This is a genomic window from Bradyrhizobium sp. 17, assembly GCF_023073515.1.
Lineage (GTDB): Bacteria > Pseudomonadota > Alphaproteobacteria > Rhizobiales > Xanthobacteraceae > Bradyrhizobium > Bradyrhizobium canariense_D.
Window position 1 is genome coordinate 1 of record NZ_JADPJQ010000051.1, and the last position, 55,251, is coordinate 55,251.

General features: G+C 63.4%; 56 protein-coding genes and 3 pseudogenes (1 of these 59 only partly in view). 37 read left to right on the forward strand and 22 right to left on the reverse strand.

The features are described 5' to 3' along the window. Positions 1–84 precede the first annotated feature (84 nt). From IVB13_RS08870 to ligD, 4 genes and pseudogenes are all read right to left on the reverse strand, one after another. Positions 85–498, reverse strand: a complete 414-nt coding sequence (locus tag IVB13_RS08870; RefSeq protein WP_247488456.1) for a hypothetical protein — start codon at positions 496–498, stop codon at positions 85–87. 108 nt (positions 499–606) lie between these two features. Continuing rightward, entirely contained in the window at positions 607–855 is a 249-nt protein-coding gene (locus IVB13_RS08875; RefSeq protein ID WP_157642926.1) for a hypothetical protein, read from the reverse strand. Then, positions 833–1,063 carry a hypothetical protein gene (locus IVB13_RS08880; protein WP_018454854.1) on the reverse strand — a complete coding sequence of 77 codons (231 nt, stop codon included), beginning with the start codon at positions 1,061–1,063 and terminating at the stop codon, positions 833–835. The genes IVB13_RS08875 and IVB13_RS08880 overlap by 23 nt, the downstream gene beginning before the upstream one ends. Next, positions 1,063–1,985 (reverse strand): annotated as a pseudogene (gene ligD, locus IVB13_RS08885) (non-homologous end-joining DNA ligase). Before ligD ends, IVB13_RS08880 begins: the two are co-directional and overlap by 1 nt. Positions 1,986–2,117: 132 nt before the next feature. On the opposite strand from ligD, the gene IVB13_RS08890 reads away from it, so the two are divergent. The 5 genes from IVB13_RS08890 (at position 2,118) to IVB13_RS08910 (ending at position 3,785) form a co-directional block, all read left to right on the forward strand. Further along, entirely contained in the window at positions 2,118–2,303 is a 186-nt protein-coding gene (locus IVB13_RS08890; protein WP_247488458.1) for a DUF3606 domain-containing protein, read from the forward strand. Between the two features lie 252 nt (positions 2,304–2,555). Continuing rightward, a complete protein-coding gene (locus IVB13_RS08895) occupies positions 2,556–2,822 on the forward strand; it encodes a hypothetical protein (RefSeq protein ID WP_247335268.1) in 267 nt (88 codons plus the stop codon). 96 nt (positions 2,823–2,918) lie between these two features. Beyond that, a complete protein-coding gene (locus IVB13_RS08900; RefSeq protein ID WP_247411700.1) occupies positions 2,919–3,071 on the forward strand; it encodes a hypothetical protein in 153 nt (50 codons plus the stop codon). Between the two features lie 8 nt (positions 3,072–3,079). Next, a complete protein-coding gene (locus IVB13_RS08905; RefSeq protein WP_247335261.1) occupies positions 3,080–3,286 on the forward strand; it encodes a GDCCVxC domain-containing (seleno)protein in 207 nt (68 codons plus the stop codon). A gap of 151 nt (positions 3,287–3,437) precedes the next feature. Continuing rightward, on the forward strand, positions 3,438–3,785 hold the full coding sequence (locus tag IVB13_RS08910) for a hypothetical protein (RefSeq protein ID WP_247488460.1): 348 nt from the start codon (positions 3,438–3,440) through the stop codon (positions 3,783–3,785). Between the two features lie 257 nt (positions 3,786–4,042). Here the strand turns inward: IVB13_RS08910 and IVB13_RS08915 are convergent, their stop codons facing one another. The 3 genes from IVB13_RS08915 to IVB13_RS08925 all read right to left on the reverse strand — a co-directional run bounded on the left by IVB13_RS08915 (position 4,043) and on the right by IVB13_RS08925 (position 6,491). Then, the gene (locus tag IVB13_RS08915) at positions 4,043–5,566 is read right to left on the reverse strand and encodes an FAD-dependent monooxygenase (protein ID WP_247488461.1); all 1,524 of its coding nucleotides are present in this window, start codon (positions 5,564–5,566) and stop codon (positions 4,043–4,045) included. Between the two features lie 274 nt (positions 5,567–5,840). After that, the gene (locus IVB13_RS08920) at positions 5,841–6,185 is read right to left on the reverse strand and encodes a response regulator (protein ID WP_247488463.1); all 345 of its coding nucleotides are present in this window, start codon (positions 6,183–6,185) and stop codon (positions 5,841–5,843) included. A gap of 108 nt (positions 6,186–6,293) precedes the next feature. After that, positions 6,294–6,491 carry a hypothetical protein gene (locus IVB13_RS08925; RefSeq protein WP_247411705.1) on the reverse strand — a complete coding sequence of 66 codons (198 nt, stop codon included), beginning with the start codon at positions 6,489–6,491 and terminating at the stop codon, positions 6,294–6,296. Positions 6,492–7,040: 549 nt separating this feature from the next. On the opposite strand from IVB13_RS08925, the gene IVB13_RS08930 reads away from it, so the two are divergent. From IVB13_RS08930 to IVB13_RS08960, 7 genes are all read left to right on the forward strand, one after another. Then, entirely contained in the window at positions 7,041–7,379 is a 339-nt protein-coding gene (locus IVB13_RS08930; RefSeq protein WP_247488465.1) for a hypothetical protein, read from the forward strand. Positions 7,380–7,408: 29 nt separating this feature from the next. Beyond that, positions 7,409–7,792: a phage terminase large subunit gene (locus IVB13_RS08935; protein ID WP_247488467.1), complete on the forward strand. Its 384-nt coding sequence runs from the start codon at positions 7,409–7,411 to the stop codon at positions 7,790–7,792. After that, entirely contained in the window at positions 7,789–8,088 is a 300-nt protein-coding gene (locus IVB13_RS08940) for a hypothetical protein (protein ID WP_247488470.1), read from the forward strand. The genes IVB13_RS08935 and IVB13_RS08940 overlap by 4 nt, the downstream gene beginning before the upstream one ends. 64 nt (positions 8,089–8,152) lie before the next feature. Continuing rightward, entirely contained in the window at positions 8,153–8,581 is a 429-nt protein-coding gene (locus IVB13_RS08945; protein ID WP_247488523.1) for a GNAT family N-acetyltransferase, read from the forward strand. A 234-nt stretch (positions 8,582–8,815) separates the two neighbouring features. Beyond that, positions 8,816–10,084 (forward strand): CoA transferase, encoded by a 1,269-nt coding sequence (locus IVB13_RS08950; RefSeq protein ID WP_247488472.1) that lies wholly within the window; start codon positions 8,816–8,818, stop codon positions 10,082–10,084. Positions 10,085–10,268: 184 nt separating this feature from the next. Then, a complete protein-coding gene (locus tag IVB13_RS08955; protein ID WP_026232825.1) occupies positions 10,269–11,498 on the forward strand; it encodes an acyl-CoA dehydrogenase family protein in 1,230 nt (409 codons plus the stop codon). A gap of 9 nt (positions 11,499–11,507) precedes the next feature. Further along, the gene (locus IVB13_RS08960) at positions 11,508–12,059 is read left to right on the forward strand and encodes a flavin reductase family protein (RefSeq protein ID WP_018454840.1); all 552 of its coding nucleotides are present in this window, start codon (positions 11,508–11,510) and stop codon (positions 12,057–12,059) included. A 16-nt stretch (positions 12,060–12,075) separates the two neighbouring features. On the opposite strand, the gene IVB13_RS08965 is transcribed toward IVB13_RS08960, so the two are convergent. Then, positions 12,076–13,002 carry an NAD(P)-dependent oxidoreductase gene (locus IVB13_RS08965; RefSeq protein ID WP_247488474.1) on the reverse strand — a complete coding sequence of 309 codons (927 nt, stop codon included), beginning with the start codon at positions 13,000–13,002 and terminating at the stop codon, positions 12,076–12,078. A 173-nt stretch (positions 13,003–13,175) separates the two neighbouring features. Between IVB13_RS08965 and IVB13_RS08970 the strand changes: the two genes are divergently transcribed. The 6 genes from IVB13_RS08970 (at position 13,176) to IVB13_RS08995 (ending at position 19,529) form a co-directional block, all read left to right on the forward strand. Further along, positions 13,176–14,159: an ABC transporter substrate-binding protein gene (locus tag IVB13_RS08970; protein WP_247488475.1), complete on the forward strand. Its 984-nt coding sequence runs from the start codon at positions 13,176–13,178 to the stop codon at positions 14,157–14,159. 78 nt (positions 14,160–14,237) lie between these two features. Continuing rightward, positions 14,238–15,932 (forward strand): dihydroxy-acid dehydratase, encoded by a 1,695-nt coding sequence (gene ilvD / locus IVB13_RS08975; RefSeq protein ID WP_018454837.1) that lies wholly within the window; start codon positions 14,238–14,240, stop codon positions 15,930–15,932. A 120-nt stretch (positions 15,933–16,052) separates the two neighbouring features. Further along, positions 16,053–16,898 (forward strand): ABC transporter ATP-binding protein, encoded by an 846-nt coding sequence (locus tag IVB13_RS08980; protein WP_039799195.1) that lies wholly within the window; start codon positions 16,053–16,055, stop codon positions 16,896–16,898. Continuing rightward, on the forward strand, positions 16,895–17,680 hold the full coding sequence (locus tag IVB13_RS08985) for an ABC transporter permease (RefSeq protein ID WP_018454835.1): 786 nt from the start codon (positions 16,895–16,897) through the stop codon (positions 17,678–17,680). Before IVB13_RS08980 ends, IVB13_RS08985 begins: the two co-directional genes overlap by 4 nt. Then, complete coding sequence (locus tag IVB13_RS08990; RefSeq protein ID WP_026232822.1) at positions 17,677–18,444, forward strand: ABC transporter permease subunit; 768 nt, start codon at positions 17,677–17,679, stop codon at positions 18,442–18,444. The genes IVB13_RS08985 and IVB13_RS08990 overlap by 4 nt, the downstream gene beginning before the upstream one ends. 38 nt (positions 18,445–18,482) lie before the next feature. Then, a complete protein-coding gene (locus IVB13_RS08995) occupies positions 18,483–19,529 on the forward strand; it encodes a peptidase M29 (protein ID WP_247488477.1) in 1,047 nt (348 codons plus the stop codon). Here the strand turns inward: IVB13_RS08995 and IVB13_RS09000 are convergent. Genes IVB13_RS09000 through IVB13_RS09020 form a run of 5 tightly spaced genes read right to left on the reverse strand, consistent with a single transcriptional unit; the run spans position 19,526 to position 25,250 of the window. Continuing rightward, a complete protein-coding gene (locus tag IVB13_RS09000; RefSeq protein ID WP_247488479.1) occupies positions 19,526–20,518 on the reverse strand; it encodes a 3-hydroxybutyryl-CoA dehydrogenase in 993 nt (330 codons plus the stop codon). The genes IVB13_RS08995 and IVB13_RS09000 overlap by 4 nt on opposite strands. Positions 20,519–20,521: 3 nt before the next feature. Further along, positions 20,522–21,610, reverse strand: a complete 1,089-nt coding sequence (locus tag IVB13_RS09005; protein WP_247488481.1) for an NAD/NADP-dependent octopine/nopaline dehydrogenase family protein — start codon at positions 21,608–21,610, stop codon at positions 20,522–20,524. Further along, positions 21,607–23,130, reverse strand: a complete 1,524-nt coding sequence (locus IVB13_RS09010) for a long-chain-fatty-acid--CoA ligase (protein ID WP_018454830.1) — start codon at positions 23,128–23,130, stop codon at positions 21,607–21,609. Before IVB13_RS09010 ends, IVB13_RS09005 begins: the two co-directional genes overlap by 4 nt. A gap of 2 nt (positions 23,131–23,132) precedes the next feature. Next, positions 23,133–24,422 (reverse strand): acyl-CoA dehydrogenase, encoded by a 1,290-nt coding sequence (locus IVB13_RS09015; protein WP_018454829.1) that lies wholly within the window; start codon positions 24,420–24,422, stop codon positions 23,133–23,135. Between the two features lie 12 nt (positions 24,423–24,434). Beyond that, complete coding sequence (locus tag IVB13_RS09020; protein ID WP_026232821.1) at positions 24,435–25,250, reverse strand: alpha/beta hydrolase; 816 nt, start codon at positions 25,248–25,250, stop codon at positions 24,435–24,437. Between the two features lie 194 nt (positions 25,251–25,444). Between IVB13_RS09020 and IVB13_RS09025 the strand changes: the two genes are divergently transcribed. The 4 genes from IVB13_RS09025 to IVB13_RS09040 all read left to right on the forward strand — a co-directional run bounded on the left by IVB13_RS09025 (position 25,445) and on the right by IVB13_RS09040 (position 30,838). Further along, on the forward strand, positions 25,445–26,206 hold the full coding sequence (locus IVB13_RS09025; RefSeq protein WP_247488483.1) for an SDR family oxidoreductase: 762 nt from the start codon (positions 25,445–25,447) through the stop codon (positions 26,204–26,206). 43 nt (positions 26,207–26,249) lie between these two features. Next, entirely contained in the window at positions 26,250–27,086 is an 837-nt protein-coding gene (locus IVB13_RS09030) for an enoyl-CoA hydratase family protein (protein WP_247488485.1), read from the forward strand. Between the two features lie 94 nt (positions 27,087–27,180). Then, complete coding sequence (locus IVB13_RS09035; RefSeq protein ID WP_247488487.1) at positions 27,181–29,532, forward strand: bifunctional salicylyl-CoA 5-hydroxylase/oxidoreductase; 2,352 nt, start codon at positions 27,181–27,183, stop codon at positions 29,530–29,532. A 55-nt stretch (positions 29,533–29,587) separates the two neighbouring features. Then, entirely contained in the window at positions 29,588–30,838 is a 1,251-nt protein-coding gene (locus IVB13_RS09040) for a flavin-dependent oxidoreductase (protein ID WP_018454824.1), read from the forward strand. A gap of 9 nt (positions 30,839–30,847) precedes the next feature. Here the strand turns inward: IVB13_RS09040 and IVB13_RS09045 are convergent, their stop codons facing one another. Together IVB13_RS09045 and IVB13_RS09050 are read right to left on the reverse strand one after the other, a co-directional pair. Continuing rightward, entirely contained in the window at positions 30,848–31,303 is a 456-nt protein-coding gene (locus tag IVB13_RS09045; RefSeq protein WP_007601580.1) for a cupin domain-containing protein, read from the reverse strand. A 29-nt stretch (positions 31,304–31,332) separates the two neighbouring features. Then, the gene (locus IVB13_RS09050) at positions 31,333–32,508 is read right to left on the reverse strand and encodes an ABC transporter substrate-binding protein (protein ID WP_247297006.1); all 1,176 of its coding nucleotides are present in this window, start codon (positions 32,506–32,508) and stop codon (positions 31,333–31,335) included. A 250-nt stretch (positions 32,509–32,758) separates the two neighbouring features. On the opposite strand from IVB13_RS09050, the gene IVB13_RS09055 reads away from it, so the two are divergent. From IVB13_RS09055 to IVB13_RS09065, 3 genes are all read left to right on the forward strand, one after another. Next, positions 32,759–33,277, forward strand: coding sequence for a MarR family transcriptional regulator (locus tag IVB13_RS09055; RefSeq protein WP_204511875.1), 519 nt, complete (start codon positions 32,759–32,761; stop codon positions 33,275–33,277). Between the two features lie 147 nt (positions 33,278–33,424). Further along, positions 33,425–35,116, forward strand: coding sequence for a benzoate-CoA ligase family protein (locus IVB13_RS09060; RefSeq protein WP_247488489.1), 1,692 nt, complete (start codon positions 33,425–33,427; stop codon positions 35,114–35,116). Positions 35,117–35,129: 13 nt separating this feature from the next. Then, on the forward strand, positions 35,130–35,594 hold the full coding sequence (locus IVB13_RS09065; protein ID WP_201263214.1) for a RidA family protein: 465 nt from the start codon (positions 35,130–35,132) through the stop codon (positions 35,592–35,594). A 36-nt stretch (positions 35,595–35,630) separates the two neighbouring features. Here IVB13_RS09065 and IVB13_RS09070 read toward each other — a convergent pair whose 3' ends face one another. Together IVB13_RS09070 and IVB13_RS09075 are read right to left on the reverse strand one after the other, a co-directional pair. Further along, positions 35,631–36,602: a CHAD domain-containing protein gene (locus tag IVB13_RS09070; RefSeq protein WP_247335197.1), complete on the reverse strand. Its 972-nt coding sequence runs from the start codon at positions 36,600–36,602 to the stop codon at positions 35,631–35,633. 12 nt (positions 36,603–36,614) lie between these two features. Further along, the gene (locus tag IVB13_RS09075) at positions 36,615–38,147 is read right to left on the reverse strand and encodes a bifunctional aminoglycoside phosphotransferase/ATP-binding protein (protein ID WP_247488491.1); all 1,533 of its coding nucleotides are present in this window, start codon (positions 38,145–38,147) and stop codon (positions 36,615–36,617) included. A gap of 193 nt (positions 38,148–38,340) precedes the next feature. On the opposite strand from IVB13_RS09075, the gene IVB13_RS09080 reads away from it, so the two are divergent. The 5 genes and pseudogenes from IVB13_RS09080 to IVB13_RS09100 all read left to right on the forward strand — a co-directional run bounded on the left by IVB13_RS09080 (position 38,341) and on the right by IVB13_RS09100 (position 45,052). Next, positions 38,341–39,171 carry a universal stress protein gene (locus IVB13_RS09080; RefSeq protein WP_247488494.1) on the forward strand — a complete coding sequence of 277 codons (831 nt, stop codon included), beginning with the start codon at positions 38,341–38,343 and terminating at the stop codon, positions 39,169–39,171. A gap of 69 nt (positions 39,172–39,240) precedes the next feature. After that, positions 39,241–41,934, forward strand: a complete 2,694-nt coding sequence (locus IVB13_RS09085) for a bifunctional acetate--CoA ligase family protein/GNAT family N-acetyltransferase (protein WP_247488496.1) — start codon at positions 39,241–39,243, stop codon at positions 41,932–41,934. Between the two features lie 103 nt (positions 41,935–42,037). Next, positions 42,038–43,174: an MlaE family lipid ABC transporter permease subunit gene (locus IVB13_RS09090; protein WP_247488498.1), complete on the forward strand. Its 1,137-nt coding sequence runs from the start codon at positions 42,038–42,040 to the stop codon at positions 43,172–43,174. A 2-nt stretch (positions 43,175–43,176) separates the two neighbouring features. Further along, positions 43,177–43,945: pseudogene (locus IVB13_RS09095) on the forward strand (ATP-binding cassette domain-containing protein). Between the two features lie 3 nt (positions 43,946–43,948). After that, positions 43,949–45,052: an MlaD family protein gene (locus IVB13_RS09100; RefSeq protein ID WP_247384093.1), complete on the forward strand. Its 1,104-nt coding sequence runs from the start codon at positions 43,949–43,951 to the stop codon at positions 45,050–45,052. Between the two features lie 6 nt (positions 45,053–45,058). On the opposite strand, the gene IVB13_RS09105 is transcribed toward IVB13_RS09100, so the two are convergent. After that, the gene (locus IVB13_RS09105) at positions 45,059–45,376 is read right to left on the reverse strand and encodes a cytochrome c (RefSeq protein WP_247335182.1); all 318 of its coding nucleotides are present in this window, start codon (positions 45,374–45,376) and stop codon (positions 45,059–45,061) included. A gap of 148 nt (positions 45,377–45,524) precedes the next feature. On the opposite strand from IVB13_RS09105, the pseudogene IVB13_RS09110 reads away from it, so the two are divergent. The 3 genes and pseudogenes from IVB13_RS09110 (at position 45,525) to IVB13_RS09115 (ending at position 47,289) form a co-directional block, all read left to right on the forward strand. Further along, positions 45,525–46,062, forward strand: a pseudogene (locus tag IVB13_RS09110) (helix-turn-helix domain-containing protein). Positions 46,063–46,151: 89 nt separating this feature from the next. Next, complete coding sequence (locus IVB13_RS40160) at positions 46,152–46,286, forward strand: hypothetical protein (RefSeq protein WP_256464733.1); 135 nt, start codon at positions 46,152–46,154, stop codon at positions 46,284–46,286. A 274-nt stretch (positions 46,287–46,560) separates the two neighbouring features. Beyond that, on the forward strand, positions 46,561–47,289 hold the full coding sequence (locus IVB13_RS09115; RefSeq protein ID WP_018454810.1) for a Crp/Fnr family transcriptional regulator: 729 nt from the start codon (positions 46,561–46,563) through the stop codon (positions 47,287–47,289). Here the strand turns inward: IVB13_RS09115 and IVB13_RS09120 are convergent. Then, positions 47,286–48,062, reverse strand: a complete 777-nt coding sequence (locus IVB13_RS09120) for a cyclase family protein (RefSeq protein ID WP_018454809.1) — start codon at positions 48,060–48,062, stop codon at positions 47,286–47,288. The genes IVB13_RS09115 and IVB13_RS09120 overlap by 4 nt on opposite strands. Positions 48,063–48,385: 323 nt before the next feature. Here IVB13_RS09120 and IVB13_RS09125 point away from each other — a divergent pair, with 323 nt between their 5' ends. The 4 genes from IVB13_RS09125 (at position 48,386) to IVB13_RS09140 (ending at position 52,105) form a co-directional block, all read left to right on the forward strand. Beyond that, positions 48,386–49,357: a TRAP transporter substrate-binding protein gene (locus IVB13_RS09125; RefSeq protein ID WP_247488502.1), complete on the forward strand. Its 972-nt coding sequence runs from the start codon at positions 48,386–48,388 to the stop codon at positions 49,355–49,357. Between the two features lie 86 nt (positions 49,358–49,443). Continuing rightward, positions 49,444–49,992 carry a TRAP transporter small permease gene (locus IVB13_RS09130; RefSeq protein WP_026232817.1) on the forward strand — a complete coding sequence of 183 codons (549 nt, stop codon included), beginning with the start codon at positions 49,444–49,446 and terminating at the stop codon, positions 49,990–49,992. Further along, entirely contained in the window at positions 49,983–51,275 is a 1,293-nt protein-coding gene (locus IVB13_RS09135) for a TRAP transporter large permease (protein WP_247297019.1), read from the forward strand. Before IVB13_RS09130 ends, IVB13_RS09135 begins: the two co-directional genes overlap by 10 nt. A 23-nt stretch (positions 51,276–51,298) precedes the next feature. Then, positions 51,299–52,105, forward strand: coding sequence for an SDR family oxidoreductase (locus tag IVB13_RS09140; RefSeq protein ID WP_247488504.1), 807 nt, complete (start codon positions 51,299–51,301; stop codon positions 52,103–52,105). Positions 52,106–52,114: 9 nt separating this feature from the next. On the opposite strand, the gene IVB13_RS09145 is transcribed toward IVB13_RS09140, so the two are convergent. The 3 genes in view from IVB13_RS09145 to IVB13_RS09155 are tightly spaced (each overlapping or abutting the next) and all read right to left on the reverse strand, a layout consistent with a single transcriptional unit that may run on beyond the window. After that, positions 52,115–52,813, reverse strand: coding sequence for a substrate-binding domain-containing protein (locus IVB13_RS09145; protein WP_247488505.1), 699 nt, complete (start codon positions 52,811–52,813; stop codon positions 52,115–52,117). After that, entirely contained in the window at positions 52,810–54,942 is a 2,133-nt protein-coding gene (locus IVB13_RS09150) for a molybdopterin cofactor-binding domain-containing protein (protein ID WP_247488507.1), read from the reverse strand. The genes IVB13_RS09145 and IVB13_RS09150 overlap by 4 nt, the downstream gene beginning before the upstream one ends. After that, positions 54,939–55,251, reverse strand: the 3' portion of a protein-coding gene (locus IVB13_RS09155) for a (2Fe-2S)-binding protein (RefSeq protein WP_247488509.1). The gene runs 158 nt beyond the window's last position; 313 of the gene's 471 nt are visible here — the last part of the coding sequence; its start codon lies off the right edge, out of view; it ends in the stop codon at positions 54,939–54,941. The genes IVB13_RS09150 and IVB13_RS09155 overlap by 4 nt, the downstream gene beginning before the upstream one ends.

Below are 55,251 nucleotides of genomic sequence, written 5' to 3' on the forward strand. Positions count from 1 at the left end.
CTCTCATCTAGCTGTGACGCTGACAGCGCCATAGAACCGTGGGGATGAGAGGCCGTCCACACCAGCACATATGTTCGATGATCCTTAGCGCTCGCCGGGCCACCAGTAAGATGCCGGATTATCCGCCGAGATTTTCGTTGGTCTTAATGCAACGAGTGCGCTTCGCTTATACGGATAGCGCCGCACTTCCGAACAGTTCTTGCATCGCATGTAGCGCTCAAGTTCATGCACCGGCGTCGTCTTGGCACGACGGACGACATCGAGTGCCACGGTTTGGTTGGTGTCGCATCCAAGGCATCGCACTTCGAGGTATAGGAAGCCGGCGTTGAGGGCATCTCCGATCGTCGGCGATGGCTGCGCCGGGCCCTTATAGCCAAGCGTCCGATAGTTCCAGGCCGCGCAAGCCAGTTTGTCGGCCTCCTTGCGCGCCTCCTTGGCGCGCTCGGCCGAAATCTTGATTTGAGTGCCGTAGAGATGTTGGCGGGACTTGGTGGTCATGCCGCGATCAAAGCCATGTGCCGGCCAAGCTGGCAAATTATCGATAGGTGGTAGGCGAGAAGCGCAACGGGCTACTTCCTGTCGTGGCTGTGGAAAACCAAAGCGCTCTCAAATGCTGACCAACTGGCGGCCCGTCCCCTTGCAATCGACGCAGGCCAGTTCGCCTCCGACCATCTCTGGAGGAAACAGGCAGCGTCCGCTCCCGTCGCATTCCAGGCAGACGATTTGGCCGGCGCCGCATTCGAGTTCCTCAACTTCGGTCTCGAATTCGGTGTCACAATTATGGGCGCAGTAAACCACCATCGTGGTTGTTGCACCCGCCGAACATGTCAAGTCATCGTCGATGAGTTTTTGCAAAGACACTCTCCGGATATTTCTCGATAGCTTCGACACGAAGCCACTCGACAGCATCGACGATATTGTCGGCCTCCCCTTCGGCATCGAAGCCGTTCACCTCATCACCGAGCCCGAGGTTGATTTGAAAACCGCCATTCCAAAAGGCGGCAATCGTGAAATTGATTTCACTGTCGTATAGATCCTGAAGGATGCGGGAGGTTCTATCCATCACAAATCCTCTCTCAAGCCCTTAAAGAAGGGATGCCGGACTTTCCCCTCCGCCGACTTCGCGCGGTACTCTATTTCCGCAAGCAGCTTCGGCTCGACCCAGATGCCCTTGTGCGCGATCCGCTTGGTGTAAGGTTGCGTCTTGCGGACAAGCGGCTTCAATCGTTTGTGGACTTCTGCGGCAGATGACTTGTCGAATCCGAGGTCGACCTTGCCCGCATAAATGAGATCATCTCCCTTATGGCGCGCGAGATACATGCCGTCCCATTTGCCTTCATCCAGCGCGAAACCTGCGATGGTCAGTGTCTCGCGTCGTTTGCAAGTCTTCTTGACCCATTTGTTACCCGTGCCGCTGCTGTAGGTGCTGTCGCGAACCTTGGAGACCACGCCCTCAAGCCCGACCTTGCAAGCATGCGCGAACATCTCGTTGCCTGCGATCTCGAAGCTCTCACTGAACTGCACTGCGGTGCCGGAGATGATCTTCTTCAACTCGGCCTTGCACTGAAACAGCGGCAGGCCGCGCAGGTCTCGCCCATTCAGATAAAGCACGTCAAATGCCACGAGCACGATCTTGGTTGATGTGCCCTTCAGCTCGTTTTGAAGGACGGAAAAATCGGTGCTGCCATCGGCAGCAGGGACCACAACCTCGCCATCGATGATCGCCGATCCTGCCTTGATGTGCCAGGCGTCGTCGGCGACTTTCTTGAAGCGTTTGGTCCAGTCGAAGCCGCGACGGGTGTAGACGGTGACGGCCTCGTTCGCCAAATGAACCTGGACCCGGTAGCCGTCGAATTTGATTTCGTGAATCCACCGCGCTCCGGATGGCACGCGTCCACCCACGATGCCAAGGCCGGTTTGATGAAGCCGGGGAAGGGCGCTTTGACGCCGGCCGCCTGGGACCTCCGCTGACGCTGGGACGCCACTGAAAACTCCACGCAACGAACACCTTGATTCGAATCTTTCTGGCCGGATTCGTTCCGACGACGGGCGCGACCTTGAACGGCATGGGGAACCGTTTGAATACTCTCGCGTTTCAGAGATGCAAGGAGAGCAACATGGCTAAAGCGAAGAAGCAGACAACTCGCGGTCGCAAGCAGGACCGCGCGCGCGTGGCGGGTGGACAGAAATACGAAGTCGGTTACGAGGCGACGAAGACCGGCCGCTCGGCTTCTGCCGTCAAGAAGGCGGTCAAGAAGGTGGGTAGCAGCCGGAAGAAGGTCGAGCGTAAGCTGGCCCGCTGATAGTTTTGCGTTAGCCCACAGGTTTGTGGCGAGCCGGTCGCGTGAGCGGCCGGCTTTCTTGCGCCTACTGGTGCGCCATCAGGAATCTCCTCAACTCAGGAACTGCGGCAGTCGCACCGGAATTGGTGCGGTGCTGGCTCGCCGCCGAGCTGGCGGAGCGGCCCCGGCCATACCTCCAGCCCCCTGCAAGCCGGGGCCGTCTCTCCGCCCACGCGATGAGGGCAGTGACGCGCTGCAAACAAAACGACAGCAATGTTGCTGTTTATTTCCAGCGACGCCGCAACGCGGTTCGCTGTATGGTCCCTTTCCGTTTTTTTTCCCACAGCGGATTTGATCACCATGCACCCCATCCAAGGTACGCATATTGCCGCAATCTTCAAACTGGCCACCCAGCAGCTTGAAGCACTTCGCGTCGCCCCAGAGATCCAAAAGGAATATTCCGAAATCCTCGTTTTAAGAGAGAAGATAAAACTGGCGACCGACCTGAAGAAGGCTCGCCGGCAGCTCCTTACTCGGTAGCCCCCGCGCTTGAAGAAGGTGGAAGAGGCTCCAAGGATCGAAACATTGTTGATCTAGATCAAAATCGCATGGCGCGGGGGCGGTTCGTATGATGCCATGAGTGATAAGCCGCCCGAAAAGCCAGAGGTGATGCCCCGCGAGAGCGACGAGGCCCGGCGGCGCATCATCGAAGAGTATGCCGCGGACCTCCGCGGATTGATCAGGAAGCTGCGGCAGAAGTTGAAGGGAGCGGACGCTGCGCAGGGTTAACATCGCAGATGATCTTAAACTCTACCATCACGTGCCCGAAGTGCGGTCACGCTGCTACCGAGGTCATGCCGACCGACGCCTGCCAGTTCTTCTATGACTGCAAAGGCTGCGGCGAGCGCCTAAAGCCGCTCTCTGGCGACTGCTGCGTGTTCTGTTCCTTCGGCACCGTTTGCTGTCCGCCGGTTCAAGAGAACGGCAGGTCCTGCTGTAGCTAGCTGCCTCTAAGGGAGTGCGGCTGCCGCGCCTGAGTTTGACACGTCGGGCAAAACACTGGCAGAATGGCATCATTGAAGATCAGCCCGCGCGGAGCAATCCGCCGCGGGCTTTTTATTTGCGGAGTCGTCATTTAAACAAACGGATTTCCAAATGACCAAATTTAGGAGAAGGACCGAGCTGCATCTTCCTGTTGCTGAGCATGTAGTCAGGGAAGGTTTCAGGGCACCAACGCTGGCCGATATCGAAACCCTGGCACAAGCCAAGACCGAAGCGGCACTCAACGTGCTTGCTGCCATCATGTTTAGAGAGACGGCGAATGCCTTTGCGCGGGTGGCCGCCGCAAACTCTATTCTCGATCGTGGGTGGGGCAAGCCGGTGCAGCCCTTGGCTACGGACGCACGGCCGCGCGAATTGCTGCAACGGATCGAACGCATCATCGTACATCCGGATCATCCATCGATGTTCGACAATGAGACGCGCGAACCCGAGGCTTCGTAAGCTTCGCATCGTCTTGTCTCCAAGCGAGGAATTGCAATGAAAACATTGTCACCAGCGACTCCACCGAAGTCTAAAGATATGCATCCCCAGCAAGAGAACGCGGCTCTGATCGGTTTACCCCGATGGATGCGGGACGCGCTATCCCATCAGCCGGGCTCCACGCCACCGCAGCAAGCCGGCAGCGTCGATGAACCTCCGCACGGTGAACGCGCGAATATTCGAATCTTGAGCCGCGTTCCTTCGCGCTCGACCTGAAACTAGTCTGAAGCCGGTCCGAACCACCTCGTCAGCGTCTCCGCGAGTCCGTGTAGGCTCTCGTCTCCCACCCACGCCACATGCCCGTCGGGCCGTACCAGCACGGTTTTGGGCGCAGCGACCTGTCCGATAGCCGGAAGCTGCCACGGGCCCTCGCACTCGGCGTCGATGCGATCGACGCGATCTGCCCAGGGCGCGATGTCGAGGTCGCCTGTCTTGCTGAAACGGAGCAGCAAGCCGCGCGCTCCGTGCAGCAGCGTGAACAGTCGCAGCGGCCGCCCGTCCACCGTGAGGTCGAGATCCGGCATGCGGCGCCCGAGCAGCGCGTGGCTTTGGCCGAGATCGTAGTGCACGTCGAGCCCGCTCATCATCGCGCCAAAACGCTGGCGCGGCGCGTCCATCGCGAGCAGTTCGGACACGACCTCGCGCGCGGCCTTGAGGCCGTCCTCGCCGCGGCGGAGCAGGGCGATCTGCGCCATGGTGTTGCGCAAGGTCCGGGCGCCGACGGGATGGCGCTCGGCGTGGTAGCTGTCGAGCAGGCTGTCGGGCGACAGGCCCTTGACCACTTGCGCGAGCTTCCAGCCGAGATTGACGGCGTCCTGCACGCCGATGTTGAGGCCTTGCCCGCCGACGGAGTGATGGATATGCGCGGCATCGCCGGCGAGCAGCACGCGGCCCCTGCGATAGGACACGGCCTGCCGTGCCGCATCGGTGAAGCGGGAGATCCAGGACGGGTTGTGGAGGCCGAAATCGGTGCCGTAGACGGCGACGAGGGCTTCGCTGAGATCGCGCGGACCGGGCGCGCCGGTGCGATCGAGCGTCGCTTCCGTCACGACCACCAGCACGCGGCCGCTCTCGGTCTTGCTGAGGCCGTGAAAGCCGAGCGCATCGTGGCGCAGGCCCCAGGCCGGCTCGTCCCGCATCTCGACTTCGGCCATGAGGTTGCTCAGCGTCGGCTCGGAGCCTGCGAAGTCGATGCCGGCGGCCTTGCGCACCAGGCTGCGGCCGCCGTCACAGCCGACCAGATAATTTGCGCGCAAGCTCTCGCCGCCGGACAGCATCACGTCGATGCCGGTCTCGTCCTGCGCAAAATCCGTCACCTCGCGGTTGCGATAGATCGGCACCGCGAGCTCGCCGACCCAGTCGGCCAGGATGCGCTCGATGTGGCTCTGCCGCAGGGCGATCCCGTAAGCGTGCCGGGTGGGGAGGTCGCTGATGTCGAGCCTGGTCCAGGCGAAGCCCGCGAGCTGGGTGATCTGTCCTTCGCGCAGGAAACGATCCGCGACGCCGCGCTGGTCGAGGATCTCGATGCTGCGCGCGTGCAAGCCGCCGGCGCGCGTGCCGACCAGTTCCTGATCGGCGCGCCGTTCGACCACGGCGACGCCGACATCCGCCAGCGCGAGCTCCGCGGCCAGCATCAGGCCGGTCGGTCCGCCGCCGGCGATCACCACGGCGTGGTCTTCGTGGCGGGCGCCGGCGCGTTTGGCGTGGCCGCGCGTCCGGGACGTCGGAAGCAGTACAGGCATGTGATGACCCTCGGGTTTGGATGGTGTTCGGGTCGAGGGTTCTACGGCAGGGTCGGGGGCTTGAAGCAAGCCCGTTGCACACCACATATCTGAGTGGGGAGAGAGAATCCCTTGTCCGCGTTCGCCGCGTTGACACGTCGGGCAAAACACCGGCATGATGCCATCATCGAAAAAGAGTTTGGTTCAACCCGCGCGGATGCGATCCGCCGCGGGTTTTGTTTTGGGCTTTTGGCTTTCAGACTTTTTGGCTTGCGATGTTTCGGTCTTGCGAGCTTCAGCAGATGCCGACGGTGCGCCGCATGGTGCTGGCGAGTTCCTCGAACGAGAACGGCTTTCTGATCATGGGAAGGCCGTCACGCCGGGGTTCACGTCCCGACAGCTGCAGGATCTTCAGCTCCGGGCGGCGGCGCCTGGCCAGCTCGGCCAGTTCATGACCGTCCATGCCGGGCATGTTGATGTCGGTGATGAGGATGGAGATGTCCTGGTTCTGCCTGAGCCGGTCGAGCGCATCCGTGCCGCTGTGGGCGCTGACCACCTCGCAGCCGAGTTCTTCCAGCATGTCGACCATCACGTCGAGCACGCCGGGATCGTCGTCAACAACCAGTACAGTATGGCTCATCGCACAACGTTCCTCCTGATCAAGGAATAAACGCGCCCGCCTTGGCGTAAGTTCCGGTACGGCGTGGTCGAACGCGCGATGTTGGACTCCTCGTGCAAAGCACAAGGCCTAATCATCCTTCGAGAGATCGCCGGGCCTGGTGGGAAGATCGATGGCTCCGCCTTCGCCGTGAACGAGATCACGGTTCTGGTCCTCGGTTTCGTCAGCGTCCGGGATGATGGCCTCTCGCGTATCGGGCTCCCCGTCGATGCGCGGCTTCTGGCCGGGCAAGTCCCGTGATGTTTTCGGTGTCATGCTCAGTGTCATTGGTCGATCCTCCTGACCGGCTTAACGCGGGCAGGGGACGGTTCGTTCGTTGACACGTCGGGCGAAACGCCGGCAGCCCGACTGGAATTGACTTTCCGAAGGTCTCCGTCGGCTTTAATTCGCAAAAATCGAAATAGAGCTTGACCCGTCGGGCAAAACACTGGCATAGTGGCATCATCGAAAAGTTCGCAACGCCCGCGCGGGACCAAATCCGCCGCGGGTTTTTTCGTATCCCATTTTCGGAATCGGACGGCGGCCCACGCATCACGGCCACGCACTCGCTTGAAACGCGTTGAGGGAGCGCCGATCGGCGTGCCGCCGTCCGTACCATTGCTGGCCGCGCACGCGCGAACGTGCCGGCCCGCGGCGCGAGCGATCTGCTCGCGCCGCTGCGGTCTCCGGAACGGAGATAGGGTTCGCGCCCGAAACGATCGCGCCTCATTCGCGATCTGCCGCGCATTTTCTTTGTCGAGGAGAGACGATGACCGCCTATCTGATATCGCTCGCGCTCGCGGGCCTGGTTGCAATCGCGCTGTGGGAGACGTTGTCTTGAGCGAGGACATGGAAATTGCGCTCGTGAGCGAGCCGGTCCGCGCGCCTGCGCGACGGAAGACGTCCAGCGCGCGCACCCTGACCGAAATCCGCTCGCTGGCGCGGAGCCACACCAGGACTGCGCTCCGTGTGCTCGGCGGCATCATGCGCAGCGACGACGCAACGCCGGCCGCCCGTGTCTCCGCCGCCAATGCAATCCTCGATCGCGGCTGGGGCAAGGCGGCGCAGCCGATCGAGAACGGAGAAGATGGCGTGCTGGAATTGATTCACCGGATCGAGCGCATCATCGTGTACCCGGGGAGCTTGCGCGGTGGGGATGCCGATCGTGACGCCTGAGCCGTGGAAAAATCGAGCGAGCGCATCCATTGTCCATCCTGAAAATTCCGACGGCCAAGATATTCGAGCCGCTGCTGCAGCCCGCGCGCTACAAGGGCGTTTATGGTGGACGCGGCTCCGGCAAATCGCATTTCTTCGGCGAGCTCCTGGTCGAGACCTGTCAGGCCGAGCGCGGTACGCTCGCTGTGTGCATTCGAGAAGCGCAGCGGACGCTGGCGCAATCTTCCCAGCGGCTGATCGAGGGCAAGATCGCCAGCCTTGGCCTCGGCCACGGCTTCAAACTGTTCAGCGACAAGATCGAGACGCCTGGCGACGGGCTGATTATCTTTCGCGGGCTTCAGGCCAATCTGGTTGTCTCCTTCTACTTCGCCAAGCGCGGCTTCGAGAATGTTGCGAGGATCATCAAGCGGTGAAGATGGCGGATGACGAAATCAGGGCGATCGTTGCCGAGACGCTGGCTGAGCAACAGAGGCTTCAGCAGGCGAACATCGATGCCATCGTATTGAGGACGGTGGCATCGGTGCTGGCGTCCTTCGGAATCGAGGATGACGACCGAAAAGAGCTGGGGGCCGATTTTCAGCACCTGCGCCGATGGCGAACGAGCGTGGAGCAGGCGCAGAGCTACACCTTCAAGGCCGTCATTACGGTGCTCGCCACCGGCCTGATGGGCGCGGTTTGGCTCGGCGTCAAGGTCGTGCTGGGCAAGTGAGCCTCAATCGGCACGACATTTCTGCACTTCCACTCACGTCATTTCATCCCCAATGGACCGTCTCATGTACAGAATTCGCATCGTCGATGCATCCGATGACGACATTGTCGATACATTGGCCGATCTGCATCAGTCGACGTTCTTCGATGCGGCTCCCTTGCCGCAATTCCAGTTAGGGGCGTGGTGGCTTGCCTATCACGGCGCTGAGCCAGTAGCCTTCGCCGGTATCGTGCCGTCAACGCACATTCGAAATGGCGGTTATTTCTCCAGAGTCGGTGTGTTGCAGCGGCACCGGGGACGTGACCTCCAGTGCAGGCTGATGCGGGTGATGGAGGCACGGGCACGGCGTATTGGATGGGACAGCATCGTCTCGGATACGACGGACAATCCGGTGTCTGCCAATAATTTCATCCGGGCGGGCTATCGGCTCTTCGAACCCCATGTGCCCTGGGCTTGGCCGCATACGCTTTACTGGCGAAAGCGGCTTCGCTGAGCGAATGGGGCCATGTTTCCCGTGATGCGGAACGCGATTCCCGCAACGGAAAATGGTTCGCGGGATGAAGCGCACACGGAACGTCTAAGGGCCTGGCAGCTTGACAGCTGCCGGGCCCTTTTTGCGTATTGAAGCGATGCGGGCGGAGCACTTGCGAATTCAGCGGTGCCGGGCTTTAAGTTTGCTCCTGCGGGAAATTCGGCAACGATAAGCCGATGTAAGGGAGCGCCGTCGATGCCCACCAAGCCTCAATTGCCGGAACGTTCGACGCGGGCGACGGGCGCGCCTACCGCGCTCGATGGTCTGCTGGTCATCGATTTCACGCGTGTGGTCGCCGGCCCGGCCTGTACGCAGACGCTTGCTGATTTCGGCGCGCACGTCATCAAGATCGAGAATCCAGACGGAGGCGATGACACGCGTGCGTATGAACACGCCGAGATCGGTGGAGAGAGTGCTGCCTATCTGAGCCTCAATCGCAACAAGCGTGGCATCACGCTCGACCTTACCGTGCCGGAGGCTCGTGAGATCGCGCTGGATTTGATTCGCAAGGCCGACGTGGTCGTCGAGAACTTCTCCAGCGGGGTCATGAAGAAATTTGGCCTCGACTATGAAGCTGTTGCGCCGCTCAATCCGCGGCTAGTCTATTGCTCGATCTCCGCCTACGGGCGCACCGGACCGTTTGCCTCGCGTCCCGGTTTTGATCCGATCACGCAGGCGGAAAGCGGCTTCATGTCGCTCAACGGATTTGCCGATGGCCCTGCGGTTCGCACCGGCCCGCCCATCGTGGACATGGCGACGGGGATGTCTGCCTGCAACGCCATCCTGATGGCGCTGTTGGCGCGGGATCGGCTCGATCGCGGTCAGCATGTCGAGGTCGCCCTGTTCGACGTCGCGATGGGCATGACCGGTTTCTATGGCATGGTCTATCTGATCAACGGCGAAAATCCCGGTCGGTTTGGTAATTCGCCGAGTGGCTCACCTACCGTCGGCGTCTACGAGGCCTCCGATGGACCGCTTTACATGGCCTGCGCGAATGACCGGCTCTATCGCCGGCTGGTGGTTGAAGTGCTGAACAGGCCCGATCTCATCACCGATCCGCAGTTTGCAACGCGCAAAGCCCGCTCCGAGCACAAGGAGCTTTTGCGAGCAGCCATCGCGGAGGTCTTTGCAAGCGATACCCTCGAGAACTGGATGGCGAAGATGAAGCTGGCCAATATCCCGGTCGGCTATCTCCGGACGGTCGAGGAGGGGTTCAATGCACCGGAGGCGCGAGCGCGCCATCGCTTGAACCGGATTCCGCATCGTACGGCAGAGTGGGTCCCGAACATCGAGCCGCCGATTGCCATGAGCTTGACCGGCCCGGTTGATCCTGTGGCTGCTCCGTTGCTGGGCGAGCACACGGAGCAGGTCTTGCGCGATACGCTCGGTTACGACGAGCGTCGGATATCGCAGTTCACCCAAAAGGGCGTCTTCGGGTCGGGCAAACCCTCGACCTCAGGCTGAGCCTGGAGGGCGACCTACAGGCCAGGCGTCGCGCGGATGGCGTATCATGGCTTGGCAATGCCGCCACCTTCGCGGTATCGCATCCTTCCGGCGCCTTGTTCAGGACGACCATGCTCAGACAGCGCTGCGCCGGCTTGATTTGGCAAGGGTCTCGCCGCATAAATGCGTAAAGCGAGGGATACGAATGGCGCCTGGTCAAGAGCCGAGCGTGGGCCGGCCCGCTGCGGTGCAATCCGATGAACCTGCCCATGCGGCAATGGTCGCGAAGGCCCGGGCGCTCGTCCCACGGCTGCGAGAGCGGGCAGCACGGACGGAGGAGTTGCGGCATCTGCCGCCGGAAACCGAGAAGGATCTGCACGACGCCGGCCTGTTCCGAATGCTTCAGCCCAAGCGCATTGGCGGCGCAGAACTCGATTATGTCGGCTTGATCGACTGCGCGGACCTGCTCGGACAAGCAGACGCCTCGGTGGCCTGGAATCTGGCCAATCTGGCGAGCCATCACTGGATGCTCGGCATGTTCGAGCCAACGGCGCAGGATCTGGTCTGGGGCCTTGATCCGGACGCACTGATTGCGTCCTCGTTCATTTTTCCGGCCGGCCGTGCCACGCGAGTCGAGGGCGGATACCGGCTCCATGGCAGCTGGCCGTTCTCCTCGGGCGTTGCCTCCTGCGCATGGAACATGCTTGCCAGCGTCGTCTACTCCGACGATGAGGCTGACGGCATCGAGTATCGGATATTTCTGCTGCCGAAAGCCGACTACAAGGTTCTCGACACCTGGAATGTCGCGGGGCTGCGCGGGACAGGGTCTTGCGACGTGGAGGTCAGGGACGCTTTCGTGCCCGAGGACATGACGGTTGCAGTCGGCGATCTTGACGGTGGGCCGACGCCGGGAAGCAAGCTCAATCCCAACCCGTTGTATGCTCTCCCGGTGTTCTCGCTATTTCCCTACGTCCTCTCTGGCGTCGCGCTGGGAAACGCGCAGGCGTGTCTCGACGATTATGCGGAGGTCGTCCGTCATCGCATTTCCACCTACAACCACGCCAGGCTGAGCGACTTTCAAAGCACCCAGATCAAGATCGCTGAGGCCTCGGCGAAGATCGACGCTGCACGCCTGATCATGCGCTCGGCCTGTCTGAATGCCATGGAGGATGCAAGGCGGGGTCATATCCCCGATATGGCGACCAAGACCCGATATCGGCGCGACGGCGCTTTTTCAGTAAACTTCTGCACGGATGCGGTGTCGATGCTGTTTGCCGCGAGCGGAGCACGGGGCCTGTTCACGACGGGCGCGTTGCAGCGGCAGTTCCGCGATGCGCACGCGATCAATTCGCATCTCGCGTTCAATTTCGATGCGGCCGGGACCAATTATGGACGCGTGGCGTTGGGCCTGCCGTCCGAGAATCTCACGCTGTGAGGCCGGCCGATGAATGATCTGCCGAAGCAGCCGGCCGTTCCCGATCCGGCCAACGAACTCGCAAGCGACAGCTCGCCGATCGATCCCCGTGATTTCCGCAGTGCGCTAGGCACCTACGCCACGGGAGTGACGATCATCACAGCCGCGGCTCCTGACGGCAAGCCCTATGGCCTGACGTGCAATTCGTTTGCCTCGGTCTCGCTGAATCCTCCGCTGGTTCTTTGGAGCCTGGTCGTCTATTCCTCCAGCTTGACCGTCTTCCAGAATGCCAGTCATTTCACCGTCAACGTTCTTGGCGTTTCGCAACAGGCGCTTGCGAGCAAATTTGCCAAGTCGTCGGATGACAAGTTCACCGGTGTCGACTGGACGCCGGGCCTCGGCAACGCGCCGGTGCTCGCCGAGAGCGTCGCCAATTTTCAATGCCGCTCAGTCAATCGCTACTACGGCGGCGACCACGTGATCTTTCTCGGTGCGGTCGAGGCTTATACTTACAATGCGAAGGAGTCGCTGCTCTTCGCGCGAGGTGCGTTTGGCCGATTTCTTGCCGACGAGCGCAAGTAGTCACTCCAAGCGTGCTTCAGCTCGCGGTCGACGGTTCGGCGTGCCCCGCCGAAAGCTTGTAGATTTCGAGCGCATCCGCGTCCGCGCCTCGCGCGGCCTTGGCGAGCCTGAAAAGTTGTCCGGCAAGCGAGGCCATGGGCACCGGGGTCGACGTCGTCTGCGCGACATCGGCGACGGTATCGAGGTCCTTGAGCATTGTAGCGATGTGACCAAGCGGGGGTGAGTGAATGCCCTGGACCATCCGCGGAACGAACAGCTGCAACGGAATGGAGTCAGCAAAGCCGCCGGCGAGTGCTTCGGGCAATCGGTTGGCATAGATTCCGGCGTTCACGGCAAGGCGTGTTGCCTCCGCAAGAACGGCCATCGCGCATCCGACGATCACCTGGTTGCATCGCTTTGTGGTCTGGCCGGCGCCGGTCGGGCCCATGTGGGTGAACCTGCGTGCCATGGCGAGCACGTAGGGGCGGACCCGCTCGATATCGCTGGCTTTTCCGCCGGCCATGATGGCAAGCGTGCCTTCCTCGGCCCCCTTGGTACCACCGGACACCGGCGCATCGATCCAGCCCGCGCCGTTCGCAGCTAACAATCGCGTTGCAAGGTCTCGTGCGGCGTCAGGATGGATCGACGAGAAGTCGACCACGAGCTTGCCCGCGCCGGGCGCAGTTGAGATGCTCTCGGGCCCGAAGATCACCTCTTCCACGGCAGCCGCATCCGTCACGCACATGAAGACGATGTCCGAGCTGTCCATCAAGTCGCGGGGGGTGGCTGCGCGCCTGGCACCGGCCTCCACGAGTGCGGCCATTTTCCCTTCCGAACGGTTCCAGACAGTGATCTGATGGCCGGCCTTGAGCAGGCGCCGGCTCATAGGTGTCCCCATCAGTCCAAGGCCGAGATAGCCGAGCCGCTCGACGCCTTGCGGGTCTGTCTTGCTTCCTTCAGCCATAGGTTGCCTCATCTGTCCCTCCGCGACCGCGCGACGCTGCACTACCATACATGGCGTATCCCACGACGAAACCGCCCGGCCTGCATGGCTTGCTTGATTGTTTGAACCATGAAACATTTGCCGCGGTCGGGTTGGATGGCGCCGGTCGGCGCCTGGGCAGCGGAGTGGGCACGATGCGAACCGTTTCGAAGTGGATCCTGGCTTTGGGGGCGGCAGCGGCCGTGAGCGCGAGCGCAGGCTCGTCACGGGCACAGCAGACAATTCGCGTCGGCTGGACGATTCCGGCCGAGGAATCCAAATACTGGATGATGCGCCGCCCGGCTGAGTTTCCCAACATCGGCAAGGCCTACAACATCGAATGGACCCAGTTTCAGGGCACCGCTCCGATGACGCAGGCGTTGGCGGCGGGCGCGCTGGATTGCGCGACCCAGGCGCCGCTGTCGCTCGCCAACGGCGTGGTTGGCGGCAACCTCAAGGCCTACATCGTGGCGCAGCATGTCTTCGAGAAGGCCGGTGGTTTCTCGGTCTACTGGGCTGTCATGGACGACTCCCCGATCAAGACGATCGCCGATCTCAAAGGCAAGACGGTCGGAATCTCCGTGATCGGCGGCGGCACCCAAGGCCCGTTCAATCTGTTGCTGAAGCAGAATGGCATCGATCCGGCCAAGGACATCAAGCTGGTCGAGGTCGGCTTTGCCGTCTCCGAAGATGCGTTGCGGCAGGGCCGCGTCGATGCGGTCAACATGAACCAGCCATTTGCCGCGCGCGCGGAGGCAAAGGGCGGCACGCGCAAACTGTTCTCGCTGTCGCAGGCGATGCCGAACATCGTGCACATCCTGGAAGCCTGCCGTGCCGATTTCGTCGACAAGAACCCGGAACTGGTCAAGGCTTACGTGCGTGACATTACCTCCGGCATGAAGAAAGCGCTGGCGAACCGCGAAGAGACGTTGAAAGTCGTCAACGAAGTTCTGAAGGCACCTATTCCGGTTCTCGAGACCTACCTGCTCAAGGACAATGATTTCGGCCGCGATCCCGGTGCGGCACCGAATTTCCCCGCGATCCAGAAGATGCTGGACATCTACGCGGAGACCGGGATGCTGCCAAAATTGGATGTCGCGCAATTCAAGCATCCGACGATTGTCGCTCCGTTGCAGTAGGCGATCGGGCGAATGAACCGAGCGAGAAGGTCGCGGCGTCCGGGATGACCCGGGACGTTGCACGAAGAAGATGCACGTATGAAGAAGCTCCGATCTCGGATCACGACGGATGGCCTCGACCGGGCTCCGCACCGCGCGTTCATGCGCGCGATGGGGCTCGACGACGCTGCGATTGCCAAGCCGATGGTGGGCGTCGTCAGCATGAAGGGCGAACAGACGCCCTGCAACATGACGCACGACTTTCAGGTCGCGGCGGCCAAGACCGGAATCGAGGAGGCCGGCGGCACGCCGCGCGAATTTTCGACCGTGTCGGTTTCCGACGGTATCAGCATGAATCACGAGGGGATGAAGTTCTCCCTGTTTTCGCGGGAGCTGATTGCCGACTCGATCGAAGCCGTCGTCCATGGTCTCGCCTACGATGCATTGATAGGCTACGGCGGATGTGACAAGACGCTTCCCGGCGTGATGATGGGCATGGTCCGGTGCAACGTGCCGGCCATTTTCATCTATGGCGGCAGCGCGCTGCCGGGCCGCGTCGACGGGCGGACCCTGACCGTGCTCGACTCCTATGAGGCTGTCGGCAGCTTCATGACCGGAGAGATCGACGGTGCCACGCTCGAACGGATCGAACGCGCCTGCCTGCCGACCATCGGCGCGTGTGCGGGCCAATTCACTGCCAACACCATGGGGATGGTCTCGGAGGCGATGGGTCTCACCATTCCCAACGTGTCGATGGTGCCAGGTGTCTATGCCGAGCGCGCGCAGATATCCAGGCGGGCCGGGCGCCTCATCATGGAGATGCTGGAGCGCGGCGGGCCGTTGCCGCGCGACGTCGTGACGCGGAAATCCCTGGAAAACGGTGCGGCAATCGTGGCTGCCACGGGCGGTTCGACCAATGCTGCGCTGCATCTGCCGGCGATCGCGAACGAGGCCGGGATCGCATTCACGATCGATGATGTCGGCGAGGTTTTTGCCAGGACGCCGCTGATCGGAAACCTGCGGCCGGGAGGCAAATATACGGCAAAGGATGTCTACGATATCGGCGGCGCTGCCGTGGTGATCCGGGAACTGATCCAGAGCGGGCATATTGATGGCAGTTGCCTGTCGATCACGGGCCGTACACTTGCCGAAGAATATGGCGCCGCCAACGCACCTGACGGAGAGGTTGTTTACGCGGCTCGTGCCCCGATCATGCCAGATGGTGGTGTGGCCGTGCTGAAGGGAAACCTCTGTCCCGATGGCGCGGTGATCAAGGTCGCGGGCCTTAAGAACCAATTCTTTGAAGGCGTGGCGCGCGTTTTCGAAGACGAGGAGGCCTGCGTCGCGGCGGTTCGTGATCGCACCTATCAGGCGGGCGAGGTTCTCGTGATCCGCAATGAAGGGCCGGTGGGCGGTCCCGGCATGCGCGAGATGCTCGGCGTCACCGCGCTGATCTACGGCCAGGGCATGGGCGAGAAGGTGGCCCTGATCACGGATGGACGGTTCTCCGGCGCCACCCGCGGAATGTGCATCGGCTATGTGTCTCCCGAGGCCTTCGTCGGCGGCCCGCTGGCGCTGGTACGCGATGGCGACAGGATCCGGATTGATGCCGCGAACCGGCGGATGGATATGCTGGTCGACGAGCAGGAACTCACTGCTCGCCGACACGATTGGAAGCCGCGTCCGCCTCGTCACCGTGCAGGCGCGCTGGCGAAATATGCGCGGTTGGTTGGCCAGGCACCGGGCGGAGCCGTCACGCATGAGGGCCCCGCAGAATGGCCCTGGTTCGGATGACGCGGCGAACCTGCCGGAAACAGCCACTGGTCTGGCAAGTTTCTTGCTAAGCTCGCGTCGCTGACGGAGGATGTTCAGCAAGCCTGTTGCGCAGGGTTCGCGCGAATGAAGTGAGACGAGATGAAGGTAGTGCCTTCGAGATCGGGCGGATGGGTGAGACCGGTGACGCCGCAAAAACCGGCTTCTGCAATCATCGAGATCGAGAGCGTCTCGCAGGTATTTCAGACCTCGGCGCGCAAGAACCATGTGGCGCTATCGGACATCTCGCTGGCGATCGAGGAGGGAGCCTTCGTCTCCATCCTTGGTCCATCCGGCTGCGGCAAGTCGACATTGCTTTACGTCGTCGGCGGCTTCGTCAGCCCAACCAGTGGCTCAGCAAAGATCAGGGGACGGACGATCACGGGACCAGGGCCGGATCGCGGTCCGGTATTCCAGGAATTCGCGTTGTTTCCGTGGAAGTCCGTGCTGGGCAATGTGATGTACGGCCCTCGCCAACAAGGCGTGCGCACCGCCGAGGCGGAAGCACAGAGCCGTGCTTTGATCGAAATGGTCGGGCTCAAGGGCTATGAGAACTTCTATCCCAAGGAACTGTCCGGCGGCATGAAGCAGCGCGTGGCGCTGGCTCGAACGCTGGCTTACCATCCCGAGGTTCTGTTGATGGACGAGCCGTTCGGCGCGCTCGATGCTCACACGCGAACGCGGCTGCAGAACGATCTGTTGAACATCTGGGAGCGTGATCGCAAGACGGTGCTGTTCGTCACGCATTCTGTGGACGAAGCAGTTTTCCTGTCGGACAAAGTCGTGATGATGTCGAAATCGCCCGGCCGCATCCGCGAGGTCATCGACATCGATCTGCCGCGGCCGCGCCGCCGCAGCGAGCTGCTGCTCGACCCTCGCTACCAGAAATACGTCGTCGATATCGAGCGCATGTTCGACGAGGTCGAAGATACGGGATCGGCGTCATGACATCGCTGACGGCCCTTGCCAAGCGTGCCGCGCCGGTGTTTGCCTGCATCGGGCTTCTTGCGGCATGGCAGGTTGCGTCACTCGCGCTGAAGAACGACAGCTTCCCCACGGCGATTGAGGCAATCCGTGCAATCCCGGACATCCTCGGAGACAAGGAAGCGCTAATCAACATCCTGGCCTCGCTCCGCCGCATGGCGGTCGGGTTTGGCATAGCGGTGTCGGTTTCGATCCCACTCGGCCTGTTGATGGGCCGCAGCCGGGCCGTCGCGGCTTTCTTCAATCCGCTCCTGATGGTGATCTACCCGGTGCCGAAGGCAGCCTTGATGCCGATCATCATGCTGTGGCTCGGCGTCGGTGACATCACGAAGACGCTGGTGATCTTCCTCGGCGTCAGCCTGCCCGTGATCTATCACAGCTTCGAGGGCGCCAGGGCGGTGGAAGAGAAGATGCTGTGGTCGGGCGCAGCGATGGGACTTTCGCCTGCGCAACGGCTGGTCCGGATCGTACTGCCGGCGGCGCTGCCGGAAATCTTGACCGGTTGCCGCACCGGACTCGTGCTGGCGCTGATCACGATGATTACCAGCGAGATGATCGCGCGTCAGTCCGGCGCCGGCAACATCTTGTTCAACGCGCTCGACATGGGCCAATACGACACCGTCTTTGCGATGATCATCATCATCGGCGCGATGGGAATCTGCCTGGATGCAATCTTCGAGCGGGTCCGCGCAAGGCTGGTGCGCTGGTCTGAACCGCAGTTCGACTTGCCCTTGAGCTTCTCATAATGCCGCAGCTTCGCTCCACCAGCATCATCCTTGGGCTCGCGCCGATCGTGCTGGTGATCGCGCTGTGGCAGGGCCTCGTATCATTTGGCTTCGCGCCTGCGGTGTTGTTGCCGCCGCCGGGATATGTCTTCGGCAGGCTGCTCCAGCAACTCGTGACATGGACGTTTCAGCAGGAGATCGCGGCGACCCTGATCCGGTTGTTTGCCGGCTTCGCGATTGCGGTCGTGCTCGGTGTCAGCATCGGCATCGCCGCCGCCGCCAGTCCGGCTATCAACGCCGTGGTCCGGCCGATCGTTCGCGTGCTCGCGCCGTTGCCCAAGGTCGCGCTCTATCCAGCATTGCTGCTGCTGCTCGGCTTCGGTCACGGATCGAAGATCACGCTGGTCGCGGCGGATGCACTCTTTCCCATTTTGTTGTCTACTTATTACGGCGCTTCAACGGTGGAGCAGAAGCTGATCTGGTCGGCCATGGCGGCGGGAACGCCGCGCTATCAGATCCTGTTCAAAGTGGTGCTGCCGGCGGCGATGCCGTCGATCCTGACCGGTTGCCGGATCGGCCTTGTCATTTCCTGCATCGTGGTGTTTCTGGCGGAGATGATCACGTCGAGCGATGGGCTCGGACATGTCCTCGTCACGGCGGCCCGGACCTTTCAGGCCGTCGATATGTTCGTGCCGCTGATCACGATCTCGCTGCTGGGCCTGATCCTCAATGGCCTGCTGGGGGCCGTGCGCGCGTACCTGCTGCGGGGTTTCCCCGAAGCATGAACTGACGAAGAAGAAACCAGAAGACCGGGAGTAAGACCATGCTGGCTGATCGCATCGAAGCAAAATGGATCGACGCATTTTGCGAGATTTTTGAGCGATGCGCGGTCAAGGCGGGCGATACCGCGGCGATCCTCTCGGAAACCCAGTCACGTGCGTTGAATGTTCACCTGGCGGAGCTCGCGCTGCTGCGCATGGGCGCGCGACCGTTTCACGTGGTCATGCCGACCCCGCGTAACCGGAATATCGTTCCGGTTCGCTCGACAGGGGCAAGCGAGGCGATCCAGCGGCTTGGCCCGGTGATCACCGCGCTTCAACAGGCGGGCTTTGTGGTGGATTGCACCATCGAGGGCCTGATGCATGCGGTGGAGACACCCGAGATCCTGAAAGCCGGCGCGCGTATCCTGGTGATCTCCAACGAGCATCCCGAGGCGCTGGAACGGATGGTGCCGGATCCCGCACTCGAGAAGCGCGTTCGCGCGGCGGCGAAGATGCTGCGCGGGACCCAGCGGATGCGGGTGACTTCAAAGGCCGGCACGGCGCTCGACGTCGATATGGTCGGCGCGTCCACGGTCGGCGTGTGGGGGTGGACGGACAAGCCCGGTACGCTGGCGCATTGGCCTGGAGGCATCGTCGTCAGCTTCCCCAAGAGCGGAACGATCAGTGGCACGCTGGTGATGGCGCCCGGTGACATCAACCTGACCTTCAAGCGTTACCTGACATCGCCGGTGAAGATGACACTGAGGGACGATTATGTCGTCGAGCTGGAAGGCGAGGGCACTGATGCCGCAATGATGCGTGCCTACCTTGCGGCTTGGGGCGATCGGGAAGCCTATGCGGTCTCGCATGTCGGGTTCGGCATGAATCCGGGTGCGCGCTACGAGGCGCTGTCGATGTATGACCAGCGCGACACCAACGGCACCGAAATTCGCGCTGTCTCCGGCAACTTTCTGTTCTCGACCGGTGCCAACGAATTCGCCGGCCGCTACACGGCGGGTCATTTCGATCTGCCGATGATGGGGACGACGATCGAGCTCGATGGCGTCGCCGTGGTGCGTGAAGGGGTGCTTCAGGACGTCTTCGGCTAGGTCCGATCGAGCACAGGCGGGCGAGCCAGGTCAAAGTGCCGGAGCAGGTCGACCATGGCCTGAAGCCGTTTTGTCCGATAGGCGTCGACGTCCATGCCGGAATAGTCGAGAAAGCCCGCACCTGTGCGCAGGCCGATCCGGCCCTCGTGCATGTTCCGCGAAATGACCTCCGGCGCACGATAGCGGTCGCTGCCGAGCGCGCCTTCGAGATAGCGGCTGGCATAGTAGAGGATGTCGCCGCCACCCCAGTCGATGAATTCGAGCAGCCCGAGCACCGCGTAGCGGAAGCCGAAGCCGTAGCGGATCGCCTTGTCGATCTCCTCGGCGCTCGCGACGCCTTCCTCGACCATGCGCGCGGCCTCGTTCATCGCCAGCGCCTGGATGCGCGGGACGATGAAGCCGGGAGTCGCTGCGCAGACCACCGGGACCTTGCCGATGCCTTCGAGTAGCGCCTTGACCTCCTCGATGATGGCGGGGTCGGTGGCCTTACCGGGCGAAACCTCCACCAGCGGAATCAGATAGGCCGGATTGAGCCAGTGCACATTGAGGAAGCGGCGAGGATTCACGATCGCGCCCGAGAGATCGTCGACAAGGATGGTCGACGTCGTCGATGCGATGATCGTATCGGAGCCGACTTGTTTTGAGGCCGCCCCCAGCACGTCCCTCTTGAGCTCGACGATCTCGGGGACCCCTTCGAAGACTATTCCCGCATCGGACAGTGCCGCATCGCTCTGGCTGCCCGGCACCACCGAGACCCGCGCGATCAGCGGATCGACGTCCGCCTCGGTCAGTAGCCCCAGCTTCGCCAGGCTGGCAAAGATCTTCCTGACTTCGCCGAGCGCATCTGCCTCCAGCCTGACGAAATCTTCCACTGAACGGGCCTTGATGTCGATCATCGTGACCGTATGCCCCGCATAGGCAAACGCGACGGCGATGCCGCGGCCCATGCGGCCGGCGCCGAGACAGGCGATGATGGCTCGGCTGGTCATCGCTTAAAATCCCTTGCGAAGAAGCGTTTGCAATGCGGTTTTGTCGAGATTGCCGAGTCCCAGCGTCTCGAGGGTCCGGCCGCCTTGCGCGAAATCCTCACCGCAGATTGCGCCGCCAATGGCCAGGAATGCCTTGGCCAGCGGCGTAGCCACGCGCGCCAAGCCGGCGACGGAGACCAGCAGCGATAGCCCAAGCCGCAAATCTTCTCTCATATAGCGGTGCTCGGTCAGCACGATCCGCTCGCGCCAGTCGCCGGAATCGGTCAGCCGGTCATGCGAGCCGCGGCCGTACATCCAGATCTCGCCTTCCTTGGCATAATGATGGGCGAGCGGAAAATGCGGTGCGCCATATCCGAGCGCCTCACGCACGGCAATCCGTTCGCCGTCGAGCGCGTCGGTGACCCTGCGAATCGCGGCTTGCGTTCCTTCCTTGTGGATGTCCCACTTTTCGAAATGCTCGATCGAGCCTGCATTCATGACGATCAGCGGCGGATGGATAATCGGGCCTGCGTTCATCAGCGCCCCCGAAAGAGCGTCTCCGCACGGCTCGATTGCGCCGGGGAAAGCCTGTCCGATCACCTCAAGTGCGCGCGGCGCCTGATCGAGCGGGAAAATGCCGACCGGCAGTCGCTTGGCGCGGATGGTGATCGCGACCTCGAACGCGCCGTGCTTGCGGGTTAGCCAGGGCAAGGTCCCGGTTTCGGCAAAGCTCGCGTTGGCGCGGTTGCCCGCATCCCGCGCAGCCTGGGCGAAGATCATCGAGCCGAAGGTCGCCGGCGGCAGAAACACGACCTGTCCATCCCGCAGATGTGGAGCAAGCAGGCGTGCGATATCAGTCTGCGCGAAGGCGGGGGCAGGGCACAGGATCAGCTCTGCACCGTTGACGGCCTCGGCGATGCCGGTCGTCACCAGCGCCAATTTCACGTTATGACGGCCGTTATGATCTTTCACCAGGACGCGCGAGCCGGCGGCGCGATGTGCTGCGACCTGATCCGCGTCGCGGCGCCAGAGCCGGACCTCATGTCCCGACAGCGCAAAATCGCCTGCGGCCGCGAAAGAGCCGTTTCCTCCCCCCAGAACCGCAATCTTCAAGATGCTTCTCCTTGCGCGCGCGATTGCGCATCAAGCTGCTTCAGCAGGAAATGCTGGACCTTGCCGAGCGCTGTGCGCGGCAGGTCCGTGACGAAAACGATGTCGCGCGGAACCTTGTAGCGGGCGAGTTGGGCCTGAAGATGCACTTTCAACGCGTCTGCTTCCAGTTGACCGCCGGATCGCGGGATCACGTAGGCGATGGGCACCTCGTCCCAGCGTGGATCGGGCCGGCCGATCACGGCGCACTCGCTGACATCGGGATGTTCGAGCAGGACGCGTTCGACCTCCGCCGGATAGACGTTCTCACCGCCGGAAATGATCATGTTCTTCTTGCGGTCGCGCACCCAGAAATAGCCGTCCGCGTCGCACAGGCCGATATCGCCGGTACGATACCAGCCGTCGTGCAGCGCATCGCGCGTGGCGTCCGCATTACCCCAATATTCGAAGAACACGTTCGGGCCGCGCACCGCGATCTCGCCCGGTGCGCCCGCCGGCACCTCGTTGCCGGCCTGATCAATCACTTTCGCTTCGCAGCACAGGCCGGCAAGTCCGGTCGATCCCGTGCGCGAGAGATCGCCACCAAGCCGGGTGTAGACTGCAATGGGGCATGTTTCCGTCGAGCCGTAGACCTGAAGCACCGGGACGCCACGCTCCACGAAGCGGTCGATCAGATGCGGCGGCACGATGGTCGAGCCGGTCGCGACGGCTTTGAGCGATGAAAGGTCGGTCATGGTCCAGGCGGGATGCTCGCTTACGGCCTGGATGATTGCCGGTACCATCACGGTCAAGGTCGGCCGCTCCCGTTCGATGGCCGCAAGCGCGGTGTCCGGCGTGAAGCGTGCGTGAACCGTGACCGTCGCGCCCAGCTGGAGCGCCGCCGTCGTCTGGATGTTGAGGCCACCGACGTGGAAGAACGGCAGCAGCGTCAGCACATGGTCGTCAGACGTCATGTTGTGCATGTGCTGGCTCATGACGCCGTTCCAGAACAACGCCTCCTGGCGCAGCACCGCGCCTTTCGGTCGTCCGGTCGTTCCCGATGTGTAGACAATGAGGAGCGGGCAGGAGAGATCGGTGTGCGGGTTGCGGCCGGTGCCCCGGCTTCGGGCCAACAGGTTTTCGAACGTCGTACCGCGGGGCGGCTCGAAATCGAGCCCGACAATTGCAGTGCCCTCGAGCTCGGCAAGAATTCCCTCAAAGGCCTGCTCGAGCACCAGGACCTTGGCGCCGGCATCGGTAAGGATGAAAAGCTGCTCGGCTATCGCCAGACGCCAGTTCAGCGGCACCAGCATCGCGCCGAGCCGCGCGCAGGCATAGAGCAGAACCAGATAATCCGGCCGGTTCAGGCTGAGGATCGCAACGCGGTCGCCGCGGCCGACGCCGAGCTCCTGCTTCAATGTCGCCGCCGTCCGCTCGATGCGTGCCGCGAACGCTGCATAGCTCAACCGTTCGCCTTCGAAGGCAATGGCTGTCTTGTCTGGCGCGAACGCCGCGTTGCGATCGATCAGACTGCAGAGATCCACCGTCAGTCGTCCGTTTCGCCGGGCTCGTACAGCGCTTCGCGCCCGATCCGGTCGAGGCAGAGCTCGGCTGTCCAGGGCAACATCAGCGAGCCGCAGCGGCTGTCGCGATAGATCCGCTCGAGCGGCAGCGAGCGGAGCATAGCCTGACCGCCACAGGTGCGAATCGCGAGCGCGGCGAGCTCATTGGCGCCCTCCATCACCGAATATTGCGCGGCATAGGCGCGAAGCACCTGCTCCTTGCTCGGATTGGCGCGCGCCTCGGTGACCGCCTGGAACCAGATCGCCTTGATCTGCTCGAGCTTGATCTGCATTTGCGCGACCGCAATCTGCTTGGTCGGATACATCCTGCGCTTGACCGGCGGCGTGCCCGGTACTTCGCCGCGCAGATATCGCACGGTGAAGTCATAGGCGGCTTGCGCAAGGCCCATATAGGTCGGCGACAGCGTCAGGAACATGTGCGGCCAGCGCATCGCGGCCTGGAAATACACACCCCTCGGCATCAGCGCCGAATCTGCCGGCACGAACACGTCCTTGAACAGCAGCGTGCGCGAGACCGTTCCGCGCATGCCGAGCGGATCCCAGTCGCCGACGACCGAAACGCCTTCCGATTTTGAAGGGATGGCGAGGTAAAGCGTATTGCGGCGCGAAGCCTTCTCGCCTTCCGCGATCTCGGTGCAGAGAACGCCGTAATAGTCCGCATGGCCGGAGAGTGATGCAAAGATCTTCTTGCCGTTGACGATCCAGCCGCCCTCGATCGGCCGTGCTTCCGTGCCGAAAGCGACGCCGCCTGCCGCTGCCGCACCGCCCTCCGAAAAAGGCTGCGAATAGATCGCGCCGTCCTCGATGATGCGCTTGTAGTGGACTGCACGTCGCCGCTCGTGCTCGGCGCGAGTCTCTGCATCCATGTCGAGATCGTCGGCGAGCGGGCCCGACCACAGCGTCGAGCAGACATGCATGTTCCAGGTGAGCGCAGTCGCGCCGCAATAGCGGCCGATTTCGGCTGCCGCGAGGGCGTAGGTTTGATAATTCGCTCCGAGCCCGCCATGCTTCTTGGGCACGGCAATACCGAGCAGGCCGACGCGATGCAGGTCGCGATAATTCTCCGACGGGAAAATCGCCTCGCGATCGTAAGTCGCGGCGCGGTCGGCGAACACGCTCTGGCCGATCTCGCGCGCCCGCGCGATGATGCCGGCCTGCTCCTCGCTCAGTCGGAATGCGACGGGATCGAAGATCGGTGCATCCAGCGCGACCTTGTCACTCGCGCCGATGGTCTTGCTGACTTGCATGGTCATGGCGCAGTCATCCTACGTGTTGATCGCGACGGAGTTCAGGAACCGGCCGAGGGCCTTGTCAAAGGCATCGGGGCGCTCAAGGTTTGCAAGATGGCCGACACCGGCCAACTCGACATACTCGGCAGATGGAATGTAGGTCGCCGTCTTCGCCATCATTGGGGCTGGTGCGTTGTTGTCCTTGGAGCCGGACAGCAGCAGCGTCGGGATGGAAATGTCCTTGAGGGTGCTGCGTTGGTCGAAGCCGATCAAGGCCAGCATCATGGCGCGATAGCTCGCCTCGGGCACGCTTGCCATGCACTCGCGTGCAAGCTCCATTCCCCGGGGATCAGGATCGTCGCCCACCAGTTCCTTCACCAGAGAGGGCGCCAGCGACTTCATCGTTTCGCCGCGATCGAGCGGCCCGAGCCGTGCGGCGATAAATGATTTCTGCCAATCGCCGTCGGCCTTGCCGAAGGCCGGGCTGGTCTGCGCCAGCACGATCGCGCGCGCCAGGTTTGGGGAGTGCACCAGCCAATTCTGGACGATCATGCCGCCGATGGAATGCCCGACCAGAATTGGCTTGCTCGCACCAAGCTGCTCGATGAATCGCTGAAGCGCATCCGCCAGGGCAGCGATGCTGACGCTGGGGAGCGGTGCCGACCCACCATAGCCAGGCATGTCCCATGCAATCGCGTGGAAGCGGTCACTGAATGTGGCAAGCTGCTGCCGCCAGGCCCGTGCCGCACCGCCGATGCCATGCAGGAAAATCAGAGGTGTCCCGCCCGGATCGCCCGCTGCTTCATAGGCGAAGCGGCCGTCCTTTGTTATCATTGGCGCAGGCTGCGACACGCGACATCCTTTTGCTCGGCCCTTCGATGCTAACAGGCCTGTGAGGGATGGGAAGAGATAATTTTATACTTAAAGCAATTTTCGGGCCGGGGTCCGGCGTGCGGCTGTTGCGGCCGAGTCGAGCTTTATTTGCAAAAGTTTGAAGGTTAAAATATATCGAGAGAGCGATCAGCAGAATGCAAGGAAGCCAGCGCATGTCCGGATTACCGCATTCGCCGCACGCGCTGGTGACCGGTGGCGGTCGCGGCATCGGTCGCGCCATCGCAGCAGCGCTCGTCGAGGCCGGTGCCACGGTGACTGTCCTTGGGCGGAACGCTGCGACGCTTGAAGAGGCTGTCAGCGCAGGGGCAGCGCATTTTGCGGCTGTCGCCGACGTCTCGGACGAAACCTCAATGAAAGTCGCCATCGCTGAAGCGAGCGCGCGGAAGCCGATCGATATTCTGATCGCCAACGCGGGAAGCGCCGAGTCCGCGCCGTTCTCCAAATCCGACAGCGCCCTGTTCGCGCGCATGATGGACGTCAATTTCATGGGCGTGGTCCATGCTGTCAGCGCTGTGCTGCCCGGGATGAAGGACCGTCCCTATGGTCGTATCGTCGCGATCGCGTCCACGGCGGGGCTCAAGGGATACGCCTATGTCAGTGCTTACACCGCGGCCAAGCACGCTGTGGTCGGTCTCGTGCGGTCTCTCGCTCTCGAGATGGCCGGCAGCAACGTGACCGTCAACGCGGTGTGTCCCGGTTTCACCGACACCGATCTCGTCGCCGGCAGCATCGAGAACATCATGAAAAAGACGGGGCGGAGCCGCGAGCAGGCCATTGCTGAGCTCGCGAAACATAATCCGCAAGGGCGATTGATCTCTCCTCGGGAGGTCGCGGATGCCGTGCTCTGGCTGTGCGGCGAGGGCGCCGGCGCAATCACCGGGCAGGCAATCGCTGTTGCCGGTGGTGAGATTTAGCGCGCTTGGCAAAGGCGCGGAGCAAGGAAGCCAAGGAGATCGTATGAGCAGACCAGCCAATCCCGTGACCTTACCGCTTGCGGACTATTCGCCGCAGCACTTCCTGCTGGCCGTCGTCGATGGTGTTGCAACCGTGACGCTCAATCGTCCGGAACGAAAGAATCCGTTGACCTTCGAGAGCTATCGCGAACTGACCGATTTCTTTCGCGCCTGCGCGTTCGACGATGCGGTCAAGTCCATCGTCATGACCGGCGCTGGCGCCAATTTCTCGTCCGGCGGCGATGTGTTCGAGATCATCGGTCCGCTCGTGAAGATGGACACCAAGGGGCTGACGGCGTTTACGCGGATGACCGGCGACCTCGTCAAGGCGATGCGGGCCTGCCCGCAGCCGATCGTTGCCGCGGTTGAAGGCATCTGTGCCGGCGCGGGCGCGATCATCGCCATGGCGTCGGACATGCGGCTTGCGGCGAGCGGGGCCAAGGTCGCATTCCTCTTCAACAAGGTCGGCCTTGCCGGTTGTGACATGGGCGCCTGCGCGATCCTGCCGCGGATCATCGGACAGTCCCGCGCCTCCGAGTTGCTCTACACCGGCCGGTTCATGACCGCGGAGGAGGGCGAGCGCTGGGGCTTCTTCAGCCGCCTCGTCATCCCGGAGCAGGTGCTGCCCCAGGCGCAGCTACTGGCCAAGCAGATTGCGGAGGGCCCGACCTTTGCCAACACCATGACCAAGCGGATGCTGGCCATGGAATGGGCGATGTCGGTGGAGGAGGCGATCGAGGCGGAAGCTATTGCTCAGGCGCTGTGCATGACGACGGCCGATTTCGAACGGGCCTTCGAGGCTTTCGCCAACAAGGTCAAGCCGGTCTTCAGGGGCGATTAAGCCGGGCTTTGCCGGCAGCCTGCCGCAATGGGGACTTGCGCGCAATTATTTTAGGCTTAAAATAGTTTCGCCGGGTTGAATTGGCGAGGCTCCCATGAAAGTCGCGATCATCGGTGGCGGACCTGCGGGTCTCTACGCTGCGATCCTGCTGAAGAAGCAGCGGCCGAGCGCCGAGATCGCGGTATACGAGCGCAATCGCGCCGACGACACCTTCGGCTTCGGCGTGGTGTTCTCGGACGCCACGCTTGATAATTTCGAGAAGCACGATCTTCCCAGCTATCGCCGCATCACCCAGGAATTCGCCTACTGGGATGACATCGCCGTGCACTTCCGCGGAACTGTCCATCGGGTCGGCGGCAACGGCTTTTGCGGCTGCTCGCGGCAGAAGCTGCTCCTGATCCTCCAGGCGCGCGCGCGCGAACTGGGCGTCGTCCTGAATTTCGAAGCGGACGTCGAGGACGAATCCCGCTTCGCCGACGCCGATCTCATCCTGCTCGCGGACGGCATCAACAGCCGCTTTCGCGACAAATATGTCGATCATTTCGAGCCGGAAGTCGATCTCCGTGCCAACAAGTTCGCCTGGATGGGCTCGACCAGGCCGCTGGATGCCTTCACCTTCATCTTCCAGGAGACGGAGTGCGGGCCGTTCATCGCCCATGCCTATCAATATGAAGCCGGGCACTCCACCTGGATTTTCGAGACCGATCCGGAGACGTTCGAACGCGCCGGGCTGACAGGGTTGAACGAGACCCAGTCGGCTGCGCGAATGGCGGAGATCTTCGGCTGGTTCCTCGATGGGCACCAACTGCTCACCAACCGCTCGACGTGGCGCAACTTCCCGATGATCCGCAGCAAGCGCTGGGTCAAGGACAACATGGTTCTGCTCGGCGACGCCAAGGCGAGCGCGCATTTCTCGATTGGCTCAGGCACCAAGCTCGCAATGGAAGACGCGATCGCGCTGGCTGACGCAATGGACAAGGCGCCCAGCATCAAGGCGGCGCTGGACGTCTATGAGCACGGCCGCCGCGAAGAGGTCGAGAAGACGCAGCACGCCGCCGACGTCTCGCTGGTCTGGTTCGAGCATGTCGACCGCTTCTGGGATTTCGATCCGGTGCAGTTCGCCTTCGGCGTGATGACGCGCTCGAAGGCGATCACTTATGACAATCTGAAACTCCGCGCTCCCGACTTCGTGGCTGAAGTCGATAAGTCGTTTGCCAGGCAGGTTCGCAACAGCGGTTTCGAAGTCGACACCGAGAAGCCGATGGTGCCGCTGTTCCAGCCTTTCCGGCTGCGCGAGATGGAGATCGCCAATCGCGCCGTGGTGTCGCCGATGTGCATGTATTCGGCGAAAGAGGGCGTGCCGACGGATTTCCACCTGGTGCATTATGGATCGCGCGCGATCGGCGGCGCCGGCCTGATCTTCACGGAGATGACCTGCGTTACCCGCGACGCCCGCATCACGCCCGGCTGCACAGGATTGTGGAATGACGCGCAGGAGGCGTCCTGGCAGCGCATCGTGGATTTCGTCCATGCCAATTCAGCCGCAAAAATCTGCCTGCAACTGGGGCACGCCGGGCGCAAGGGTGCGACCAAGCTGATGTGGGACGGCATGGACCGTCCGCTGGACGAAGGCGGCTGGGAGGTGTTTTCGGCGTCGCCGCTGCCCTATTTCCCCGACAGTCAGGTTCCGCGCGAGCTCGACCGGGCCGGCATGAACGTAGTGAGAGATGCTTTCGTAGCGTCGGCCGGGCGCGGCGAACGCTGTGGCTTCGACATGCTCGAACTGCACTGCGCCCACGGCTATCTGCTTGCGAGCTTCATCTCGCCGCTGACGAACACCCGCACGGATGAGTATGGCGGCTCGCTGGCCAATCGCCTGCGCTTTCCACTCGAAGTCTTCGAGGCGCTGCGGGCCGTGTGGCCGTCGCACAAGCCAATGTCGGTGCGCATTTCCGCGACCGACTGGGCCGAGGGTGGCATCGGCGGCGACGATGCGGTGGCGATCGCGCGCGCCTTTGCCGAGGCCGGCGTCGATCTCGTCGACGTCTCGACCGGGCAGACCGTGCGCGATGCGCAGCCGATCTATGGGCGCATGTTCCAGACCCCGTTCTCCGACCAGGTCCGCAATGAGGCGCGCGTGGCCACGATGTGCGTCGGCAATATCACGACGGCGGACCAGGCCAACACCATCCTGGCTGCGGGCCGGGCGGATCTCGTTGCGCTCGGGCGGCCGCATCTAGTCGATCCCTTCTTCACCATGCGGGCGGCGGCTTGGTACGGGGCGGACGACGCGTTCTGCCCGCCGCAATATCTTCCCGGAAAAGATCAGATTTTCCGTAACAGCGTGCGCGACCGGCAGGATCTCGAGGAGCTGAGAATTAAGGCTAAGCCTAAGACCCGGGCCGAGCTCAAGGCGGAGGCGACAAAGCCGCTTGCGGCGGAGTGACCGCCCGTGCGAATTTGGCCGCGTTGCCTGGTGTGTACCGAGTGGAGTGAGGGCGATGAAGGCGATTATCGTCGGTGGCGGTATCGGTGGTCTCACCACCGCATTGATGCTGCGCTCGCGGGGCCTCGCTTGCGAGATTTTCGAGCAGTCCGACACCATCCGCGAGCTTGGCGTCGGCATCAACACGCTGCCGCATGCCATGCGCGAGCTGGCAGGCCTCGGTTTGCTCCAGCAGCTTGACGATGTCGCGATCCGCACCGACCAGCTCTATTACCTCAACCGTCACGGCCAGGAAGTCTGGCGCGAGGCTCGCGGCATCGACGCCGGCCATGACGTGCCGCAATTCTCGATCCACCGCGGTCGACTTCAGGGCGTCATCCATCGGGCTGTCGAGGAGCGGCTCGGGCCGGAGGCCATCCACACTGGCTGCCGCCTCGGTGCCTTCACGCAGGACGAGAGCGGCGTCACCGCTTACTTCTTCGACCGCTCAGGCGCGCACATCCATACCGCGCGCGGCGACATTCTAATTGGTGCCGACGGCATCCATTCGCGGGTCCGTGACACGCTCTTCCCGGGCGAGGGGCCGCCATGCTGGAACGGCCTGATGCTGTGGCGCGGTGCGCGGGATTGGCCACTGTTCCTCACCGGCAAATCGATGATCGTGGCCGGTGGCCTCAACGCCAAGGTGGTGATCTATCCAATCGCGGAGGGATCGAGCCCGGCGAGCCGTCTCACCAACTGGGCGGTGCTGGTGAAGGTCGGCGAGGGCAATGCCCCGCCGCCGCGGAAGGAAGACTGGTCGCGGCCGGGCCGGCGCGAGGAGCTGATGCCGCATGTGGCGCGCTTCTCGGTGCCCTACGTCGACGTGAAGAGCCTGATCTCGGCCACGCCCGAGTTCTACGAATATCCGACCTGCGACCGCGATCCGTTGCCCTATTGGTCGTCGGGCAGAGTCACGCTGCTCGGCGATGCCGCGCATCCGATGTATCCGGTCGGCTCAAATGGCGCCTCGCAGGCGATCCTCGATGCGCGCTGCCTCGCCGACGCACTGGTGCGCGCCGAGCATCCGCGCCAGGCATTGCTTGAATACGAGAAGAAGCGCCTGCCGATGACCGCGGATATCGTCCGCTCCAACAGGCGTGGCGGTCCCGAGGGCGTCATCGACGCCGTCGAGCAGCTCGCGCCTGATGGTTTCGACAATGTCGACAACGTGCTGAGCTATTCCCAGCGCGAGGCGATCGTGCGCGGCTATGCCACCAAGGCCGGCTTCGCCGCAGTGCCGGGACTTGCGGCGGTGCGGGCTTAAGATGCCCTGCTAGCCGCCGGGAGGTGGCGGCAGGAAGTGGATGTTGAACTCGGCGGCCATCGCCACCACGTCCTCGGGCTTCTGTTCCTTCATGTTGTGGAGGCCCCAGAACAGGTCGAACAGCTTGCGGGTCGGTGACACCCAGAACAGCACCTTCGCGGTCTGCTCCGATTTGTTGAAGATGCCGTGCGGCACACCCATGCCGAGCCGGATCAGGTCGCCCGCGGTCGCCTGCGACTCGGAATTGCCGAGCATGAAATCGAGCTTGCCCTCCAGCATGTAGAGATATTCATCCTGGTCGGGATGGATGTGCGGCGGCACGAACGTGCCCGGTGGCAGCGTCGCATGCCAGGAGAAGCTGTGCTCCGTGTTGCTCTTCGGCACATAGGTCTGGCCAAGAATGTTCCAGGAGATGCCCTGGATTCCCTCATTGGCCCGTGTAATGCCGGTGATTTCGCTCTTCATTGTGATCCTCCCTCAACGCGACGTGCGGCTTAGTTCGCCGCCTTGCAGTCCTTGGCGTAGCGGTCGCCGTAATTCTCAAAGACTTTCTGAACGATCTCGGTCTGGAACTTGCCGTCCGCGCGCTTGGCGACCTTGGTCAGATAGAAATCCTGGATCGGATAACCATTGGTGTTGAACTTGAAGGCGCCGCGCAGCGAGGTGAAGTCGGCCTTTTTCAGAGCGGCCGCGACCGCATCCTTGTTGGAGAGATCGCCCTTCACGGCTTTGACGGCGCTGTCGATCAGCATCGCGGCATCATAGGCCTGGAAGGCGTAGGTGCCGGGCACGCCGTTAAAGGCGGTCTCGTAGGCGGCGACGAACTTCTTGTTCTGGGGATTGTCGAGATTGGGCGCCCAGTTCGCGCCGCCGAACATGCCGACCGCCGCGTCCTGTTGCGCCGGCAAGGTCGATTCATCCACGGTGAAAGCGGAGAGCACCGGAATGCTGTCGGCGAGGCCGGCCTGCTTGTATTGCTTGACGAGATTGACCCCGAGGCCGCCGGGCATGAACGTGAAGAGCGCATCCGGTTTCTGCGATGAAATCTTGGAAAGCTCCGGCTGGAAGTCCAGCGTGTTGAGCGGCATGTAGGATTCCTCGACGATCTCACCCTTGTAGTCGAGCTTGAAGCCGGCGACCGAGTCCTTGCCGGCCTGATAATTCGGCACCATCAGATACATGCGCTTGTAGCCGCGATCCTGCGCGACCTTGCCGAGAATTTCGTGCACCTGATCGTTCTGGTACGAGGTCACGTAGAAGAACGGGTTGCAATCCTTGCCGGCAAAAGTGGATGGGCCGGCATTGGGGCTGATCAGGAAGGTTTTCGATTCCGTCACCGGCCGGTGGATCGCCTGAAGGATGTTGGAGAAGATCGGGCCGACCACGAAGTCGACCTTGTCGCGCTCCAGAAGCCCCTTGACCTTGGTGACCGCTGCGTCCGGCTTCAATTCGTCGTCGACCACGACGACCTCGACTTCGCGGCCGCCCATCTTGCCGCCGAGATCCTTGACCCCGAGCGCAAAGCCGTCGCGAACCTGTTGGCCGAGTGCAGCGGCGGGTCCCGACAGGGTCACGATCACCCCCAGCTTGATTTTCTCCTGAGCGAGGGAAGGACTCACCGCGGTGCCAAGCAGCAAGGCGGCTGCGGCCAACGTCATTTGCGTCTTCATGATCTGTCCCCCGTGATAACAGGACTTGCGCTGCAAGCCGCTACTTCAATCCAAGTTTATGCCGATGATTGCTGCCGCGGCAAGCGAGCTCAAAGCGTCGTCATCCGGCGGGCAGCGCCGCATGCAAGTGGCGCGCCAATTATTTGAAGCCTAAAGAAATCGGCATGCGGTTGATTGTTGCGGCTTTACGCTTGCAGCCGGCGTCGATTTATTTGAAGCTCAAAACGTGGGGGATCCGTGCCGGGCGCCAATGCCGGCCGTGAGTGACTGCATCAACATGCTCGATTCCGAGACCAAGGCCGTCGAAACTCCGGAGGATCACGCCGAAGAGCTTCGGCTGTGGCTGCGCCTCTTGACCTGCACGACCCTGATCGAGGGCGAGGTTCGTGGCCGGTTGCGGCAGCGCTTCGACGTCACATTGCCCCGTTTCGACCTGATGGCGCAGCTCGACAAGGCACCCGACGGCATGACGCTGTCCGACGTCTCCAAGCGCATGATGGTCTCGAACGGCAACGTCACCGGTCTGGTCGAGCGCCTCGTGGAATCCGGTCATCTCGACCGCCGCACGTCGGAGACAGACCGCCGCGTCCAGGTGATCCGGCTGACTAAACTCGGCCGCGCCGAGTTTCGCAGAATGGCCGCGGAACACGAAACTTGGATCGCCGATCTCTTCGCCGATCTGACGCCGAAGGATGTGCGCGAATTGATGCGGCTGCTCGCCAAGACCAAGGCATCGGCGCAGAAATCGGCCGCTCGCCGCCGGGCGTAGGTCCGCGGCTGAGGCACCCACCAATCCCGTTTGCCGCCGGAAAAAGCACGGGATGCCCAAAATCCGCTATTGCGCGAAATTGCTTTAAGCCTAAAATGTTTCAGAGTGAGTGCTGCCGGGTGCTTTCCATGCTGAAAGGAGCGTGCGATGGCCAACGCCGCCAAGGTTCAAATCTCGGGCTCGCATGACGACAATGCCGCGACAGCCCATGTCGATGCGTTCGCGCGGCAGCATCTTCCGCCACGCGAGCTCTGGCCGGAATTCATCTTCACACGACCGGAACTGCAATATCCGCCCCGCCTGAACTGCGTCAGCTATTTCCTAGACCGCTGGGTCGAGCAGGGACACGGCGACGCTGCCTGCGTGATCAGCCCCGCCGTCAGCTACACCTATCGTGAGCTGCAAACCCTCGTGAACCGCATCGCCAATGTGCTGGTCGGCAAGCTTGGTCTCGTCACCGGCGGGCGCGTGCTGCTTCGCTCGGCCAACAATCCGATGATGGTCGCGACCTATCTGGCGGTGATCAAGGCTGGAGGCATTGTCGTGGCGACGATGCCGCTGTTGCGCGCCAAGGAGCTGTCCTATCCGATCCAGAAGGCGGAGATCACACTCGCGCTCTGCGACGGCAAGCTCGCCGAGGAAATGGAGAAAGCGAAAGCCGCAGCCCCCAGCCTCAAGCGCGTGGTCTATTGGGGCACCGGCAGCGGCGACTCGCTCGAGACGCTGATGGGGGATGCAAGTCCGGAGTTCAAAGCTGTCGATACTGCATCCGACGACGTCTGCCTGATCGCTTTCACGTCGGGCACGACCGGCGATCCCAAGGGCACCATGCATTTCCACCGTGACATGCTGGCGGTCTGCGATGGTTATGCGCGCAACATCTTGCGGGCGGAGCAGACGGATCGCTTCGTCGGCTCGGCACCGCTCGCCTTCACGTTTGGCTTCGGCGGCGTGCTGTTTCCGATGCACATCGGCGCCTCCTTTGTCGTTCTGGAGAAGACGGCGCCCGACGACGTTCTGAATGCGATCGAGCAGTACAAGACCACGGTCTGTTTCACGGCGCCGACCGCGTACCGGGCGATGATTGGCAAGCTTCCGGGCCGCGATATTTCCTCGCTTCGCAAATGCGTGTCCGCCGGCGAGACGCTGCCCAAGCCGACATTCGATGCCTGGCTAAAGGCGACCGGCATCAAGCTGATGGACGGCATCGGCTCGACCGAGCTGCTGCACATCTTCATCAGCGCGACCGAGGACGAGATCCGCCCCGGTGCGACGGGCAAGCCGGTGCCGGGCTATGAAGCGAAGATCGTCGACGATTCCGGCAATGATTTGCCGCCGGGGACGATGGGACGGCTCGCGGTCCGCGGGCCGACCGGCTGCCGCTATCTCGCCGACGAGCGGCAGCGCAAATACGTCCAAAACGGCTGGAACATCACGGGCGACACCTATCTGATGGATAGCAACGGCTATTTCTGGTATCAGTCGCGCTCGGACGACATGATCGTGTCGGCCGGCTACAACATCGCAGGCACGGACGTCGAGGCGGCGCTGCTCACGCATCCCTCCGTCGTCGAATGCGGGGTCGTCGGCGCACCGGACGAGGCGCGCGGCATGATCGTGAAGGCCTATGTCGTTGCCGCGCCAGGCGTAACGCCGGATGCCGAGCTCGTGGCTGCGTTGCAGGAGCATGTCAAACGCGAGATCGCGCCCTACAAATATCCGCGCGCGATCGAGTTCGTGACGCAACTACCGAAGACCGAGACCGGCAAACTAAAGCGCTTTGCCCTGCGGCAACTGGCGCAGACCGCGGTGCCGTCCTCCGGCGTCGCGGCGGAATGAGAAGGATAGAGAATTGTCAGTGACCACGCCGAAAGGCCCGCACCTCGCGGTGCTGCCGACAACAGCCGAGGATGAAACCCGCTCCAGGGCGCAGGTGCTCCAGCCGTCCGGTTGGCCGGTACCGAAAGGCTATGCCAACGGCATGGCCGCCGAGGGACGCATCGTCGTCACTGGCGGCGTCATCGGCTGGGATGACGAGGAGCGTCTCGCGGAGGGTTTTGTCGCGCAGGTGCGCCAAACCCTAGGCAACATCGCCGCGATCCTTGCGGAGGCCGGCGCGCAGCCCGAGCATCTGGTGCGCCTGACCTGGTACGTCGTCGACATGGACGAGTACCTGACGAACCTGAAAGAGCTCGGCAAGGCCTACCGCGCGATCTTCGGCGCGCACTACCCGGCGATGGCGCTGGTTCAGGTCGTCCGGCTCGTCGAGAAGGCGGCGCGCGTCGAAATCGAAGCCACCGCCGTCATTCCGCGCTGAGCCGACGGCTGGCCCAACTCGTCTTGGCGAGAGCGTCTAATCCTCAGGCTCCGCATTCGGCGCAAGGTCGGCGGAGCGGAACGGCTTGGCCTTGTCGAGTTTCCGGTAGGCGCGCGAGGCGGTCCGCAACAGTTTCTTTTCGCGCTTGCGGTTGAGGAAGCGAATGCCCGCCTCGGGAACGGCCTCGTTCAATGACGCCGCCAAGGTTTGCCCTCGCGCATCGTCATTCAATCGTCCGAGGGACTTTTGCGCCTTGCGCAATTGCTTGAGGATCGACTGCTGCTTTGTCAGCGACTCGTCTGCGAACAGGTCCTCGAGCGACTCGATCGAATAGGTCAGCCGCTTGTTGAGAAGCCGCAGCTTGTGCCGTTTCTCGACGTCGAGCTCGCGCAATTTTCGCGCTTTCTTGAGCAGCGTCTTTTCCCATTCCGTGAGTTTCGCTGTTGCGTGGTCGGCGAGCGTGCAGCGGCGTAGCCTGATAGCTTCCTTGCTGCGCCGGGTCGACCAGGGGCCGCTCTCGATCCAGGCTGACGTCTGCTCGACGAGATGGCGATACCGCGCGGATTGCAGCGCGCGCGCCAACTGGCGATGGCTCTCGGCGCGCTTCTCATCCCAGTGCTGGAGCTCGGCAATCACGGTCAACTCGCCGCCACTTTCGGCGATGACCCGTTCGATCGCCACGTCGAGGTCCCGTACCACGCCGAGCTGGCTATTCAGCCATTTCAGTTCGGTCCAGACCTCCGGGCGAAGGGCGTCATCGACCATCGGCGAGAAGAAGCGGATGGCGGTGCGCAGATGCGTCAGTGCAATCCGGATCTGGTGCAGTGCCTCGGGATCGCCGCGGCAGGTGCCGTCATGCTGGGCGCGAACGGCGGCGAGGTGACGGCGGGCGATGATCCGGAACGCCGTGTCGCAGACCATGCCGGGGCTGAGGCGGCCAGGCAGGGCATTGCGCCTCGCCGCAGGCTTGACGCGCGCGGCCGTCGAACTCGTGCTGGGTCGCGCCATTTGCAGATTGCCTTACTTGCTCTCGGCGATCGCGTCCCGGCAGTTCTGGAGCGTCTGCTCTTGCGTCCCGGATGCATCGATGGTCGCCCAACCGACATGGCCGATATTATAGTGCTCTTGCAACGCGGCAACCTCTTGCGTGGCGTCGGATGCGTCGCCCCGGCGGCCCCCGATCCGCGCCTGCCGGGTCGGGAGGTCTGCAACCAGAAATAGGCCGCTCAGCGGCACGTTGCGCTCGCGCGCCAGTGCGGCAACCGCGTCTCGTTCGTCCTCACGGGCGAACACGCCGTCGATGATCGCTGAATGGCCTTGCGCCAGCACCCGCCCGGCGTGCTGAGCCAACGTGTCGTAGACGCGGGACGTGACCTCGGGTGTGTATGCGGATGCCGGCAGCCGGTCCGTTTCCTCGACCCCTAACATCTGCTTGCGGACGAGGTCGCTGCGCAGCACGACGGCGCCCGGCTGCGGCGCAACGTCCGGCGCGAGCGCGCGTGCCAAAATCGTCTTTCCGGTGCCTGACAATCCGCCGATTGCAATCAGTCGGGGAGCGGGCGGCTGGATCAGCGCGCGGGCGAGGCCAAAATAGCGCCGTGCACCGTCGAGAATACTGGGATCACCGGAATGCGGCGGCTTCAGCCGTGCCAGCGCGACTTGGGCGCGGATCGCCGCCCGGACGGACATGAACAGCGGCAGTGCGGAGAGCGCGTCGAGATTTTCGACCGGAGTCGCGGCGAGATAGCGGTTCAGCACGATATTGGCCGCGCGTGGCTGATCGTGGTGCAATAGGTCCATCAATCCGAATGCGAGATCGTAGACCACGTCGGTGGTTGCCATCCGGGCGTCGAACTCGATCGCGTCGAACAGCACCGGCCGCTCGTCGATCGACACGATGTTCGCAAGATGCAGGTCGCCATGGCACCGGCGCACGAAGCCTTGACGGCCGCGCTCTTCGACCAAAGGCCGGAGGCGGAGGAACATTGCTTGCGAGTCTCTGCCGAGTTCTGCGATCTCTTCGGCTTCGAAATGATTGCCGGTCCGCAGGCCATTGCTGTTGCCATCGATCAGGCCGGGGATGGAGGAAACCCATGCGTAGCCGTCGGCGCGAACAGCCTGCGCATGCGAAGCCGCGATCGCGTCGGCGACAGCCGAGGCAAAAGTGTCATCCAGCGCTCCGGCCTTGGCCAAATGATCCAGCGTCCGGCTTTCGTCGAAGCGCAACATGTCGACCGCATACTCGATCGGCCGGCCGCTTCCGTCCACCTTCACCGATCCATCGGGCTCTTCCGTGATCGCCACGACGCGGTGATAGATCTGCGGCGCCAGCGGCCGGTTGATCCTGATCTCCTCCTCACACGCCGCCTTGCGCTTCTCGAGCGTGGAGTAATCGAGGAATGGAAATTGCACGGCGCGCTTGATCTTCAGAGCGCGTCTGCCTTCAAGAAAGACCGAAGCTGCGTGCGTATCGATCCGCCTCACGTTCGGATGACCCACGGAATTGGTGAGCGCCGCAAAGATCCGGTCCTGGGTCGCAGAATCGTCTGTCATTCCAGCTGGTACGTCCAGATGCGTCGGAAGGCGGTTCGCCCCGCGATCAGGGTAATCCATAGAAGCAGATCGCGGCCAGTCCTTGACTTCAGTCAACGCCTGTCTCCTTCCGGCCGGTCGAAGTTCCCGGGCTTGACGAGGATCAAGCGTCCCGACCAAAGCCAGCCTATTCTGGCGCCTGAGGAGAATCCCGATGCCGATCAAGGACGTCTTTCTGCCGCTCGTCGGCCAGCCACGCGGCCCGGCCCTTGCTGCGATCGAGAAATGCGTGGCCGTTGCCGCCGACCTCGGCGCCAGGATCACCGCGCTTGCACTTGAGGAGGATGTCTTCGTGCGGCCGAAGGTGATGCTCCCCGATGCGGCCGAGGCAAACGGGTCGGTTGGCGCGGGCGACAGTCAGCACCTCCTGGATGCGTTCACCCGCGCAACCTCCCGCACCGGCATTCGCGCTCAAAGCCGGTCGGCCAAGGTGCCGGCAGACCAGATCGCGTCAGTCCTGGCCGAACACGGGCGCTTCAGCGATCTCACGCTGCTCCCCGTGACGCCACACGACAGCCGAACCGAGCACATCATCGAGACGCTCCTGTTCGAATCCGGGCGGCCAGTGCTGCTTTGCCCGGAGCAGCATGTGGACGAACTGCGACCGGAATTCGAGAACGTCATGATCGCCTGGGATCACTCGGCGCGTGCGGCGCGGGCGGTCGGCGATGCGCTGCCTATCCTTCAGGCAGCAGCCCTGGTCCGCGTGGTGACCGTGGCGGACGACAAGTCCGACGCGATCGTGCAATCCGGCACGGCTCTGGTCAATCATTTGAGGGAACACGGGGTCTACGCCTCGTTCGAAACCGCGAAGGGCAACGGCAGCTCGATTGGCAAGGTGCTCGGAAGCTGGGCGAATTCCCATGCCATCGATGCGATCGTGATGGGCGCCTACCATCATTCGCGCCTGAACGAGATCGTTTGGGGCGGTGTGACAAAGACCGTCATTGGCGAACCACCGTGCTGGGTTATGCTCTCGTACTAGGCGGGTCGCCAGTTATCGGGCTTGATCGTCAACCATCGGAACCGCCACCGACCGGGCGCATTTGCTTTCATGTCAATCTATCGTCTGAAGAACCTGCTGTCGCCGCGTTCGGTTGCGCTCGTCGGTGCGAGCGCCCGCCCGGTCTCCGTTGGACGCGCCGTTCTGGAGAACATCCGTAAGGCCGGATTCACGGGACAGTTCGGCCTCGTCAATCCGCGCCATGCCGAGATCGGCGGCGTCGCGGCCGTGGACAGCCTCGATCAATTGCCGTTCTTGCCCGAGCTTGTGATCATCACCGCGCCGGCGCGCGCGGTTCCCGGCATTGTCGATCAAGCCGGGCGGCGCGGCTCGGCGGGTGCCCTGATTGTCTCGGCCGGGCTCGGCCACGGACCGGGGTCCCTGCACGAGGCCGCCATCACTGCGGCCCGCAAATACGGCATGCGGCTGATCGGGCCGAACTGCTTGGGCATTATGATGCCCGGCGTGAGCCTCAACGCGAGTTTTGCCGCGCACATGCCGGGGCCCGGGAATCTCGCGCTGATCTCGCAATCGGGGGCGATCGCGGCCGGCATGGTCGATTGGGCCGCGCAGCGCGGCGTCGGCTTCTCCGGCATCGTCTCGATCGGCGATCAAATCGACGTCGATCTTGCCGATCTGCTCGACCATTTCGCGATGGATCACAAGACCCGCGCGATTCTGCTCTACATCGAAGCTATCAAGGACGCGCGCAAGTTCATGTCGGCCGCGCGCGCTGCGGCGCGCGTGAAGCCCGTCGTCGTGGTGAAGTCCGGGCGAATGGCGCAGGGCGCGAGGGCGGCTGCCACCCATACCGGTGCGCTTGCGGGCGCCGACGCCGTCTACGACGCGGCGTTCCGCCGCGCGGGTGTCCTGCGGGTCTCTGATCTGCGCGAGCTGTTCGATTGCGCCGAGACGCTCGGCCGCGTCGAGTCGCCGGCGGGAAAGCGCCTCGCCATCCTGACCAATGGCGGCGGCATCGGTGTTCTCGCTATTGACCGATTGGTCGAGCTCGGCGGCATTCCGGCGACCATCTCGGCCGACGCCCGCAAGAAACTCGATGACGCGCTGCCGCCGACCTGGTCCGGCGCAAATCCCGTCGACATCGTGGGCGACGCCGATGCGTCGCGCTATGCGGCGGCGCTCGAGGTGTTGCTCGCCGATCCCGACAACGATGCGGTCCTCGTTCTCAACGTGCAGACCGCAATCGCCTCGGCTGCCGATATCGCAACGATGGTGACCGAACGGGTCAAGGCATATCGCGAGAAGCACCGCAGTTGGGCCAAGCCCGTGCTCGTCTCGTGGATCGGAGCAGACCAGAACATCATCGAAACACTGTCCGGCGCGGGCATCCCGAACTATCCGACCGAGGATGACGCCGTGCGCGGCTTCATGTACCTCGTGAGGCACCGCGAAGTCGTGGGGGAGCTGAGCCAGGTTCCACCGGCGATGCCCGAGATTTTCGTGCCGGACGCACGTGCTGCGAAGCAGATCGTAGCTGCTGCCATCGCGGACGGCCGCCAATGGCTCGAACCCGTCGAGATCAAGCACCTGCTCGAAGCGTACGATATCGCGATGGTGCCCACATACGCCGCGGCCGATGTCGAGCAGGCGGTGGCCTACGCGAAAGACATCTTTGCGCAAGGCGCCACGGTCGTGCTGAAGATCATGTCGCGCGACATCGTCCACAAATCCGATGTCGGCGGCGTCGTGCTCAATCTCACCATGCCTGAGGCGGTGCGCACCGCTGCCACCGACATTATCGCTCGGGCGAGAAAGCTGCGTCCCGAAGCTCGCATCGAGGGCGTCATCGTGCAGGCGATGGTGGTGAAGGCTAAGGCGCGCGAGTTGATTCTGGGCCTCGCCGACGATCCCACCTTCGGCACCGTCGTGGTGTTCGGCCGCGGCGGGACCGCGGTCGAGATCATCAACGACAAGGCGCTCGCGCTGCCGCCCCTCGATCTGCAACTGGCCCGCGACCTGATCGACCGCACGCGCGTGTCCCGGCTGCTTCGCGCTTACCGGGACGTGCCGGCGGTGAAGCCCGACGCGGTCGCCATGGTCCTGGTCAAGCTGGCGCAGATGGCCGCCGACATTTCCGGGATCCGTGAATTCGACATCAATCCGCTGCTGGCGGACGAAACCGGCGTGACCGCGGTCGACGCTCGCGTTGCGGTCGGGCCACCGCAACGGAAGTTTGCCGGCTCCGGCGCCGCCAACTACGCAGTTCGAGCCTATCCGTCGCAATGGGAGCGCCGCCTCAAGCTCAAGGAGGGCTGGCGGATCTTCGCGCGGCCGCTGCGTCCAGAGGACGAGCCGATCATTCACGCATTTCTGCGTCATGTCACGGCACACGACCTTCGTCTGCGTTTCTTCGCGCCGATGAAGGAGTTCACACACGAGTTCATCGCGCGCCTGACCCAGCTCGACTACGCCCGCGCGATGGCCTTTATCGCGTTCGACGAGGCGACCGGCGAGATGGTCGGCGTGGTCCGACTCCATTCGGACTCGATCTACGAGAGCGGTGAATATGCGATCCTGCTGCGGTCCGATCTCAAGGGCAAGGGGCTGGGATGGGCCCTGATGCAGCTGATCATCGACTACGCGAGATCGGAGGGGCTCAAAGCGATCTCCGGTGATGTTCTCAGGGAGAACACCACGATGCTCGAAATGTGCCGGCAGCTCGGCTTCGAGGTGAAGCCGGATCCGACCGAGCCGGATATCTGCGATGTCAGGCTGAAGCTCTGAGTGCGCCGCTACAGCTGGCCTTGAGACAGGTCAAGCCGGCCGCCCCATGCTAGCCTAGAACTGCCGGCTGAACGGGCCCCGGTTGTCCCGATGAGGTGGAATCGTGAACTCCGAACCGCTGTTGCTGGCGAGGCCCTCCGGCGAAGAGCTGAAATTGTGCCCGGAAGGGCCGTGGATTGCCGCGAACGTGTCGATGCTGGAGACGTTGTCCCGGTCGGTCGGGGCGGACGTCGATCGATCCAGAGCCGTGACGCTGGACTTGTCGGGCGTCAGTGCGCTCGACACGCTCGGCGCCTGGGTCCTGGAAAAGCTATCGCGCAGGGCCTCATCATCCGGTCGACCGGCCGAATTTGTCGGTGTCGCCGACCATTTCAGTGGCCTGATGGAGGAGGTGCGTCAGGTCAACCGCCACACGCCGCTGCCGGCGCCCGCACCCAACCCGGTTCTGCTCAGACTGAACGATCTCGGCAAGTCCGCGGTCGGCGCGCGCGAAGACGTCACGATCTTTCTCCAAATGCTGGGCGCGTTGTTCATGGCCGTGATCGGCGTGCTGCGCCGGCCGCGCTCGCTGCGGCTGACATCGCTGATCTATCAGCTCTACCGCATCGGCTGGCAGGCCATCCCCATCGTCGTGCTGATCACCTTCCTGATCGGCGCCATCATCGCCCAGCAGGGATTCTTCCATTTCCGCAGGTTCGGCGCGGAGTCCTACACGGTCGACATGGTCGGCATCCTGGTGCTGCGCGAGCTCGGGGTGCTGATCGTCGCCATCATGGTCGCCGGCCGTTCGGGAAGCGCCTACACTGCCGAGCTCGGCTCGATGAAGATGCGCGAGGAGATCGACGCGCTTTCGACCATGGGCCTCGATCCCGTCCACGTCCTGATCCTGCCGCGGGTTGCGGCCCTGGTGATTGCGCTGCCGATCCTTGCTTTCATCGGATCGATCGCCGCACTCTATGGCGGCGGCCTGGTCGCGCAGTTCTACGGCGGCATGGCGCCGGCGATCTACATCGCGCGGCTGCACGAGGCGATCTCGGTCACCCATTTCGAGGTGGGCATCCTGAAGGCGCCGTTCATGGCGCTGGTGATCGGAGTAGTCGCCTGCAGCGAGGGCTTGCGCGTGAAGGGCAGCGCCGAGTCGCTGGGACGACAGACCACGACGGCGGTGGTCAAGTCGATCTTCCTGGTGATCGTGCTCGACGGCCTGTTCGCCATCTTCTTCGCCTCGATCGGAATGTGATCATGGGCGAATCGCAAGAGCAGTTCGCGATCCGCGTCCGCGACCTCGTGGTCGGCTTCGGCCGACAGACCGTGCTCGATCATCTGTCGCTCGACGTGCGTCGGGGTGAGATCCTCGGGCTCGTGGGGGCGTCCGGTGGCGGCAAGTCGGTGCTGATGCGAACCATCATCGGCCTCATCCCGCGCCAAGGCGGGACCATCGAGGTTACGGGACGGCCAATCGGCGGCCGCACCGAAGGCGCGGCCCACGACCTGGGGCATCCTGTTCCAGCAGGGCGCGCTGTTCTCCTCGCTGACGGTCCGGCAGAACATCCAGTTTCCGCTCCGTGAAAATCTCGTCCTGTCGCAGGAGCTGATGGACGAGATCGCGATCGCCAAGCTCGAAATGGTCGGGCTGCAGGCGCAGGACGCCGATAAATATCCGGCGGAGCTATCCGGCGGCATGACCAAGCGCGTGGCGCTGGCGCGCGCGCTCGCGCTCGATCCGCCGATCCTGTTCCTGGACGAGCCGACCTCGGGCCTCGATCCGATCGCGGCGGGCGATTTCGATGCGCTGATCGGGACCCTGCAAAAAACCGTCGGCCTCACCGTGTTCATGGTCACCCATGATCTGGCGAGCCTGACAACGGTCTGCGATCGGGTCGCCGCGCTCGCCGACGGCAAGATCGTGGCGATCGGTCCGATGCGCGAACTGCTGCAATCCGAGCATCCCTGGGTGCGCGCCTATTTCCACGGCAAGCGCTCGCAGATGCTGCAACACGAGATGAGATGAGACATGGAAACCCGCGCTCCCTACGTGCTGATCGGCAGTTTCGTCCTGGCCGCGATCCTCGCGGTGTTCGGCTTCGTCTACTGGCTGAACAACACCGGCGGCATCGGGCCGCGCACGAGCTATCACGTGCAATTCCAGGGCCCGGTGCCCGGTCTTCTGGTCGGCGCCGGCGTGCTGTTCAACGGCATCCGCGTCGGCGAGGTCACCCAGCTCGGGCTTGCGCCGGATAATCCACGTTTCGTCAATGCGACGATCTCGGTTGCTTCAACCACGCCGGTGCGTGCCGACAGCAGGGTCGGGCTCGATTTCCAGGGGCTGACCGGCGTGCCGGTGGTGACGCTGGAGGGAGGCGTCATCGTCACTAAATCCGGCGAGCCCCCGACCTTGATTGCCGAGGCCGGTGCGGGCCAGAGCATGACGCAGGCCGCGCGCGATGCACTGCGGCGGGTCGACACCGTGCTGGAGGACAATTCGGGCCCGCTGAAGGACACCATCGCCAATCTCAAGACCTTCTCCGACGGGCTTGCGCGCAACACCGGCAAGATCGACGGCATTTTGGCGGGCCTGGAGAAGATGACCGGCGGCGGAACGCCGGCGCAGAAAGTCACCTATGATCTGCGCACGCCGCAGAACCTCGGTCCGGGCGGCAAGACGCTCTCGGCGTCACTGGCCATCCCCGAGCCGACAGCGGTCGCCATGCTCCAGACCCAGCGCATGCTGTTCGCGCCGGGCGGCGATAATCCGGGCTTTGCGGACTTCCTCTGGGCCGACAGCATTCCCAAGCTGATACAGGCGCGTCTGATCGACAGTTTCGAGAACTACGACATCGCCCACGCGCCGTTGCGCACGGCCGATCTCGGGCAGGCGGACTATCAGCTGCTGATCGACATCAGGCGCTTCCGCATTGCCACCGAGGGGGAGACGCGGGTCGAGATCGGGCTGTCGGCGCGGATCGTCGACAAGAACGGCAAGGTGATCGCCTCGCGTCTCGTCGAGACCAGCGAAAAACTCGACAAGATTGTGCCGGCCATGGCGGTCGCAGCGTTCGATACGGCCTTCACGCGCATCGCGAAGGAGCTGATCGGCTGGACGGTGCAGGCGGTGTGACGCCGGCTATTTCAGGGTCTTGAGGTAGGACAGGAGATCGTGGATCTGGTCCGGACTGAGCTCGAAAGCGGGCATGTCGGCGTGGCCGGTGTTGATGCCCTCAGCCAGCGCCTCCCCAAGGCTCTCGATGGGATAGCGCTGGTGCAGGGCCCGCAGCGGCGGTGCGATCTTGAGCGGACTGTTCGACGCACGGTCGATCGCGTGGCAGCGCGCGCAATGGGCTCGCGCAAAGGCCTTGCCGCGTTGTTCGGCGGTCGGGGCAGCCAGGACAGGCGTCATCAGAAGCAACCCGATCAACCCGTGACGCAGCATTCCTTGCAGCATGTAAAGTGACCCCGTTTAAGTCTGGGAGAAGAATAGGGCGGGGATTCCCTCCAAAATTGATCTGGGTCAACCGGCTTTGGCGCACTGCAGTAAAATGCAGCTGCGCGGCGGGATGGGCGTGATGGGCAGCCGGCGCTTGGAGCGGTCGATGAAGCCCGTAGTCACGATTGAGCCGAACTGGCAGCTCTGCAGCGATTGCGCGGTCCGCGCATCAGCGGTCTGTTCGTCTTTGGATGCGGCCGAGCTTCGGGAATTCGAGCATCTCGGTCGGGCACAATTTTTCGGCCGATGCGATCGGCGCGGTGACCGTATGCCAGTTCGCGAAGTCACCCTTCGGCCGTTTCATCGAGGACCGGCCGCATCTCCTCAGGCGGATCAACGAGCTGGCGATTCGCGAGCTGAGCCAGGCCCGGGACCACATGGTCCTGCTCGGCCGCCGTTCGGCGGACGAAAAGGTTGCGGCCTTTCTGCTCGGCTGGCGCGAGCGGCTGGTCTCCCTGAAGCGGGCGTTGGACACGGTTCCGCTTCCAATGAGCCGCCAGGACATCGCCGACTACCTCGGCCTGACCATCGAGACCGTCAGCCGCACCTTCACCAAGCTGGAGCGCCACGGCGTGATCGAGATCATTCATGGCGGGATCAGCCTGCTCGATCCGGCGAAGGTCGAGGCCTTGGCCGCAGCCTGATTCCGACGCAGCGCGGCTCGATTTTGATCGGGATCAATGCATTCGGCCGGGTGCCCCGAATAATGCTCAAAACCACAGGGGAGAGCATCATGCCGGCTGACGCGTTGCTTATGAGCACCATTGTCGTGGCAATCTTTGTCACCTTCGCCGGGGCTCTGGTCTGGGCAGACCGGCAAACCAGTGCAGGCCGGCCCGAGTCGGACGTCAAGCGTCGAAGCTTCTGAGATCACCGTCCCATCCTGCGGCGCCCGCGGGGCGGGCTATGCCGTGCGACGTTCGGGACGCTTGGCAGCGCCTCAACGCAAGGTGGCGTGCCGCAGTTGCAACTCTGCATCGACTGGGACGCATTGGCGCATCCTTCGGCTGCCGGATTCACTCCTGACCGCGGCATTTTCGCCGCGTTTGCCTCAAATAGGGCGCATGCTTTCCGGTTGAAAAACTGGGCTACACTGACTACGCAGGGACCCCAGTGCCTCGCAGTCTTAGGAGCCCAGTGGCGTGCCTCAGGACAAGACCGGCGACGACCCCCGACAAGCGGCGGGGAATAAATTATCGGTCCTGCGCAAGCACCCGATCTTTGCGGATCTGGAGCCGGAGGCGCTGGATCAGCTCTGCCGTTACGCCAAGCACACGACGGTGAAGCGCGGCGCGACGATCGCTGCCAAGGGCGATCCCGGCAACAATCTTTTCGCGGTGATCACAGGGACGGTGAAGATTTCCTCGTCGTCGCCCGACGGCCGTAACGCCATTCTCAATCTGATCGGTCCCGGAGAGATCTTCGGCGAGATCGCGGTGCTCGACGGCGCCCCCAGGTCGGCCGATGCGACCGCCAACACCAATTGCGAGCTCTACATCATCGATCGCCGGGACTTCCTGCCGTTCGTGAAGAGCCAGCCGGCGCTCGCAATGAAATTCATCGAGCTGCTCTGCGCGCGCCTGCGCTGGACCAGTCAGCAGGTCGAGCAGGTGATCCTGCAAAATCTGCCGGGCCGGCTTGCGAGCGCGCTGCTCGGCCTCACCGAAGAGCGCAAGTTCGACTCCGGCAGCGGCACGCTCGCCATCACGCAGCAGGAGATCAGCGAGATGGTGGGGATGACGCGCGAGAGCATCAACAAGCAATTGCGCGCCTGGGCGGGCCGCAACTGGGTTCGCCTCGAGCACGGCGCCATCGTCGTGCTCGACATTAATGCCTTGCGCGAACTCGCCGAGAGCGGGCTCGACAGCTAGCTGTCGATGATCGCGACGGCGCGGGTCCAGCCCGCGGAGGCCCGCTCGATCTTCACCGGAAAGCACGAGACGGTGAACCCGGTCGAAGGCAGCTGGTCGAGATTGTGCAGCTTCTCGAGGTGGCAATAGCCGATGTGCCGCCCCGCCTTGTGGCCCTCCCAGATCAGGCCGGCATCTTTCGTTTCGGCATATTTCTTCGCGGTGTGGACGAACGGTGCGTCCCAGCTCCAGCCGTCGGTGCCGGTCAGCCGCACGCCGCGTTCGAGCAGATACATGGTGGCCTCGTAGCCCATGCCGCAGCCTGAGCTGACATAATCGGCTTGGCCGAACCTGGCGCCGGCGCCGGTGTTGACGACGACGATCTCCAGCGGCGACAGCGCATGCCCGATCCGCCTCAACTCCTTCTCGACGTCGTCGGCGCTCGCCACGTAGCCGTCGGGCAGATGCCGGAAGTCGAGCTTCACGCCTGGCTGAAAACACCATTCCAGCGGGACCTCGTCGATCGTCCATGACCGCTCGCCGCGATTCATGGTCGGATGGAAGTGCCAGGGCGCATCGAGATGCGTGCCGTTATGGGTCGACAGCGAGACCTGCTCGACGGCCCAGCCCTGGCCGTCCGGCAGATCCTGTGCCGTGAGGCCGTCGAAGAACTGCAGCATCCGCGGCAGGCCCTGCTGGTGATCGATGTACTGGATCGTCGGGTGATTGCCCGGCGGATCCGCCGTCACGTCGTTTCTGAGCGGCACGGAGATGTCGATCAGCTTCCGCGGCATAGGCATTCCTCGGGATGGTCCGTTTTGCTTCGCAGCATCTTGAGGGGGCCGCACCGGCGGCGTCAAGCAACGCGCATGAGCGCTTGCCGCGTCAGACGACAGATGATTTCGGAAAAACTGGACGAGGAGCCGGCTGTCTGCCCAAAGCCGGTCTCATCCATCGATGCAACTCTAGCATTGATCGATGCCGGATTTGGCTTGGACAGAGAATGCCACGCGCCCTAGGGACGACGATGGCGCTTGACTTCACACCGGAAGTGGAGCGACCCAAGGCGGCCCGCAGCATCTGCCCAACGATATAATCACCTCAGGAGGAAGCCCAGATGAAGATACTCACCGGCATCATCGCAGCCGCTCTGCTGGCGGTCTCAGCCCCCTTGGCGACCGCACGCGATTTCCGTTCCGCCGACATCCATCCCGCCGATTATCCGACCGTCGAGGCCGTCAAGTTCATGGGCAAGCAGCTCGCCGCGGCGAGCGGCGGCAAGCTCGGCGTGAAGGTGTTCCCCAACGGCGCGCTGGGCTCCGAGAAGGACACCATCGAGCAGCTCAAGATCGGCGCCCTCGACATGATGCGGATCAACGCATCGCCCTTGAACAACTTCGTGCCGGAAACAATCGCGTTGTGCCTGCCCTTCATCTTCCGGGACACGCAGCACATGCGCACCGTCCTTGACGGGCCAATCGGCGACGAGATCCTGGCGTCCATGGCGCCCGCAGGCCTGATCGGCCTCGCCTATTATGACAGCGGCGCCCGGTCCATCTACACCGTCAAGGCACCGATAAAGTCGCTTGCGGACGTCAAGGGTCTGAAGATTCGCGTCCAGCAATCTGACCTGTGGGTCGGCATGATCCAGAGCCTCGGGGCCAATCCGACCCCGATGCCCTATGGCGAGGTCTATACCGCTCTCAAGACCGGTCTGGTGGACGCTGCCGAGAACAACTGGCCCTCTTACGAGTCCTCGCGCCACTTCGAGGCCGCCAAGTTCTACAACGTCACCGAGCACTCCCTGGCGCCCGAAGTTCTCGTGATGTCCAAGACGGTCTGGGACACGCTGAGCAAGGAGGACCAGGCGATGGTCCGCAAGGCGGCCAAGGAATCGGTGCCCGTCATGCGCAAGCTCTGGGACGAACGCGAGCAGGCCTCCCGCAAGACGGTCGAAGCGGCCGGCGTTCAAGTCGTGACGATCGCCAACAAGGCGGAATTCGTCGACGCGATGAAGCCGGTGTACGACAAGTTCGCGGGTGACGAGAAGCTGAAGAGCCTCGTCAAGCGTATCCAGGACACGAAGTAAGGCCATAGCATCGGTCCGGCGTTGCCGACTGGCGACGCCTGACCGACGCATTGGATGCGCGCAAGGAGACTTGCAAGGAGACTTGGATGACAGACCCTCACGTCGCAGACCACGAACTGGACGTAGCCGGACGCCCGTCCACCGGCTTGCTGTCCCGGATCAATGCTCCCGTCGCTCGGCTAGGGATGTACCTGTCGGTGACCGGGCTGCTCGTCATCGTCACCATCGTCTTCTACCAGGTGTTCGGACGTTACGTGCTCAATTCCAGCCCGACCTGGACGGAGAACCTTGCGTTGGTTCTGATCCTGTATGTCACGTTGATCGGCGCCGCCGTCGGCGTGCGCGATGCCGGACATATCGGCATGGACAGTTTGCTGGTGATGCTACCGGATCGCGCGCGGGAGAAGATCGAGCTTGTGATCCACGTCCTGGTCGCCGGCTTCGGCGTCGCGATGGCCTATAACGGCTGGATCCTCGGAGCGTCGGTCGGAACCGTGAAGATCCCCAATCTCGGGCTGCCCGAGGTCATCCGCTACGTGCCGCTGATCGCCTCCGGGGTCCTCATCGTCTCCTTTTCAATCGAGCACATCATCGCTCTCCTGCGCGGCGAAGAGGTCGTCCCCTCATGGAACTGATCATCCTCGGCGCCACTTTTTTCGGCTTCCTGGTCCTCGGCGTCCCCGTCGCCTTCGCGATCGGCCTCTCGGCGATTTGCACCATCCTCTACGAAGGCCTGCCGGTCGCCGTCATCTTCCAGCAGATGATGTCGGGGATGAACATCTTCTCCTTCCTCGCCATCCCGTTCTTCGTCTTCAGCGGTGAGCTGATGCTGCATGGCGGCGTCGCCGACAAGATCGTGCAGCTCGCCAAGAATCTCGTCGGACACATCCGCGGCGGGCTCGGCATGTCGAACGTGGTCGCCTGCACGCTGTTCGGCGGCGTCTCCGGCTCGCCCGTGGCCGACGTGTCGGCGATGGGGGCGGTGATGATCCCCATGATGAAGAAGGAAGGTTTCGACACCGACTACGCCGTCAACGTCACCACCCATGCCTCGCTGGTCGGAGCGCTGATGCCGACCAGCCACAACATGATCATCTATGCGCTCGCCGCCGGCGGCAAGGTTTCGATCGGCGCGCTGATCGCCGCCGGGCTCCTGCCGGCGCTGGTGCTGATGGTGTGCATGCTGGTCGCCGCTTACGCGGTCGCGGTGAAGCGAGGCTATCCGGCTGGCAAGTTCCCGGGCTGGCCCGCGGTTTTTCGCTCGCTCGCAGCCGCTCTGCCCGGCCTTCTGATCGTCGGCATCATCCTGGCGGGCATCCTGTCCGGCGTGTTCACGGCCACCGAATCCGCGGCCGTCGCGGTCACCTATACGATCCTGCTGACGTTCTTCATCTACCGTACCATGACCTTGCCGAACTTCCTGCGCGCCGCGGCCAAGGCGGTGAAGACCACGGGCGTGGTGCTGCTGCTGATCGGCGTCTCCACCATGTTCCAGTATCTGATGGGACTTTACGAGGTGGCCGACTTCGCCGGCGAGATGATGAGCAAGGTCTCGACGCAGCCCTGGGTCATCTTCCTGCTCATCAACGTCATCCTGTTCGTGCTGGGCACTTTCATGGACATGGCGGCGACCATCCTGATCTGCACGCCAATCTTCCTGCCGATCGCGATGAAGGCGGGCATGGACCCGGTGCAGTTCGGCATGCTGATGCTGATCAACTGCGCGCTCGGGCTGAACACCCCGCCGGTCGGGACCACGCAGTTCGTGGGCTGCGCCATCGGCGGCATCTCGGTGGGCGCGGTGATGCGCACCATCCTGCCGTTCTACGCCGCCCTGATCGCAGCTCTGATGTTCGTGACCTACGTCCCCGCCTTCTCGCTGTGGCTGCCCCGCCTGTTGATGGGCTACAAGGGATAGCAGCAATACAGGAGAATCTATCCGTGACCGACTATCGCAAGCTCTTCGATCTCACCGGCAAGACGGCCGTGGTGCTCGGCGCGGCCTCGGGCATCGGCAAGTCGTCAGCCGAGGCGCTGGCCGGGCTCGGCGCCCGTGTCGTCTGCGCCGATCGTGCGCTTGACGCCGCCGAAGCAACCGCCGCCGGCATTCGTGAGAAGGGCGGCTGGGCCGAGGCGGCTGCGTGTGACGCGGCGAGCGCCGCGGACGTCAATGCGCTGGCCCAGACCGTGATGCAGAAATTTTCGCGGCTCGACATCGCGGTGACGACGCCCGGGCTCAACATCCGCAAGACCATCCTCGATTACACCGAGGAGGATCTCGACCGCGTCCTCAACCTCAACATCAAGGGCACGGTTTGGTTCTTCCAGGCCTTCGGCCGCATCATGGTCGAGCAGAAGGGCGGCAGCATCATTGCCTGCTCCTCGGTGCGGGCGGTGACCATCGAGCCCGGCCTCGGCGTCTACGGCTCGACCAAGGCGGCCATTGGCCTGCTGGTGAAGGGCTTTGCCTCCGAGGTTGGGCGCTCCGGCGTGCGCGTCAATGCGATCGCGCCGAGCATCGCCGAGACCGCGCTGACCGGCCCGTTCAAGCAGCGTCCCGACATCTACAATCTCTATGCCGGCCACACCGTGTTCAACCGCTGGAGCAGCGCCGACGAGGTCGCGACGGCCGTCGCCTATCTCGCCTCGGACGCCGCGAGCTATGTCAGCGGCAGCACGCTGTTCGTCGATGGCGGCTGGACTGCCGTCGACGGCCCGCCGACCGGCCTCACCCAGTTACACAAATAGAGCGGTTATCTAGCCGGTAAAGCCGGCGCGCTGGCGCAGGTCCTTGCGGTCTGCGCCGGTCAGCAACGAGATCAGCACCGCCGCCTCTTGCGGATGTGCGGCCCGCGTGGTCACGCCGGCCGTGTACATCGTCACGAGCTCGCAGCCCGGCGGCAGCGCTCCTGACAGTGCGATGCCGTCGGTCGCGATGATCTCGGTGGCCTGGGTGCAGCCGATCGGATGCGCGGCGGTGGATGCCGCAAGCTCCCGCATCGCGGTCGCGCCGTTCGGAAAGATTTTCAGGCGCGAGGCGACCTCGTAGGCGATGCCCAGCTGATCCAGCACCTTTGCGACGTGCTGTCCGGCGGTCGAGGCTTTCGTGTCCGGGACGTAGATCGCATCGGCGCTGCGCAGCACCTCGCGCAGGTCAGTTTCGGTCGTCACCGTCACCTTGGGATCGCGGCTACGGACCGCCAGCGCGGTCTCGACCCGTCCGATATCCGAAATCGAGGAGGGGACGACGAGCTTCTCTTCGGCAAGCTTTGCAAGCAGCGCCTGCGTCAGGATCACCAGATCGGCCGCCGTTCCCGCGCGCAGCTTGTCGGCCATGATGCCGACCGCGCCGAACTCGCCGCCGATGCCGAAGCCGGTCTGCGTCTTGAAGGGATCGCTAAGGCCGCGCACCAGGCCTTGCGCCGCGCCTCCGCTCAAAATGCTCACTGTCGTCACGATGCCAGCTCCATGGCTGCAATGATCTTGTCGCGGGTGATCGGCAGGTTGCGCACGCGCACGCCGAGGCAATCGTAAACGGCATTCGCGATCGCCGCCGTCACCGGGCCGTGGGCGGCCTCGCCGGCGCCGACCGGCTCGATCTCCGGCCGCTGGACGATCTCGACGTCCACCATTGGCACCTCGCTGAAGGTGAGGATCGGATAGTCGGTCCAGGACGTCGATGTGATGCGCGTGCGGTCGAAGCGGACGCGTTCCTTCAGCACCCAGCTCGTCGCCTGGATCGCGCCGCCCTCGATCTGGTTGATGACGCCGTCGGGATTGATGGCCTCGCCGACATCGACCGCCAGCGTCAGCCGCTTGACGCGGATGTCATCAGTGCCTTCGATCTCGGCAATCGCGGCGCAATAGGCCCCCATGTTCTTGTAGCGGGCGAAGCCGACGCCATGACCGATGCCGGCCTGCTTCTGCGGTTTCCACTGCGCGCGTCGTGCCGCGGCCCGGATGACGTCCTTTGCGCGTTCGTCGCGCAGATGACGCAGGCGGAACGCAATCGGGTCTTCGCCGCGCAGGGCGGCGATCTCGTCGAGCAGGGACTCGATCGCGAACACATTGCCTTGTCCGCCAAGTGTCCGCAATGCCGAGGTCCGCACCGGCATGGTCAGCAGCCGGTGGCTCGTGACCGTCCAGGCCTTGAGGTCGTAGAGCGGAACGGAGTTGCGGTCGCCGCCGCCGCCATTGGCCGCCGGCGGATTGGTCGAGATCATCCGGGGGTAGGGGTTCGTGATCTCGGTTGCGGCGAGCAGCGCGGGCTGCGCCGCGCGCCCCGGCCGCGCCGCGTGGCCGTTGCTCCAGATCGAGTGGCGCCAGCCGACGATCTCGTTGTCCGCATCGAGATCGGCCTCGATCTCGATCGCCATCGCCGCGCCGAACGGTGCGTGGGCCATCTCGTCGTGGCGCGACCATTGCACCCGCACCGGACGGCCGCCGGCAGCCTTCGCCAGCAGCACGGCATCGAGCGCGACATCGTCGGCGGCATTATGTCCGTAGCAGCCCGCGCCTTCCATGTGCTCGACCACGATGTTTTCTGGCGGCAGCTTGAGCACGATCGCAAGATCAGCGCGCAGCAGATAGACGCCTTGGCTGTGCGTCCAGACATGGACGCGATCGCTGTTCCATCGGGCCATCGCACAGGATGGTGCGATCGAGGCATGCGCGATGTAGGGACGGATGTATTGCCGGCGGAGGGTGCGCGCAAGCTTGGGTGTCGCCGCAGTCGTCCGGACATCGATCACGGTGGTCTCGACTGGCTGGCTCTTCAGGAATCCGGCCAGATCAGCTTCATCGGGCAGCGGCTCGCCAGCCGACCATGTCGCCCCCTTGCGCAAGGCTTTCAGCGCGGCTTCCGCCGCTACCTCGCTGTCGGCAACCACGCCGGAAAAGCCGCCGTCGCGGAGGATTGCGACGAGGCCGGGAACGGCTCGCGTCGCGGTCTCGTCGAGTGCGATCAGCCTGGCGCCCGAGATGTCCGGCCGCAGCACGCGTCCGTGCAGCAGGTCCGGCAGCGGACAGTCATGGATAAAGCGCGCCCGTGCGAACACCTTGTCGGGAATGTCGATGCGCTGAACCGGATGTCCGGCCACAGTGCGCTTGGCGACAATCTTCGCCGTCACGCCCGCATTGGCGTCCTCGTCGAGCGAAACGTCGCCGGCCAACTCCCAATAGCTGGTCCTGACATTGCCGGGGCCCGAGATCGTGCCGTCATCGATCTCGAGCAGCGATGCATCGACACCGAGACGTTCGGATGCCGCGGTGAGGAAGCGCTGGCGCACCTCGGCACAGGCGTGGCGCAGCGCGCGGCCGGATTGCTGGACCGAAAGGCTGCCCGAGGTGACGCCCTCGTTCGGGCTTGCCGCCGTGGAGGCGCGGATCATCTCGATGCGGGCAATATCGACGTCGAGCTCGTCGGCTGCGATCTGCGCCAGGGCTGTGACGATGCCCTGGCCGATCTCGACCTTGCCGGGCGAGATCGCCACACCGCCGTCGCCGACGAGCTTCACCCAGGATGACAGCTTGGGATTGGCCGAAAGGCTGACCGGCAGTGTCGGGGCAGGGGACGGCGCAGTCATGATGTCGCCATCTCCGCGGCCGCCCGCAGCACGGCGCGCACCATGCGGTTGTGCGATCCGCAGCGGCACAGATTGCGATCAAGCGCAGTTTTCACCTCCGCGTCCGTCGGCGACGGATTGCGCTTCAGCAGCGCCGCCGCGCTGATCAGGATCCCCGATACGCAATAGCCGCATTGCATCGCCTGCTCGGAGATAAAGGCGCGTTGCAGCGGATGCGGTTGCTCCGCGGTGCCGAGGCCTTCCACCGTGACGACCTCCTTGTTGGCGACCGACCACATCGGCATGTCGCAGGAGGCCATCGCGCGATCA

What these genes read in the sequence shown, in the direction of transcription:
- IVB13_RS08870 (WP_247488456.1), bottom strand. Translation starts at nt 498, where the DNA reads ATGACCACCAAGTCCCGCCAACATCTCTACGGCACTCAAATCAAGATT.
- IVB13_RS08880 (WP_018454854.1), bottom strand. Translation starts at nt 1,063, where the DNA reads ATGGATAGAACCTCCCGCATCCTTCAGGATCTATACGACAGTGAAATC.
- IVB13_RS08890 (WP_247488458.1), top strand. Translation starts at nt 2,118, where the DNA reads ATGGCTAAAGCGAAGAAGCAGACAACTCGCGGTCGCAAGCAGGACCGC.
- IVB13_RS08895 (WP_247335268.1), top strand. Translation starts at nt 2,556, where the DNA reads ATGTTGCTGTTTATTTCCAGCGACGCCGCAACGCGGTTCGCTGTATGG.
- IVB13_RS08900 (WP_247411700.1), top strand. Translation starts at nt 2,919, where the DNA reads ATGAGTGATAAGCCGCCCGAAAAGCCAGAGGTGATGCCCCGCGAGAGC.
- IVB13_RS08905 (WP_247335261.1), top strand. Translation starts at nt 3,080, where the DNA reads ATGATCTTAAACTCTACCATCACGTGCCCGAAGTGCGGTCACGCTGCT.
- IVB13_RS08910 (WP_247488460.1), top strand. Translation starts at nt 3,438, where the DNA reads ATGACCAAATTTAGGAGAAGGACCGAGCTGCATCTTCCTGTTGCTGAG.
- IVB13_RS08915 (WP_247488461.1), bottom strand. Translation starts at nt 5,566, where the DNA reads ATGCCTGTACTGCTTCCGACGTCCCGGACGCGCGGCCACGCCAAACGC.
- IVB13_RS08920 (WP_247488463.1), bottom strand. Translation starts at nt 6,185, where the DNA reads ATGAGCCATACTGTACTGGTTGTTGACGACGATCCCGGCGTGCTCGAC.
- IVB13_RS08925 (WP_247411705.1), bottom strand. Translation starts at nt 6,491, where the DNA reads ATGACACTGAGCATGACACCGAAAACATCACGGGACTTGCCCGGCCAG.
- IVB13_RS08945 (WP_247488523.1), top strand. Translation starts at nt 8,153, where the DNA reads ATGTACAGAATTCGCATCGTCGATGCATCCGATGACGACATTGTCGAT.
- IVB13_RS08950 (WP_247488472.1), top strand. Translation starts at nt 8,816, where the DNA reads ATGCCCACCAAGCCTCAATTGCCGGAACGTTCGACGCGGGCGACGGGC.
- IVB13_RS08955 (WP_026232825.1), top strand. Translation starts at nt 10,269, where the DNA reads ATGGCGCCTGGTCAAGAGCCGAGCGTGGGCCGGCCCGCTGCGGTGCAA.
- IVB13_RS08960 (WP_018454840.1), top strand. Translation starts at nt 11,508, where the DNA reads ATGAATGATCTGCCGAAGCAGCCGGCCGTTCCCGATCCGGCCAACGAA.
- IVB13_RS08965 (WP_247488474.1), bottom strand. Translation starts at nt 13,002, where the DNA reads ATGGCTGAAGGAAGCAAGACAGACCCGCAAGGCGTCGAGCGGCTCGGC.
- IVB13_RS08970 (WP_247488475.1), top strand. Translation starts at nt 13,176, where the DNA reads ATGCGAACCGTTTCGAAGTGGATCCTGGCTTTGGGGGCGGCAGCGGCC.
- ilvD (WP_018454837.1), top strand. Translation starts at nt 14,238, where the DNA reads ATGAAGAAGCTCCGATCTCGGATCACGACGGATGGCCTCGACCGGGCT.
- IVB13_RS08980 (WP_039799195.1), top strand. Translation starts at nt 16,053, where the DNA reads ATGAAGGTAGTGCCTTCGAGATCGGGCGGATGGGTGAGACCGGTGACG.
- IVB13_RS08985 (WP_018454835.1), top strand. Translation starts at nt 16,895, where the DNA reads ATGACATCGCTGACGGCCCTTGCCAAGCGTGCCGCGCCGGTGTTTGCC.
- IVB13_RS08995 (WP_247488477.1), top strand. Translation starts at nt 18,483, where the DNA reads ATGCTGGCTGATCGCATCGAAGCAAAATGGATCGACGCATTTTGCGAG.
- IVB13_RS09000 (WP_247488479.1), bottom strand. Translation starts at nt 20,518, where the DNA reads ATGACCAGCCGAGCCATCATCGCCTGTCTCGGCGCCGGCCGCATGGGC.
- IVB13_RS09015 (WP_018454829.1), bottom strand. Translation starts at nt 24,422, where the DNA reads ATGACCATGCAAGTCAGCAAGACCATCGGCGCGAGTGACAAGGTCGCG.
- IVB13_RS09025 (WP_247488483.1), top strand. Translation starts at nt 25,445, where the DNA reads ATGTCCGGATTACCGCATTCGCCGCACGCGCTGGTGACCGGTGGCGGT.
- IVB13_RS09030 (WP_247488485.1), top strand. Translation starts at nt 26,250, where the DNA reads ATGAGCAGACCAGCCAATCCCGTGACCTTACCGCTTGCGGACTATTCG.
- IVB13_RS09035 (WP_247488487.1), top strand. Translation starts at nt 27,181, where the DNA reads ATGAAAGTCGCGATCATCGGTGGCGGACCTGCGGGTCTCTACGCTGCG.
- IVB13_RS09040 (WP_018454824.1), top strand. Translation starts at nt 29,588, where the DNA reads ATGAAGGCGATTATCGTCGGTGGCGGTATCGGTGGTCTCACCACCGCA.
- IVB13_RS09045 (WP_007601580.1), bottom strand. Translation starts at nt 31,303, where the DNA reads ATGAAGAGCGAAATCACCGGCATTACACGGGCCAATGAGGGAATCCAG.
- IVB13_RS09050 (WP_247297006.1), bottom strand. Translation starts at nt 32,508, where the DNA reads ATGAAGACGCAAATGACGTTGGCCGCAGCCGCCTTGCTGCTTGGCACC.
- IVB13_RS09055 (WP_204511875.1), top strand. Translation starts at nt 32,759, where the DNA reads ATGCCGGCCGTGAGTGACTGCATCAACATGCTCGATTCCGAGACCAAG.
- IVB13_RS09060 (WP_247488489.1), top strand. Translation starts at nt 33,425, where the DNA reads ATGGCCAACGCCGCCAAGGTTCAAATCTCGGGCTCGCATGACGACAAT.
- IVB13_RS09070 (WP_247335197.1), bottom strand. Translation starts at nt 36,602, where the DNA reads ATGGCGCGACCCAGCACGAGTTCGACGGCCGCGCGCGTCAAGCCTGCG.
- IVB13_RS09075 (WP_247488491.1), bottom strand. Translation starts at nt 38,147, where the DNA reads ATGACAGACGATTCTGCGACCCAGGACCGGATCTTTGCGGCGCTCACC.
- IVB13_RS09080 (WP_247488494.1), top strand. Translation starts at nt 38,341, where the DNA reads ATGCCGATCAAGGACGTCTTTCTGCCGCTCGTCGGCCAGCCACGCGGC.
- IVB13_RS09085 (WP_247488496.1), top strand. Translation starts at nt 39,241, where the DNA reads ATGTCAATCTATCGTCTGAAGAACCTGCTGTCGCCGCGTTCGGTTGCG.
- IVB13_RS09100 (WP_247384093.1), top strand. Translation starts at nt 43,949, where the DNA reads ATGGAAACCCGCGCTCCCTACGTGCTGATCGGCAGTTTCGTCCTGGCC.
- IVB13_RS09105 (WP_247335182.1), bottom strand. Translation starts at nt 45,376, where the DNA reads ATGCTGCAAGGAATGCTGCGTCACGGGTTGATCGGGTTGCTTCTGATG.
- IVB13_RS40160 (WP_256464733.1), top strand. Translation starts at nt 46,152, where the DNA reads ATGCCGGCTGACGCGTTGCTTATGAGCACCATTGTCGTGGCAATCTTT.
- IVB13_RS09120 (WP_018454809.1), bottom strand. Translation starts at nt 48,062, where the DNA reads ATGCCGCGGAAGCTGATCGACATCTCCGTGCCGCTCAGAAACGACGTG.
- IVB13_RS09125 (WP_247488502.1), top strand. Translation starts at nt 48,386, where the DNA reads ATGAAGATACTCACCGGCATCATCGCAGCCGCTCTGCTGGCGGTCTCA.
- IVB13_RS09130 (WP_026232817.1), top strand. Translation starts at nt 49,444, where the DNA reads ATGACAGACCCTCACGTCGCAGACCACGAACTGGACGTAGCCGGACGC.
- IVB13_RS09135 (WP_247297019.1), top strand. Translation starts at nt 49,983, where the DNA reads ATGGAACTGATCATCCTCGGCGCCACTTTTTTCGGCTTCCTGGTCCTC.
- IVB13_RS09150 (WP_247488507.1), bottom strand. Translation starts at nt 54,942, where the DNA reads ATGACTGCGCCGTCCCCTGCCCCGACACTGCCGGTCAGCCTTTCGGCC.